This is a genomic window from Microbispora corallina (assembly GCF_016863035.1).
GTDB classification, from domain to species: Bacteria; Actinomycetota; Actinomycetes; order Streptosporangiales; family Streptosporangiaceae; genus Microbispora; species Microbispora corallina.
The window spans coordinates 54,619-111,229 of the sequence record NZ_BOOC01000022.1; the positions used below are offsets into that span (position 1 = coordinate 54,619).

Consider the following 56,611-nt stretch of genomic DNA (forward strand, 5'->3'; position numbering starts at 1 on the left):
CCTCGATCCTGGCGCCGGTCATGACGTCGGTGTTCTTGCCGATGACGCAGCCGCGCAGGTGGGCGGCCGGCCCGACGTAGACGTTGTCGCTGACCACGGCCCGATGGAGGAACGCGCCCTCCTTGACGACGGCGTTGCTGCCGAGCACCGTGTACTCCCGGAGCTCGGCGCCCGCCTCGACCTTGGCGTAGTCGCCGATGTAGAGCGGGCCCTTGAGCACGGCGTCGGGGTCGACCGACGCGCCCTCGGCGGCCCACACGCCCGGGGCCAGCTCGAACGCGTCGAAGTCGACCTTGACCTTGCCCTCCAGCACGTCGGCCTGGGCCTTGAGGTAGCTCTCGTGGGTGCCGACGTCCTCCCAGTAGCCGTCGGCGACGTACCCGTACAGGGGGCTGCCGCGTTCGAGCAGCTTGGGGAAGATGTCGGAGGACCAGTCGACGGACTGCCCGGGCGCGATCTCGTCGAGGACCGACGGCTCCATGATGTAGATGCCGGTGTTGACGGTGTCGGAGAACACCTGGCCCCAGGTCGGCTTCTCCAGGAAGCGCTGGATGCGGCCGTTCTCGTCCACGATGATGATCCCGAACTCGAGCGGGTTGGGGACGCGCTTGAGGCCGATGGTGACCAGGGCCCGGTTCTCACGGTGGAAGCGCAGCATGTCGGTCAGGTCGATGTCGGTGAGCGCGTCGCCGGAGATCACCAGGAAGCGGTCCTCACGCAGCCGGTCGGCCGCGTTCTTGACGCTGCCGGCCGTGCCGAGGGGCACCTCCTCGGTGGCGTAGTGGAGGCGCATGCCGAGCTCGTCGCCGTCGCCGAAGTAGTTGCGGATCAGCGCGGCGAGGAACTGGACGGTGACGACCGTCTCGGAGAACCCGTGCCGCTTCAGCAGCCGCAGGACGTGTTCCATGATCGGCCGGTTGATGATGGGGAGCAGGGGCTTGGGCTGGTTGGCGGTCATCGGCCGCAGCCGTGTCCCCTCCCCGCCCGCCATGACGACGGCCTTCACGGGTCACCCCTTCGTTAGCTCGCGCACCTGAACCACATACAACACCCCCGCCCACCAATACAGACCAGTTCCCCAGATGGCGAAGGCCCATCCGGAGATCGCGCAGATCTCGGCGTACCAGCCCTGGTGGGAGGCGAGGAACAGGAGCGGGAAGGCGTACATCAGGGCCGCCGTGCCGGCCTTGCCCAGGAAGTGCACGGGCAGCGCGGGCCCGTACCCGTGGCGGCGCAGCACCGGCGGCACCCACAGCAGCAGGACGTCGCGCAGCGGCACGGCGAGCGCGAGCCACAGGGGGATGGCGTCGCGCAGGACCAGCCCGACCAGGGTGGCGAGGATGTACAGCCGGTCGGCCAGCGGGTCGATGAGCCGTCCGAGCCTGCTGGTCTGGTTCCAGGTCCGGGCGATCTTGCCGTCGAGCCAGTCGGTGAAGCCCGCGAGCGCGAGCAGCAGGATGGCCCAGCCGTCGGCGTGCGGGCCGAGGACGAGCCAGAGGAAGACGGGCACGCCGAGCAGCCGCAGGAAGCTCAGCAGGTTGGGCACCGTCCAGATCCGGTCCTCGGCAGGGTTCACGCCCCAGACCCTACATGCCGCCCTCTCACTCCCCCGGGCGCGGACCCACGGGGTTGAACCCGGTGTCCACCAAGCCGAACCTGTGCGCCATCACGGCCGCCTGGGTGCGGTTGCGCAGGCCCAGCTTCTCGATCAGCGCCGCCACGTGGCTCTTGACCGTCGTGACGCCCACGTGCAGCCGTCCGGCGATCTCGGCGTTGGACATGCCCATCCCGACCAGCGTGAGCACCTGCGTCTCCCGCTCGGTGAGCATGCCGGGCACGGGGACGGCCTGCCGCTCGGCGGCCAGGGCCCGTTCGACCACGCGCCGCAGCACCGACGGCGCGAGCAGCGGCTCGCCCGCCGCGGCCCGCCGCACGGCGTCGACCATGCGGTCCGGGGGGTCGTCCTTGACGAGGAACCCGAGGGCGCCCGCGCCGAGGGCGGCGTAGAGGTTGGCGTCCTCGGAGAAGGTGGTGAGCACCACGATGCGGGCCGAGGGCTGGACGGCCAGGATGCGCCGGGTGGCCTCCAACCCGTCGACGCGGGGCATGCGCAGGTCCATCAGGAGCACGTCGGGCCGGTGCCGCTCGGCCAGCCGCACGGCCTCGGCCCCGTCGGCGGCCTCGCCGCACACCTCCATGTCGCCGGCCGCCTCGAGCATCATCCGCACCCCGGCCCGTACGAGCGCCTGGTCGTCGGCCACCACCACGCGGATCACGCGGTCCTCCCGGGCCATCGGCACTCCGGGTCGGCCGGCGGCGGATCGCCGGGGACGGGCCCCGGGATGGGCAGGGCCGCGGCGAGCCGCCACCCGCCGTCCTCGGCGGGGCCGGCGGTGAGGCGGCCGCCCAGCGCCCGGGCCCGCTCCCGCATGCCGGCGATGCCCTGGCCGTGGGAGGGCAGCGCGGCCGCCGGCCCGGCCGCCCCCGGGCCGTTGCGGACCTCCACCGTGAGCTCCCGCTCCTCCATGCCGACCGTGATCTCCGTACGGGCGCCGGGGCCGGCGTGCTTGAGCACGTTCGTCAGCCCCTCCTGGACGATCCGGGCCGCGGACGCCCGCACGACCAACGGGGCCCGCGCCGGGTCGCCGTCGAGGCGCAGGTCCACCGGCAGCCCGGCCGCCGACATCCGGGCGACCGCGTCCCGCATCACGTCGTCGGGGTCGGCGAGGGTCAGCTCCTCGCGCCCGGGGTCGCGCAGCACGGCCAGCAGGCCGCGCAGGTCCTCCAGGACCCGGTGGCCGGTGTCGCGGATGTCGGCCAGCGCCTCGGCGGCCGGGCCGCTCGCCCCCGCGTACTGGGCGGCGCTGGCCCGCAGCACCATCGCGCCGACGTGGTGGGCCACGATGTCGTGGACCTCGCGGGCGATCCGCTCCCGCTCGGCCAGCTGGTCGGCCCTGGTCCGCTCGGCCGCGAGGTCCGCCGCCTGGCGGGCCGCGGCCTGCCGGGAGCCGACGTACCGGCCGATCGCCACGGGCGCGGTGACCATGGTCATGAGGGCCGCGGCGCGGAACAGCGTCACGTCCGACGCGTCGTCGACGATCACGATGGCGGTGACCGAGCAGGTCAGGGCGTAGGCCGCGGCCACCCAGGACCAGCTCGCCCGGGTGGCGAACACGCCGAGCGCGATGAGCGCGAGCAACTGGAGGCTGTTGCCCGTCCGGGGGACGTACTGGTCGGCGACCACGAGCACGACGCTCTCCAGCAGCAGGACCCCGCCCGGGAGGTGCCGCACCACGCCGAGGGCCAGCCCGGCGAGCACGACGACCAGTCCGACCGCCCACACCGGCGGGCTCCCGCTGTCCCAGTACGGCCAGGTCCCGAGCACGGAGAACGCCACGCCGCCCGCGGCCAGCAGCAGGTCGAGCAGCGGGGCCGGGTCCTCCCGGCGGCGCCCCTCCTGGGCGCGCAGGTAGCGGCCGATCAGCACGGGGACCGCGATCAGCCCGACCGAGTAGAACCAGGTGTTGCGGGTGAACGCGATCCCCGGGTCGGCCAGGTTGACCGCGGTCGCGGCGGACGCGAGCACCGCGATCGGGGCCGTCCAGCGCAGGTCGCGCGAGCGGGCCAGCACGCCCACGGCGATCGGGAGCAGCAGCTGCGCGGTGTTCGCGGTGGACGCGCCGAGCTGGTCGCACACCACGAGCAGCACGGCCAGGTGGAGGGCGGCCGCCGCCGGGTGGCGGCGCAGCAGGCCCAGGGGAAGGCCGGCCAGCAGGGAGAACGCGGCCGCGATCCACACGGGCGCGGACGGCCCGCCCCACGACCCCCAGGTCACCAGCACGTCGAGCACGACGCCGCAGGCCGCCAGGGCGACGTCGGTCCCCACGCCCCGCCAGGGGAGCCGCGCGTCCTCGGAGGTCTCCTGCGGACGCCGGAAGAAGGGCCGCCGTACGGGGGACATAGGTGAACGGTACCGGGCGGACGGACGGCGGCCGGTCCTCCATCGGCAGGAGGCCGTCTCCTCCTTCTGGCCGCGAGCCCGGTCCGGACGGCGGGGGGCAGAGCGTGATCACCGGCCCTAGCGTCGGGGCATGGCCAACGAATCAGCGCTCTTCCTCGGGCAGTTCCTCCGCTCCCCCGCCCTGACCGGGGCCGTCGCGCCCAGCTCGCGGCGGCTGTCGTCGGCCGTGTGCGTCCCGGTGCCGGAGCGGGGCGACCCGGTCGTCGTCGAGCTGGGCCCGGGCACCGGGCCGTTCACCGCGGAGATCCAGCGGCGGCTCGGCGGGCGGGGCCGCCACCTCGCCGTGGAGATCAACCCCCGGCTCGCCGCGCATCTGGCGGCGCGCCACCCCGGCGTCGAGCTCGTCGTGGACACCGCCGCCCAACTGCCCGCCCTGCTGGCCGCGCGCGGCGTGGCCGCCGCCGACGTGATCGTCAGCGGGCTGCCGTGGGCCGCCTTCTCCTACGGCCACCAGTCGTCGGTGCTCAGGGCCGTGGTCGAGAGCCTCTCCCCCGAGGGGGCGTTCACCACGTTCTCGTACGTGCACGCCCGGACGCTGCCGCCCGCGCTGCGGTTCCGGCGTCGGCTGGCCGAGTCGTTCGAGGAGGTCGTGCCGGGCCGCACCGTCTGGCGCAACCTGCCGCCCGCCTTCGTCTACCACGCGCGGCGCCCGCGGAGGTGATCTCCCGGGTGATCTCGCTCACGGGCTGAACGTGGTTCTAGTATGGCCCGCGAGCTGGATTGGAGACGGCCATGGACTTCACGCTGCCCGAGAGCGCCCAGGCGGTGCGCCGGGGGATCGCCGACATCTGCTCCCGGTACGGCATGGACTACTGGGAGCGGTGCGAGAGCGAGAAGCGCTGGCCGGAGGAGGTGTGGGCGGAGCTGGCCAAGGGCGGCTGGCTCGGCCTGGCCGTCCCCGAGGAGTACGGCGGCGCCGGTCAGGGGCTGCTGGAGCTCGCCGTCGCGACGGAGACGCTGGCCGCGTCGGGCGCCGCCGGCGGGTCCGCGTTCGTCTACGTGCTGACGCCGGGATTCGGCGCGACCACGCTGGCGCGGCACGGCTCGGCGGAGCAGAAGGCCGAGCTGCTGCCGAAGCTCGCGTCCGGCGAGATCGAGACCTGCTTCGCGCTGACCGAGCCGGACGCCGGGTCGAACTCGCTGGCCGTGTCCACCTTCGCCCGGCAGGACGGCTCCGACTTCGTGATCAACGGGCAGAAGATCTGGATCACCGGGGTGCAGCGGGCCACCTGGATGCTGCTGGTCACCCGGACGATCCCGGCCGCCGAGGCCAAACCCCGCACCAACGGCATGACCGTCTTCCTGGTGAACGTCCCCGAGGCGGTGGCCGCCGGGACGCTGTCGTACCGGCCGATCCCCAAGATGGGGGCCAACACCACGCCGTCCAACATGGTCTTCATCGACGACCTGCGGGTGCCGGCGACGAGCATCGTGGGCGAGCTGCACGGCGGCGTCTCCGTCCTGTGGGACGTGCTCAACCCCGAGCGCGTCCTGCTCGGCGCGAGCGCGCTGGGCGGGGCCGAGGTCGCGCTGCGCGTCGGTGTGGAGTACGCCAGGCAGCGGGAGGTCTTCGGCCGGCCCATCGGGGCCAACCAGGCCGTCGCGTTCCCCCTGGCCCAGGTCAAGGCGAAGATCGAGCTGGCCAGGCTCATGCTCTACAAGGCGGCCTGGTCGTTCGACAACGAGCTGCCCTGCGGCACCGAGGCCAACATCGCCAAGCTGACCGCCTCGCAGGCGGCCTGGGAGGCGGCCGACGCGGCGTTCCAGACCCACGGCGGCATGGCGTACTCGCTGGAGTACCCGGTGGCGCGGCTGCTGGCCGACGCCCGCATCGGCCGGATCGCGCCGGTGACCGAGGAACTGCTGCTCAACTACCTCGCCACCCAGGTCCTCGGGCTGCCGCGCAGCTTCTGACGCGCCCGCCGTGTCCCGGCGCCGGCGGCGGGGAACAAGCCGAGCGAGCGGAAGGAGCCGTCGATGCCCAACTCGTACGCCAGCACCGTGATCGACGCCGGAGCCGACCAGGTCTGGGGCTACCTGCGCGACTTCGGCAACCTGGACGACTGGCTGCCCGGCGTCGCCCTGTGCGAGATCGAGGAGGGGGCGCCGGTCGGGCCCGGGGCGGTGCGCCGGGTCGACGGCGCCGGAGGGCTGTTCCGCGAACGGCTGCTCGCGCTCGACGACGACGAGCGCACGATGACGTACGAGATCCTCCAGTGCCCGCTCCCGGTACGGAACTACCGCGCCACCTGCCGGGTCGCCCCGGTCACGGACACGGGGCAGGCGTTCGTGGAGTGGCACGCCGTGTTCGAGGCCGACGACGCCGCCAAGATGGCCAAGATCTTCACCCGGGGCGTGTTCGCCCCCGGCCTGGAGTCGCTGCGCAAGCGTTTCCCGTGACGGGCGTCAGGAGAAGCGGGGCGGGCGCCGCTCGCGCAGCGCCGCGAGCCCCTCGACCACGTCGGGGCCGGTGAAGCCGAGGAACTCCATGGCGAGCGAGGCGTCGAACGACGGGCCGGCCATGCGCAGCCAGTTGTTCAGCGCGTACTTCGTGAGCCGGATGGCCTCGGCCGGGCCCCGGGCGAGGCGCTCGGCGATCTCCAGGGCCCGCTCGTGCACCTGGTCGTCGTCGACGCACACGCTGACCAGGCCCATCGCCTCGGCCTGCTCCCCCGTGACCGGCTCGCACAGCAGCAGGTGATATTTGGCCTTCGCCAGGCCGCACAGGAGCGGCCAGACGATCGCCGCGTGGTCGCCGGCCGCGACGCCGAGCCGGGTGTGCCCGTCGATGACGCGCGCCGTCCGCCCGGCCACGGACACGTCGGCGAGCAGGGCCACGGCGAGCCCGGCGCCGACCGCGGGCCCCTGGATGGCGGAGACGACCGGCTTCGCGCAGTTGATCACGTTGTAGACGATGTCGCGGGCCTCGGCGAACACCCGCAGGCGCACCGCGTGGTCGCGGGTCATCTCCTCGATCATCGCCAGGTCGCCGCCCGCCGAGAACGCCTCGCCCTCGCCGCGGATCACCACGGCCCTGACGTCGTCGTCGCGGTCGACGTCGCGCCAGATCTCGGCCAGCTCGCGGTGGCCGGTGCGGTCGACCGCGTTCAGCCTCGCGGGCTCGCTGATGACGATCCTGAGCACGCCGTCGGCCGCCCAGTCGGTGCGCAGCTTCTCGTACTCCCGCACGTCGCGCCTCCTCTACCCCTCGGACGATCCCGCCGGCGATCCCGCCGGCCCCACTGGGGACGCCGCCGACGACGCCGCCGACGACGACGGCTCGGAGGTCCCGAACGCGGCGCGCAGCCGGGCGGCGATCAGCTCCCGCGCCTCGTCCGCCTGGTCGAAGAAGCCGGGCAGGCCGACGAAGCCGTGGAGGGAGCCCTCGAAGCAGCGGTGCTCGACCGGAACCCCCGCCTCCGCCAGCGCGGCGGCGTAGGCGGCGCCCTCGTCGCACAGCGGGTCGCACTCCGCGGTGATCACGGTGGCGGGCGGCAGGCCCGACTTGTCCGGCAGGCGGAGCGGCGCCAGGCCCGGGTCGCCGGGGTCGGCCCCGGCCGCGTACCGCTCGACGAACCAGGCCATCTCGTCGGCGTCCAGCCCGAACCCGGCGCCGTACGCCCGGTAGCTGGGGGTGTCCATCGCGACGTCGAGCACCGGGCAGACGAGCACCTGGTGGACGAGGGGCAGGCCGAGGTCGCGGGCCCGCCACGCGGCCACCGCCGCGAGGTTGCCGCCGGCGCTGTCGCCGATCACGGCCACCCTGCCGGCGTCGCCGCCGTAGAACCCGGGCCGGGCGTGGACGTCGCGGACCACGGCGAGGGCGTCGTCGGCGGCGGCGGGATAGGGGTGCTCGGGGGCGAGGCGGTAGTCGGCCGAGACCACCACGGCCCCGGTCCGGCGGGCGAGGTCGCGGCCGAAGGCGTCGTTGCGCTCGACGCTGCCGAAGGCCCAGCCACCGCCGTGGAAGTAGACCAGCACGGGCAGCGCACGCCCGCCCGGCTCCGGCCGGTAGACGCGGACCGGCACCCCGGCCGCGGTCTCGTCGCGCACCTCGGGCAGCTCGATCCGCGGGCCCCGCCGGTCGGCCATGGCGTCGAGCGTGCGCAGCCGCGCGATCTGGGCGGGCGTGAGCGCCGCCAGGTCGACGCCCAGATCCGACGGGAACAGCTTCAGGTAGGCCTCGGCCTGCGGATGCAACGCCATGCCCGGCACACTAACAGCGGCCCCCGACAGGACGTCAGGGACGGGCGGCGTCGACGAACGCCTCGATCAGGCCGTTGTCCGCGCCGCGCTCGGGGTGCCACTGGACGCCCACGGCGAACCGGTGCCCCTGCAGCTCCACGGCCTCGACGATCTGGTCGTCGGCCCAGGCGACCGCGATGAGCCCGGTGCCGAGCCGCCGCACGGCCTGCCGGTGGGCTCCGGTCACCTCGGCCCGGTCCCCGATCGCCTTGCCCACCTTGCTCGACACGCTCACCGTCACCGCGTGCCGGGCCGTCTCGTGCCGGTCGTGGCCGACCGACTCGGGGAGCGACCGGATGAGCGTGCCTCCCTGGGCGACGTTGAGGACGTGCATGCCGCGGGAGATCGCCAGCAGGGGGACGCCGGCCTCCACGGCGGCCTGGGCGAGGGCCACCTCGAACCGGTCGCGGTGCGGCTGCGGCTCGGCGACGTCGTCGCCCCGGTCCTCGGCGTCCTCCTCGCCGTACAGGGCGGGGTCGACCTCGACGCCGCCGGCCAGAACGACTCCGTCGAGGCCGCGCAGGTAGTCGGGGACGGCGTACGGCGTGATGGGAGGCAGCAGCACGGGCGCGGCGCCGGCCTTCTCCACAGCCCGGGCGTACGCCTGGGGCGACACGGCCGCCTCGCGGACCCACACACCCCATCGGGCTGCCTCGAGATAGGTGGTGATGCCGACGATCGGACGTGCCATTTGCGATCTCCCGTGAGTGGTGCGGAGGGGCACGCCCATCATGGCGTACGGCTTTTCTTTTTTGTCACCTTTCTCACCAAGGTTCTCGTCAACCACATCGTTCCAACACGAAGGATAACGACATGATGACGATGCGTAGCCTTCGCACCACCTTGCGATGAATCGGTTGTGACGCCCGACTGCGGGTGAAACACTCCCCGGTGAGCGATCGGTTGAGCCGGGGCCGCCGGCGCTCGTCACCCGGAGCCGTCAGGGAGGTGGATCGACAAAGACCGGAATCCGTTCCGGTCGCAAGGGTGGGACACAACTGATGTCGCTAAATCCGCGCCTCGTCAAGGAGAGCTTCGCACTCGTCGAGCCCGTCGCGGGGAAGGCCGCGGCGTATTTCTACGGACGGCTGTTCTCCGAGAGTCCGCAACTGCGGGGCATGTTCCCGCCCGCGATGGAGGTGCAGCGCGACCGGCTCTTCGGCGCGCTCACGAGAATCGTCTGGATGCTCGACAGTCCCGGCGGGCTCGCGCACTACCTCGCGCAGCTCGGCCGCGACCACCGCAAATACGGCGTCGTCGCCGAGCACTACAAGGCCGTCGGCAACGCCCTCGTCGCGACCGTCAGGCACTTCGCCGCCGAGATATGGAACGAGGAGATCGAGGCCGCCTGGGTGGCGGCGTACGGGATGGCGTCGGAGATCATGATAGAGGCGGCCGAGGCCGAGGCGGGGACGACCCCGCCGTGGTGGCTCGCCGAGGTCGTCGACCACGAGCAGCGCACCCGGGACATCGCCGTGATCACGGTGCGGCCGTCCCAGCGCCTGCCGTTCCTCCCCGGGCAGTACGTGACCGTGCAGACGGCGCGCTGGCCCCGGGTCTGGCGGACCTTCTCCATCGCCAACGCCCCCCGCAAGGACAACACCCTGCGCTTCCACGTGCGGGCGGTGCCCGGGGGGTGGGTCAGCTCGAGCCTGGTCCGGCACACCCGCATCGGCGACCAGGTCCTGCTCGGGCCGCCGGTCGGGACCATGACGCCGGTGGACTCGGGCCGGGACATGCTCTGCGTCGCCGGGGGCACCGGGCTGGCCCCGCTCAAGGCGATCATCGAGCACGTCGTCGCGTCCGGGCGGCGGCCCCACATCCACCTGCTGTTCGGGGCGCGCAGCGCGTCGGAGCTGTACGACATTCAGGACCTGGTCCGGATGGAGTCGGGGTTCCCGTGGCTGCGGGTGCTGCCCGTGGTGTCGGACGAGCCGGCCTACGACGGCATGCGGGGCAGGCTGCCGGAGGTGATGGAGCGCTTCCACTCGTGGGCGGAGCACGAGGTCTACGTCTGCGGGCCGTCCACCATGGTGAACGAGACCGTGCAGCGGCTGCAGGCGTCGGGGGTGCCGCCGGCCCGCATCCACCGGGACACCGTCCAGGGCGAGCCCTGACGATCCGGGGGCGCGGCGGGGCGTCTGCTGGCACGATGGCCACAGGCCGTACAAGGAGGAGGTTCGTCATGGACGCTCTGCTCGCCGTCGGCACCCGCAAGGGGCTGTTCCTCGCGCGATCGAGGGGAGGGGGACCCTTCGAGGTCGAGCCGGTGCGGTTCTCCACGATCGCCGTGCACTCGGTGGCGGTCGACACCCGCCGCGACACGCCCCGCCTGCTCGCCGGCATCGAGTACGGCCACTTCGGCCCGTCCGTCATGTGGTCCGACGACCTCGGGGAGACCTGGCACGAGGCGAACACGCCGCCGGTCGCCTTCCCCGAGCGGACCGGCGCCGCCCTCGCCCGGGTCTGGCAGCTCCAGCCGTCGCCCACCGAGCCCGACGTGGTCTGGGCGGGCGCCGAGCCGGCGGCCCTGTTCCGCTCGGAGGACCGCGGCGAGACCTACTCGCTCGTCGAGGGCCTGTGGGACCACCCGACCCGGCCCCAGTGGCAGCCCGGCAACGGGGGGCTGTGCCTGCACACGATCGTCCCGCACCCGGACGACCCGAAGTCCATCGCGATCGCCGCCTCGGCCGTCGGGTTCTTCCGCAGCGACGACGGCGGCCTCACGTGGTACCCGTCCAACCGGAACATCCGCGCGCCGTTCCTGCCCGAGGGCGCGCAGTACCCCGAGTGGGGGCAGTGCGTGCACAAGGTCGCCCACCACCCGGCGCGACCGGAGCGGCTCTACCTCCAGCACCACTTCGGCGTCTACCGGTCCGACGACTTCGGCGCCTCGTGGACCGACATCGGGTCGGGCCTGCCGTCCGACTTCGGGTTCCCGATCGCCGTCCACCCCGACGACCCGGACACGCTGTGGGTGTTCCCGCTGCACGGCGACGTCGACCGCACCCCGGTCGGCCACCGGTACCAGGTCTTCCGCAGCGAGGACGCGGGATCGACCTGGGAGGGCCACTCCACCGGGCTCCCCGAGGGCCCGGTGCACGCCGCGGTCCTCAGGGACGCGATGGCGGCCGGCCCCGCCGGCCTGTTCTTCGGCACGCGCGACGGGGAGGTGTACGGCTCGCGCGACGACGGGGAGACCTGGACGCGGATCGCCCGGCACCTGCCGGACGTGCTGTGCGTCCGCGCGGCGGTGCTCTGAGTGGCCAGGCCCGTCACGATGGTGACGTTCGTGCTGCCCCGGACGCTCCGCCACCTGGCCGGTCACCGGGACGAGGTCCGGGTGTTCGCCGTAGCCGCGGCCGACGAGCACGCGCCGACGCTGGAGGCCGCCCTCGACACGCTCCGCCGTACGCACCCCTCCCTGGAGGAGCGGGTGCGCGGCGCGGACGGCCGGATCCGCCCGTGGATGGGCGTCTACGTGTGCGGGGAGAACGCGCGGCGGCTGGGCGGGCTGTCGTGCGCGCTCCCGCCGGGCGCCGAGATCCACGTCGCCCCCGCGCTGGAGTAGCCGCCCGCGCGGCTCCTCAGGTGTGGACGATCAGCCAGGTGGCCACGGCGGTCACCGTGGCGGACCGGTTGCCGATGATGTGGGGGCGGCTGCACGGGAACGTGATCGAGTCGCCCTCGGCCAGCGTGACCACCTCGGTCTCGAACTCGATCGTCAGCTCCCCCCGGGTGACCGTGCCCACCTCGTAGCCCTCGTGCCTGAGGAACCGGCCGTGCTCGGCCGACACGGCACGCGGCGGGTAGGTGGACTCGAAGAACTCGACGCCGTCGGTGGGCACCGGCGACAGCCTGCGGAAGGTGACGCCGCCGCCAAGCGTGATCGGGGCGACCTCCCAGGCCCTGCGGATGGCGAAGCGCCGCCCCTCCTCCGGCGCCCCGTCCCCCGAGGCCCCCTCCCGGCCGTCTTCCCGGGGAGCCTCCTCGGCCTTCTCGTCGAAGACGGCCGCGAGCGGCACGCCGATCGCCGAGACGTACGCGATCAGCCTGCTGACCGAGGGGCGCATCGTGCCGCGCTCGATCTGGGAGACGGCGCTCGCCGAGATGCCGAGCTCGCGCGCGAGCGCCCGCAGCGACATCCCCGACCGCACTCGGAGCTCGCGGAGCCGCTCGCCGAGGCGCTCACCGGTGATCGCCTCGATGTCCGAAGGGCCGGTCATGTCCTCCACCACGTCACACGAGCTTTACACGGCCGAAATTCCCGGCCCGACGTCAAGGAATACATTAACGGCAACAGTTAAGTGGCCACTTAACAGCGCGCGCTCCCTGATCACGCCCTCCCCCGCACGATACCCCCCAGGGATGCTGACATGACCGAACACAGCGCACCGCCCCGGCCCCCGGACCACGACGTCGTGGAGGCCGCCGGCATGCCGGTCGGCGCCGGGCTCGTCAAGCCCGGCTACGACCCCCGGCTCGCCAACGAGGACCTCGCCCCGCTGCGCGAGCAGACGTGGTCCTGGTACAACATCTTCGCCTTCTGGATGTCCGACGTGCACAGCGTCGGCGGCTACGTCACGGCGGGCAGCCTGTTCGCCCTCGGCCTGGCGAGCTGGCAGGTGCTGTTCGCCCTCCTCGCCGGCATCCTGATCGTCAACGTCTTCTGCAACCTGGTCGCCAAGCCGAGCCAGGTCACCGGCGTGCCGTACCCGGTGATCAACCGCGCCGTCTTCGGGGTGCGCGGCGCCAACATCCCCGCCGTCGTGCGCGGGGCGATCGCGATCGCCTGGTACGGGGTGCAGACCTACCTGGCGTCCCAGTCGCTCATCATCATCTTCCTCAAGTTCTGGCCCGCCACGGCGGCCCTGAACGACGTGCGGACCTCCGGGTTCCTCGGCCTCCCCGTGCTCGGCTACATCTGCTACGCGATCCTCTGGGTGGCCCAGGCGTTCGTGTTCTGGAAGGGGATGGAGGCGATCCGCCGGTTCATCGACTGGGCCGGGCCGGCCGTCTACGCCGTCATGCTGGTGCTCGCCGTCTACCTGGTCGCCCGGGCCGGCTGGCGGAACATCAGCCTCGACCTGTCCCAGGGCGCCCACCTCGGGTTCGCCGAGTCGGTCCCGGTCATGCTGGGCGCGATCGCCCTAGTGGTGTCGTACTTCTCCGGGCCCATGCTCAACTTCGGCGACTTCTCCCGGTACGGCCGGTCGTTCTCCGCCGTGAAGAAGGGCAACCTGCTCGGGCTCCCGGTGAACTTCCTGTTCTTCTCGCTGCTGACGGTGATCACGGCGTCCGCCACCGTGCCGGTCTTCGGCGAGCTCGTCACCGACCCGATCCACACGGTCCAGCGGATCGACACGCCGTTCGCGATCCTGCTCGGCGGGCTGACGTTCGTGGTCGCGACCGTGGGCATCAACATCGTGGCCAACTTCATCTCGCCGGCGTTCGACTTCTCCAACCTCAGCCCGCAGCGGATCAGCTGGCGGACCGGCGGCATGATCGCCGCGGTCGGCTCGGTGCTCCTCACCCCGTGGAACTGGTACGGCAACCCGGACGCCATCCACTACACGCTGGGGCTGCTCGGCGCGCTCATCGGCCCGCTGTTCGGCATCCTCATCGCCGGCTACTACGTGGCGAGCAGGCAGCGGGTGTGGGTGGACGACCTGTTCACCCTCGACCAGGGCGGCCGGTACTGGTTCAGGAACGGCTACAACCCGAACGCGGTCTGGGCGACGGCCGCGGCCGGCGTCCCGGCGATCGTGTCGGTGCTCGCGCCGAAGATGGTCCTCGACCTCGGCCTGACGACGACCGACCTCACGTGGGTGGCCGACTACAGCTGGTTCGTCGGGTGCGGGCTCGGCTTCGCGGCGATGGTGGTCCTGGAGCGGGTCTCGCCGCGCATCGGCGGCCTCGACCGCGACGTCCACCTCGCCGCCGACGGGGCGGCGCCGGCCCGCCCATGACCCGGATCACCGTGATCAACCCCAACACCGCCCGGGCGATGACCGAGACCGTCGGCAGGCGCGCCCGGGCGGTGGCGGCCCCCTCCACGGCGGTCGCCGCCGTCAGCCCGTCGATGGGCCCGGAGTCGATCGAGAGCCACTACGACGAGGCGCTGGCCGTCCCCGGCGTGCTGGCCGAGATCGCCGCCGGCGAGCGGGACGGGACCGACGGCTACGTCATCGCCTGCTTCGGCGACCCCGGCCTCGACGCGGCGCGCGAGCTCGCCGCCGGGCCGGTGGTCGGCGTCGCCGAGGCGGCCATGCACGCCGCCACGCTCGTCGGCCGCACGTTCAGCGTCGTGACCACGCTCTCGCGCACCGCCGGGCGGGCCTGGGACCTCGCCCACCGGTACGGCGCCGCGGGCGCCTGCCGGGGCGTGCACGCCTGCGACATCCCCGTCCTCGACCTGGACGGCCCGGGCGCGCGGGAGGCCGTCGCCGATCTGTGCGCCCGGGCCGTGCGGGAGGACGGCAGCGACGTGGTCGTGCTGGGCTGCGCGGGGATGGCCGCGTTCTGCGACGAGGTGGCGGAGAAGGCCGGCGTGCCGGTGGTCGAGGGCGTGGGCGCGGCCGTCAAGCTGGTCGAGGCGCTGGTGGCACTCGGCCTGCGGACGAGCCGGCGCGGCGAGTACGCCCCGCCGCCGCCCAAGCGCTACTCGGGCCTGCTCGGCGGCTTCACCGTCGGACCGGAGGGTCAGACCTTGCGCCAGGCCGGGATCCAGGCGCCGTTCTCGACCACGTAGTCGCCGAACAGCGACGGGGCCTCCTCGCGCATGATCTCGCCGATGCGGTTGAACACGAGGCGGATCTCCTCCTCGGCCCCCTCCGCCGTACGGGACTCGATGGTGTTGCGCAGGGTGCGGACGTTGGCCGTCCAGACGAGGCCGGTGGCGACGCCCTCGGGGGCGAAGCGGCGCATGAACGAGGTGCGGTGCTTCTTGTCCGCGAACGGCACCCCCTCGGCGTCGAGCCCGAAGTGCTGGGCCGCCCAGCTCTGGAACTCCTCCATCCGGTCCAGCAGCTCGGTCGCCCGCTTCATCAGCTCGGCGTCCTGCCGGGCCCAGTCGGGGAACCAGAACGGGATGTCGGCCAGCCGGACGAACCGCAGCGACTCCTGGGAGATCGCCACGCCGGGCCGGTGCCGCACCAGCTCGTGGGTGAAGACCCGGGAGACGTTGTGCAGCACGAAGCTGAAGCTGATGTGCTCCAGCACCGACCCGTGGGCCGAGGCCAGGATGTTGCGCAGGTAGGCGTCCTGGTCGGAGCGGATGCGGGTGACGTTCGGGTTCAGGCCCGGCTCGAACGAGCGGTAGCACAGCCGCCCCGCGAACTCCGCCAGGTTCTGCGCGTCGAACTCGCCCCGTTCGAGACGGTCGAGCCAGGACTCGCCGCCGATCTCGTGCAGATAGCGGGCGAGCTCCTCGTAGTCCAGCTCGGGCCGGGCGACGAGGAAGACCTCGGGTTCGACGCTGCGCATTCTCGTACCCCTGGTGGTGCTGATAACGACCGTCATAGCAAACCAGATCCCCGGCTCAGGCGTGCCGCGGGGTGCCGCTGCGCAGCAGGAAGTCCTCGACGACGAGGGTGGCGGCGCCCAGCGCCACGGCCTCCGGGCCGAGCCGTCCCAGCTCGATCGACACCTGGGCCATCGGCTGGGCCAGCGCGTGCCGGGCGGCGGCGGCCCGGATCTCCGGCAGCAGCGCGCGGCCGAGCAGCAGCCCAGCCCAGCCGCCCACGATGATCCGCTCCGGGTTGAACAGGTTGATCAGATTGCCGAGCCCCGCACCGAGGAACGCCACCGCCTCGTCGAGCACCGGGCGGGCGGCGGGGTCGGTCAGCATCGCGGCCAGGGCGCTCTCCTCGTCGCCCCCGGGCAGGTGGCCGGCGCCGTGGCTCGCGAGGATGGCCTCGGCCCCCACGTACGCCTCCAGGCATCCGACCCCGCCGCACCGGCAGGCCCGGCCGTTCACCGCGATCGTGGTGTGGCCCCACTCGCCGGCGCTGCTGGACACGCCCCGGTAGGTGGCGCCGTCGGTGATGATGCTCGCGCCGACGCCGGTGCCGATGAGCGTCATCACGACGTGGCGGGCGCCCACCCCCGCCCCGAACCACAGCTCGGCCTGGCCCATCGTCTGGGCCCCGTTGTCGGCGAAGATCGGGATGGCGGTGCCGGCCCGGAGACGGTCGCCCAGCGGCACGCCGTTCCAGCCGAAGGCGCGGGCGTGGATGAGCAGCTCGGGGCGCTGCTCCACGATGCCGGGCACGCCGATGCCGATGCCCAGCACCTGCGACTCGTCCACCCCGGCGTCCGCCAGCACCGACCGCAGGCCGGTCAGGATGTGATCGACGACGACCGAGGGCTCGTGGCGGCGCGGCTCCAGCGCGTACTCCGCCTTGGCCTTCTCCGTCATCGACAGGTCGAACAGCTCCAGCCGGACCCGGGTCTCCCCCACGTCCACGCCGACGACGTAGCCGTACGACTCCTGGACGCGCAGGAGCGTGCGCGGGCGGCCGCCGTCGGAGTCGACGGCGCCGGCCTCGACGACGATCCCGTCGGCGATGAGGTCGCCGACGACGTTGCTCACCGTGGCGGGGCTGAGACCGGTCAACCGGCTGAGGTCGTGGCGGCTCAGCTCGTGGCCGAAGTAGAGCGTGCGCAGCAGCAGCGACCGGTTCCCCCTGCGCACGTCGCGGAGCGTGCCGCGCTGCGGACGACGCACTGTCCTCACCCCCGCCCCATAATTCAGGTCTTGTACCAAGGCCGCAAGCGGGATGTCAGGTGATGTCCCTGCGGACCGTCGTGGCGGAGGCGACGGCGGCGAACAGGAGGGCGTACCCGGCGAGCACGAGAGCCCCGCCCCACGCGGGCAGCAGGTCGGGCCGGCCGAGCCCGGCGTCGAGGTCCATCCGCATCAGCGCCTGCGCGGCGCCCGCGGGCAGCCACCTGCCGACCGGCTGCAGCACCGGGATCGCGGTGAAGATCTGCTCGATCACGTACGTCCAGACCACGGCCCCGACGATGGCGGCCACCTGGTTGCGCACGAGCGCCCCCAGGCCGATCCCGAACAGCGCGTACAGCGCGAAGGCGGCGAGCAGCCCGGCGGTGGTCTGCGGGAGGTGCGAGGCGGACGGGGAGAACGTGCCGCCGGACAGGATCACGGCAGGGATCACCGTGACGGCCTCCAGCAGCAGCACGGCCACCCCGAACAGCAGGCCGGCGATCACCCCGGCCAGCAGCTTGGCGGCCACCACCGGGAACCGGCGCGGCGTGGTGAGGAACGTGCCCGTGATGGTCTGGTAGCGGTACTCGGCCGTCATCATCACGACGCCGAGGATCGTCACGAGGATGGTCCCGCTGGAGCCGCTCCCCCAGGCCAGCTGGGCCCACTGCGGGGTGTCGCGGGCGGGCAGCCCCGCCGCCCCGTTCTGCGTCACCCCGGCCAACGCGATCGCGAAGCCCAGGAAGAGCGCGATCAGCAGCAGCATGACGAGCAGGAGGACCCACCACAGCCGGGTCGTGAACAGCTTCTGCAGCTCGGCCCTGATCAGCGCGGTCATCGCTCCTCCGTGAGATCCAGGAAGACCTTCTGCAGGTCGGTGCGCTCCTCGACCAGCTCGCGCAGCGCCACCCGGCGGTCGAGGGCGATCCGGCCGACCTCCTCGGCGGTCAGGCCGCGCACCCGCAGCAGGCCGTCCTCCACCCGCTCGACGGCGCCTCCGGCCGTCTCGAGGGCCGGGCCCAGCTCCGCCGCGTTCACGGCGCCGACGCGGACCACGGACCGTCCGTTGCTGGTCAGCTCGGTCAGGGTGCCCTGCCGGACGAGCCGGCCCCTGGCGATGATCACCACGTTGTCCACGGTCTGCTCCACCTCGGACAGGACGTGGCTGGACACGAGCACGGCCGCGCCCTGCTCGTGGGCCAGGTGCCGCAGGAATCCGCGCAGCCACTCGATCCCGGCGGGGTCGAGGCCGTTGGCGGGCTCGTCCAGAATGTAGACGCGCGGCCGGCCGAGCAGCGCGGCGGCGAGCGCGAGCCGCTGGCGCATGCCCAGCGAGAAGCCCAGCACGCGCTTGCCTGCCGCGTCGGCCAGGCCGACCTGGGCCAGCGCCTCGTCCGCGCGGGACTGCGGCAGCCCGGCCGCCGTGCACAGGATCCGCAGGTGGTTGCGGGCCGTCCGGCCCGGGTGGAAGCTCGTGGCCTCCAGGACGGCCCCCACCTCGGTCAGCGGGGCCGTAAGGGACGCGTAGGGCCTGCCCCCGACCAGCGCCCGCCCCGAGTCGGGGGCGACCAGGCCGAGCAGGCAGCGGAGGGTCGTCGTCTTGCCCGCGCCGTTGGGGCCGAGGTACCCGGTGACCGAGCCGGCCTCGACCGTGAACGAGACGCCGTCGACCGCCCTCACCGGTCCGAACGACTTCACAAGATCGTGGATCTCTATCGCAGCCATCGGGCCGATTATCGTGCCCGGGACGGACGGGTTCCTCCTCTTCAAGGATGATCCGTCCGCCCCGGCCCGTGCCGCGGCTCCCCACGGTCGAGTGATCAGCAGGACGGCCACCGCCGCCACTCATCGGCGGCCTTTCCCGGCTCATCGCCGTCGCCAGGATCCGCCTGCCGCCGGTAGCGACCGGGCCGCCGTCGACGTGCGCCGGCTCAGCCTTCCTCGTCGTCCCCGCGCCGGCGGAGCCTGGCGATCTCACCGGAGAGCCTGCCCGTCACCGATCTGGCCCGGTCGAGGGTCTCGTTGCCGAGGTGCCGGGCGGCGTCGACACCCTCCGCTCCTGTCTCGAGCACCTTGTCCCTCACCTCCACGGCCGCGTCCACCCAACGTCTCGCCTCCAACGACTGCCGGGCGCGCTCGATCCCGAGCCGTCCGTGGAACTCGACGACGGCGATCGCGACGTGGTTGCTCGAATGCACCAGAGCCCGGACCGTTGCCGGGTGCAGCAGCACCTTCGTGTTGGCCGAGTCCGCGGCCGCGTCCATGCGGGCCATCAGACGCTCGGTGCTCCGCGAGATGAGTTCCAGCCGGTTCCGCCGTGCGGCCCGAAGTGCGAGGCGATGCCGGTCCAGCTCCTCGGGAGACGCGTCCAGCACCCGGTCGAGTTCGAGCACGGCGACCGCGTCCTGCAGCTGGAAGCAGCGAGCCAGAACGGCGAGCCACTCCTGAACCTTGAGCTCGGCCTCTCTGGACGTCTTGGCGAGATCACCGATCTTGGTCTTGTGCTCCATCTTCTCGGCGAGTGCGTCGAGTTGACGCAACGCGTACGCCTGGGTTTTGGCGATCGTCACCGGCGTGGCCTGCACCTTCGACCACGTGACCTCGGAGACCCGGCCCACCTGCTCCCGGATGGTCATGGCCTCCTCGATCACGAGGTCCACGCCGATCATGTCCGCCAGCACGGCGTCCTTCTGGGCGCGGAGCACGTCGTCGACCTTCTCGTCGATCGCGGCGAGATAATCGGTGATCTCGTCCATGGTCTGCTGCATCGCGAGCTGCGCCATGAGCCCCGCGGCACCGGCCAGGAACGCTGGGTTGGTCAGAAGCGATCCGGGCGTCCTCGCCAGCTCCAGAAGTCCCTTGATCTTGCCGTTCTCCGTCAGCACAGCACGGCTGACACCCGGCTCCGAACCTGTCATCAGGTTGTACTTCTTCATCGCTTGCGCGGACTGCTCGGTCAGCTTCACCCAGCGACCGGAGTTGGCGGCGATCTCGGAACCCGCCTGTGCGACCCCAGCCCCGGAACTGAAAACGGATCGGAGCCGTTTCAGTCCGAGGTCCTTCGACGGCAGTCCCTCGGAGACGAGGAAACGCTCGACGGCCGCCGGACTCCCGACGACCGCCAGGCCGTCGCCGTCGCTGATCAGCTCGATCTCGTCATCCATCGTCGGCTCCTGACGTGTGGGGGGGAAAGCGCTCTTCGCAGGTGAAGGCGGAGTCGGGGTGCGCGGGGCGATGCGGGGTGGGTGTCGGGGCCGTCCAGGATGGGAGTTCATCGCTCACCGTCCGGTGGAGGACCTCGACGCGCCCCAACGCTACCGCCGGCGCCCCTGGCCTGACCGCGTTCTGCAGCCTCAAGAAGATCGGATCCGGGACTGCGGCGGGAGCGGACGTCTCGCGCGGATCCCGCACGCCCTCATGATCCGCAGTGCGAGTCAGAGGCGGTAGACGCGGCGGGCGTTGCCGGAGCCGATCATGTGGGCGATCCTGGCCGCGTCCGCCGGGCTCCACTCCCCCTCGGCCAGGCGCCCGGCGATCGCGCGGGCGAGGCCCCTGCGGTGGTAGAGCGCCCCGAGGTGGCACAGCTCGGCCGCGCCGTAGCAGTCCGAGCTGAACATCTGCTTGTGGAACGGCGCCAGCTCCAGCAGCTCGGCGACGACGCGGGCCGACCCGGCCGCCGTGTGCGTGAGCGCCAGCCCCACGTCCACGTAGACGTGCGGGAAGACGCTCGCGAGGTAGGCCGCCTGCCGGTGGTAGGGGTAGCAGTGCAGCAGGACGACCGGCACGCCGATGGGCGCGAGCGCCCGCAGGAACTCGGTCAGCACCGCGGGGTCGGCCCGGTGCAGGTCGACGTCGGCGTCCCCGAAGCCGCAGTGGAACTGCAGCGGCAGGCCACGCTCCCGGGCGACGTCGACGGCCGCCCACAGCAGGTGCCGGACGAGCACCGGGTCGTCGAGCCGCCGTTTGGGGTCGGCCAGGCGCCGCCCGGCGGCCGCGATGACGCTTCCCCGCGACGGCCGGGACGGGTCGAAGTCGAGCCCGCACCGGTAGGCGGCGATCGACTTGAGCCCGGCGGCGCGCGCGGCCCGCGCGGCCAGCTCCTCGCGGAGCGTCCCGGCGTACTCCACGGCCGACAGCCCGGCCTCGGCGACGTCCTGCTCGATCCGCTCCAGCCGGACGATCTCGTCGGCCGCCGCGCCGCCCAGGCGCCCCATCTCGGCGGGCGTGAGCAGCCCGGGCGCGTCGAGTCCGGTGTCGACCAGGAACGCCGCGACGCCGGCCGCCCGCAGCAGGCGCCGGTTGACCTCGCCGGCGCCGAGCTCGGACCGCCGGGACAGGTAGACGGCCGGGGAGGCGTGCGGCTCCAGGCCGAGCACGGGCGCGCACCACCGCCGGATCGCCGCGCCCACGGGGGTGTCGAAATGCGTGGTCCCCGGTGGGGCGGGCGCGCCCGACTCCGTGATCATGAGCTCGAACTCGGACCTCGACGGGTCGTCGCGCCGCACGCCGTGGCAGTGGTGGTCCACCATCGGCGCGAGCAGCGCCGCGCGCACCGGGTCGGGAAGATCCGCGGGCAGCACGTCGTCGGGTCGCGTCTCCGGCACGGGAGTGGACTCTACGGGCTGCCGGCACGGCCGGGCGCGGCTTTCCCTCCTCTTTACGCGCCCGCCTCTCCCGTGCAGGGCGCGCGGGAAAACCCGTCGACGCCCGGCCCGGGGCCCGGCTACGGTGGCCGTCCCACGTCGTACGGAGGTGCTCTCCATGCCCGCGACCGCCGCGCCGCCGACCGCCGTCCGTACCCATGACGTGAGGAATGCCCGAAGTGGACCTGCCACGTGAGTTCACCGTCCGCGAGAGCGGCCATCGCATCCACAACCCGTTCACCGGCGAGAAGCTCGCCCTCCTGGGCCGGGCCGTCCGGCTGCGGCCGGGGACGACCGTCCTCGACCTCGCCTGCGGCAGCGGCGAGATGCTCTGCACCTGGGCACGCGAGCACGGCGTCGCCGGCACCGGGGTCGACATCAGCACCGCGTTCCTGACCGGTGCCCGGGAGCGGGCCGCCGAGCTCGGCGTGACCGGCCAGGTGAGGTTCGTCCACGGCGACGCCTCCGGGTACGTCGCGGACGAGCCGGTCGACGTCGCCGCCTGCCTCGGGGCGACCTGGATCGGCGGCGGCGCCGCCGGCACCGCCGCCCTGCTCGAACGCAGCCTGCGCCCCGGCGGGCTGCTGCTCGTCGGGGAGCCGTTCTGGCGGAGGGACCCGCCGGACCAGGCGACCGTCGAGGGCTGCCACGCCTCCGCCAAGGAGGACTTCCACGATCTTCCCGGGCTGGTGGGGCTGTTCGGCGGCCTCGGATTCGACGTGGTCGAGATGGTCCTCGCGGACGAGGACAGCTGGGACCGGTACGCGGCGGCGCAGTGGCTCACCGTGCGGACCTGGCTGGACGCGAACCCGGACGACGAGCTGGCCCCCGCGATGCGGACCGAGCTGGACGGCGCCCCGCTGCGGCACGTCCGGTACGTACGGCCGTACCTGGGCTGGGGCGTCTTCGCCCTCAAACGGCGGTAGCGGAGCCTCCGGGCGCCCCGGCGGGGGCGCCCGGAGCACCCGTCACGAGCAGAGGCGCAGCACGTTGGCGATGATCCTGGCCCCGGCCGCGCCCTCGGTCGTGAGGATCGACTCCGGGTGAAACTGCACGCCGAACCGCCGGTTCTCCACGTCCTCGATGGCCATGGCCGCGCCGTCCGGCGTCACCGCGGTGACCCGGAAGCCCCGCACGCCGGGCGTCTTGGCGTGCAGCGAGTGGTAGCGGGCCGCGACGAACTCGGCCGGCAGGCCGTCGAGCACCGCGCTGTCGCCCTCGCGCCGCACCCGGCCGCGCTTGCCGTGCTCCGGGTACGGCAGGAGCTCCAGCGTGCCGCCCGCGTGCTCGACCATGGCCTGGAGACCGAGGCACACGCCGAAGACCGGGAGGTTCCGGGCGTACAGCGCCTCGACAAGGGCCGAGCAGCCGAAGTCGGAGGGCCAGCCCGGGCCGGGCGACAGCACGACGAGCGTCGGCGCGATCTCCTCGATCATCTCCAGCGGGAAGCCGTGCCGCAGCGTCACCACGGAGGCGCCCTGCTGCCGGAAGTAGTCGGCGAGCGTGTTGACGAACGAGTCCTCGTGGTCCACGAGGAGGACGGTGTGGCCCTCGCCCGGCCGGTCGGCCGGCCCGCCGGCGACCGCCTCGGCGGCCGGGCGCGCGGCCGCCTCCAGCGCGCCGAGCAGGGCGCTCGCCTTGAGCTCGGTCTCCCGCTCCTCGGCCTCCGGGTCGGAGTCGAACAGCAGGGTGGCCCCGGCCCGCACCGTCGCGACGCCGTGCCGGATCTGGGCGGTGCGCAGGGTGAGACCGGTGTTCATCGAGCCGTCGAACCCGATGAAGCCGACGGCGCCGCCGTACCAGCGGCGAGTGGTCTCCTCGTGGTCCTCGATGAACTGCATGGCCCAGGTCTTGGGCGCGCCGGTCACGGTCACGGCCCACATGTGGGTGAGGAACGCGTCGAGCGCGTCGAACTCGGGGCGCAGGCGGCCCTCGATGTGGTCGACCGTGTGGATCAGCCGGGAGTACATCTCGATCTGCCGGCGGCCGATCACCTGGACGCTGCCGGGGACGCAGATGCGCGACTTGTCGTTGCGGTCCACGTCGGTGCACATCGTGAGCTCCGACTCCTCCTTCACGCTGGACAGGAGCGTGCGGATGGCCTCGGCGTCCTCCACCGGGTTGGCGCCCCGGGCGATCGTGCCGGAGATCGGGCAGGTCTCCACCCGGTCGCCGGTCACCCGGACGTACATCTCCGGGGACGCGCCGACCAGGTGCTCGCCCTCGCCGAGGTTCAGCAGGAACTCGTACGGCGCGGGGTTGCCGGTGCGCAGCGAGCGGTAGAAGGCGGCCGGGTCGGGGCAGGTGGAGTGGAACACCTGGCCGGGCACCACCTCGAACAGGTCGCCCCGGACGAACTTCTCCTTGGCCTTGGCGACGACCTCGGCGTAGCTGCCCTTCACCGGGTCGGCCGGGACGGCGGCGGGCGTGACCAGCGGGACGCTCTCGCCGGTGCGCTCCAGGCCGTGCGTGGAGACGCCGTCGACGGTGAACTCGTAGACGACCTCGGTGCTCGTCTCCTTGACCCGGTCGATGACCACGAGCCGGTCGGGCAGGTGCAGGACGAGGTCGCGCTGGTCGCCGGGGCGGGTGAGCCGGTACCGGATCGGCTCGAACTGGAACGCCAGGTCGTAGCCGAAGGCGCCGTACAGGCCGAGGTGCGGGTCGTCCCCCCCGAACGCGGCGATGATCTCGCGGATCGCCGTGAACACCGTGGGGCGGCGGCTGCGCATCTCCTCGGGCAGCAGGTCCTCCGACTCGGGCACGTGGACCTCGACGAAGCCCGGACCCGGCTCGGCCACCGGTTTGCCCGCGGCGAGCAGGCACGACGCGATCACCGGCAGCACGACCTGTCCGCGCTCGTTCAGCGCCCGGGCCGAGATCCGCCGTCCCCGCGCGACGACCTCGACGCAGGGATCGACGTAGCCGAAGGCCCATCGGCTGTACCGGCCGGGGTAGTCCATGCCGGAGGAGAACGCCCCGCCGCGGCGCTCGCCCAGCGCCGTGACGATCTCCTCCAGCGCGGCCTCGGGAACCGGGCGCACGCCGCGCTCGACCGCGACGCCGCCGGCCGTGGTATATCCGCTGATCTCCACTGTCCACGCCCCTTTTGACGTATGCCCCGGGGGCGGACATACAGAAGGCCGCCTCTCGGGGCGGCCGGTTCACTCCTGTGTGAATGCGAAAACGCCGCCTGCTAGCGGCGCCACCACTGGGAAGGTGCAAGGGTTCGCATGCGGTAAGGGTAGCGGCGGACGGCACGATCTTGCAATCCGGCGGACGGCGGGCACCTCTACGAATAGATATTCTGTTACTGACCGGTAAAGGAGGGGTACCGGTCACGATAGAGGAGGTGGCATGGTCGACCTGCCGGCTCGTCTTCCCGTCAACGGGGCCCGCCAGGGTCCCGCGGCCCGCCGGGTCAGGGTGCGGCGCGACGTGCCCGTCCCGATGCCCGACGGCGTGACGCTCCTGGCCGATCACTACGCCCCGGTCGGCGCCGACCGGGCACCCGCGATCCTCATCCGCACGCCGTACGGCCGGGCGGGCCTCATCGGCTGGATGTACGGCTGGACGTTCGCGCGGCACGGCTTCCAGGTGGTCCTGCAGAGCTGCCGGGGCGGCTTCGGCTCCGGCGGCAGGCTCGACCCGCTGGCCGACGAGCGCGACGACGGCCTCGCGACGGTCGAGTGGATGCGCCGCCAGCCCTGGTACGGCGGGAGCTTCGCCATGCACGGCCCGTCCTACCTGGGCTACAACCAGTGGGCCATCGCCGCCGAGACCCCGGATCTGCGGGCCATGGCCACCCAGGTGACGGCCTCGTGCTTCCGCGACGCCGCGTACGTCGGAGGCGCGTTCGCGCTGGAGTCGACGCTGATCTGGACCACGCTGACCGCGCACCTCGACGGGCGGCTCGGCGGCGTGGCGGCGTTCACGGCACCGCGCCGCACGCGGCGGGCCGTGCTGTCGGGACGGCCGCCGTCGGAGCTCGACGTGCTGTCGGCGGGCCGGCCGCTGCCGTTCTTCCGCGAGCTCATCGAGCACCACGGCCGGCCGGTCTCGCCGTACTGGGAGCGGCGGGACTTCTCGGCCTCGGTCGGCAGCGTGGAGGCCGAGGTCACCATGACCGGCGGGTGGTACGACGTGTTCCTGCCGTGGCAGCTCAAGGACTACGCGGCGATGCGGGCGGCCGGGCGGCGGCCCCACCTCACGATCGGGCCGTGGTACCACGCCGACATCCGGCACGGCAGGGCCGCCAACGCCGACGCGCTGGCCTGGTTCCGCGCCCACCTGCTCGGCGACCCGTCGGGCCTGCGCCCCTCGCCGGTGCGCCTCCACATCACCGGGGCGGACGAGTGGCGCGACTACCCCGACTGGCCGGTGCCGGGCGCGCGGCCGCGGCGCTGGCACCTCCAGCCCGGGGGCGCCCTGTCCACCGACAACCCGGCGGGCGGGGAGCCGGACCGGTACCGGTACGACCCCGCCCATCCCACACCCGTCATCGGCGGGCCGGTGCTCATCGGCAACTCCGAGCCGCGCGACAACCGGCGGCTGGAGGCCCGGCGGGACGTGCTCGTCTACACCTCCGAGGAACTGGCCGAGGACGTCGACGTGATCGGCCCGGTGCGGGCCGAGGTGTACGCGCGGACCGGCCGGGAGCACGCCGACATCGTCGTCCGGGTCTGCGACGTCCATCCCGACGGCGCCTCGATGAACGTCTGCGAGGGGGTGCGCCGGCTCACCCCGGCCGACCGGGCCGACGCGGACGGCGTGCGGTGCGTCGAGGTGGACCTGTGGCCGGTCGGCCACCGGTTCCTCCGGGGCCACCGGATCCGCGTGCACGTGGCCAGCGGGGCCTACCCCCGCATCGCCCGCAACCCCGGCACGGGCGTCCCGCTCGGCGACGGCTCCCCGATGGTCGCCTCCGACCAGGAGATCCTGCACGACCCGGCCCACCCGTCGGCCGTGGTGCTGCCCCACGTCTGACCGCCGGACGCCCGCCCGGCCTGTCGGGGCCGTCGCTCGCCGCGCCAACACGACCGTTCGGCGATCTGTGACACCGGTGTGACGTGCGCAACTTTACGCTGCGCCCTAACCCGTGTCCGATCCGATTGGAGAGTGCGTTGACCACCCCCCGCACCGACCGCAGCGATCGCAGCCCCTGGAACTGGCTGCTCCTGCTGCCGATCGCGATCCCGCTCCTCACACCCCTGTACAACGCCGACGAGCCGCGCCTGTTCGGCATCCCGCTGTTCTACTGGCTGCAGCTCGCGTTCATCATCCTCGGCGTGGCCACCACCACCCTCGTCTACCGGCTGACGAGGAGGGCCCGGTGACCACCGAAATCGTCATCTTCGCCGTCCTGTTCCTGCTCGTCAGCGGGCTGGGATTCGTCGCGGCCCGCTGGCGGCGGCCCGGCGACCTGGCCAGCCTGCACGAATGGGGGCTCGGCGGGCGCAGCTTCGGCTCGTGGGTCACCTGGTTCCTCATCGGCGGCGACCTCTACACGGCCTACACGTTCGTGGCCGTCCCCGCCCTGGTGTTCGGCGCGGGCGCCACGGGTTTCTTCGCGGTCCCCTACACGGTGATCGTCTACCCCATGGTGATGCTCGTGCTGATCCGGCTGTGGTCGGTCTCGCACGTCCACGGGCTGGTCACCCCAGCCGACTTCGTGCGGGCCCGGTTCGGCTCGTCCACGCTGGCGCTGCTGGTGGCGATCACCGGCATCGTCGCGACCATGCCGTACATCGCCCTGCAGCTCGTCGGCATCGAAGCCGTCCTGAAGACGATGGGCGTGACCGGCGACCTGCCGCTGATCATCGCCTTCGCGATCCTGGCGGCGTACACCTACCAGTCCGGGCTGCGCGCGCCCGCGCTGATCGCGTTCGTCAAGGACTCGCTGATCTACCTGGTCATTCTTGTCGCGATCATCTACATTCCGGTCAAGCTGGGCGGATGGGGGTCGGTCTTCGACGCGGCGAAGGCCAAGTTCGACGCGACCCCGGCGCCCGGCGACGGCATCCTGCTCAACTCGTCCAACCAGCTCCAGTACGTCACGCTCGCCCTTGGCTCGGCGCTCGCGCTGTTCCTCTATCCGCACAGCGTCACCGGGGTGCTCGCATCGCGCGACCGCAACGTGATCAAGAGGAACATGTCGGCGCTGCCCGCTTACAGCCTGCTGCTCGGCCTGATCGCCCTGCTCGGGTACATGGCGATCGCGGCGGGGATCACGCCGATCGGCAAGGACACCAACACGCTCATCCCCAAGCTGTTCGACGCGGTGTTCCCCGACTGGTTCACCGGCGTGGCGTTCGCCGCCATCGGCATCGGCGCACTCGTGCCGGCCGCCATCATGTCGATCGCCGCGGCGAACCTGTTCACCCGCAACATCTACCGGGAGTACTTCAAGCGGGACGCCACCGACGCTCAGGAGGCCAGGGTCAGCAAGATCGCCTCACTGGTCGTGAAGGTCGGCGCGGTGCTGTTCATCCTGCTCATCGACCCGCAGTTCTCGATCGACCTCCAGCTCATCGGCGGCGTGATCATCCTGCAGACCCTGCCGTCGGTGGGCCTCGGCCTGTTCACCCGCTGGTTCCACCGGGCGGGGCTGATCGCGGGCTGGATCGCGGGCATGGGGACGGGCCTGGTGCTGCTGTACAACATCGCCAACCCCGCCAACAACCACGCGCACTTCGGCAGCTCCGCCTTCCCTCTCAAGCAGCTCGGCCTAGATACGAAGATCACGATCTACGCCGGGTTCCTCGCGCTCATCGTCAACCTCGTCGTGGCCGTGCTCGCCACCCTGGTCGCCCGGGCGATGAAGGCGGCCGACGGCCCCGACGCGACGCAGCCGGACGACTACCACGCCGACCAGGGCGACCCCCGCGTCCACGACCTGGAGGTCGCGAGCTCGACCTGACCCCACGAGGGGCACAGCGAGGCCCCGCCCTCTTCACAAGGGCGGGGCCTCCGACGGGAGCGTTCGTCCGGCGTCCCGGACGTCATCCCCTGGCGGTCGCGGACGTCGTGGCGCGGGCCCGGCCCGTCGCCTGCCCGGCCCGCTCTCTGTCCTGGTCCTGCCGCGCGGTCCTGGAGACGTCCTCCAGTTCGTGCGCGGTCTGCTGGAACTCCTCCGCGGCCTCGCGGCTCATCATGCTGACGATCTTGCGGCCACGGACGGCCATGTCCTCGTAGACCTCGTTGGCCTTGGCGAGAGCGTAGGGGCCGACGCCCGCGAGGGCGCAGAACGGCTTGGACGTAGTGATCTTCTTGACCGGCATGGCCATCGGCACTGGGTCACCCTCCGTGCAGTCGGGTCGAACGGAATGCTCAAGGCGGGAACCGGCCCCGCCCCCGGCAGTGGGAGCGAGGCCGTTGAGACGTTCTCCAGGGTCATCCGTGCGCGGGCTCTCCTGGATGAGCGCCCGCTTCCCCCGATGAGGGCGCTCGCCATGTGCATGCCACCCGGCGGCTCTGCGGACACCTGGGAATCCGAAAAGAGCCCGCAAACGGCCGCGGCCGGCGCGATCAGTGGACGCGGGTCCTGGTGGTCCCGCACTTGGCGCAGCGGAAGGTGACGATCCGGCCGATCGTCTCCACGGAGATCCACCTGTGGGGTAGGCACGGCACCGCCTCCCACTGCCCCAGGCGTCGCCGTTCGAACGACGCGATCAGCCCGGCCGGGATCCCTTTCGCCCGCGACCCGAAAGCGAGTACGGTGTACCCAGTTTCCCGGTCCCGTATGGAGGAGAAGCCGATGCCCGTCAGAGCACTCGTCCTGGGCGGCGGCGGGCCGGTGGGGATCGCCTGGGAGGCGGGCGTCGTCGCCGGTCTGGCCGAGGCGGGCGTCGACGTGCGTGTGGCCGATCTCGTCGTCGGCACCTCCGCCGGCGCCGTGGTCGGGGCCCAGGTCGCGGCGGGGCTCGACCCGCGGACGATGTACGAGGCGCAGCTCGCGCCGCCCGGATCGGAGCCCTTCCCGAGACCGACGGCCTTCGGCGCGGCGCGCCTGCTGTGGGCCCTGGCCAGGTCGAAGAACGCCGAGGAGTTCGGCCGCCGGATGGGGCGTGCGGCGCGGGCGGCCGTGACGGTGTCCGAGGCGGACCGCAAGGCGGAGATCACGCGACTGCTGGGAGAGGTCCGCGACTGGCCGCGTACGCGGCTGCTGGTGACCGCGGTGGACGCCGGGTCGGGAGAGCCGGCCGTGTTCGACGCGGAGAGCGGGGTCGGCCTCGTCGACGCGGTCGCGGCCAGCACGGCCGCGCCCGGCATCCGGCCTCCCATATCCATCGGAGGACGCGTGTACATCGACGGCGGCATGCGTTCCCCGGCCGGCGTCGATCTGGCAGCCGCCTACGGCCGCGTGCTGGTGATCGCCCCCCTCTCCCGCGGCGGCGGCCCGCTGATCGGGGTGGAGGAGCAGATCGCCGGGCTGGCGCCGGGGACGCGGGCCGCTCTGGTCACCGTCGGCGCCGCCCGCCGGTCTGAGATCATGGGCACGGGCATGGGCGGCCTGCTGGATCCGGCCCGCCGTGCTCCCGCCGCCAGAGCCGGCCGGGACGAGGGGCGCCGGGTGGCCGCGGAGATCGCCGAACTGTGGGGCGACCGCCTGTCGTGACCGTCCCGGCGCACCGCGCCGGCGAGCGTCGCGGACCGTCCGCGTAACGGCCGCCGGGCCCTGCGGCGGGGGCCCGGCGGAAGGTACAGCGGAGGCAGAGCGGAGACGCGGGTCAGCCCGGGGTGTTGTCGGCCCCGGCCCGGCGGGCGTCGAAGTCCTCGTCGGGGACGACCAGCTCGTTGACCGCGATCCCGGCCTCGCCGGCGACCGCCGCGAGCTCCGAGCCGAGCGACTCGTGCGGCGCCGCCCGGTGGCCGCGCCGCAGCGGGCCGGTCAGCACCGACGCCACCGCGGCGACGAGGCAGGCGGCCACGGCGAACCAGAAGGCGATCACGAGGCCCTGGTGGAACGGCCCCGCGATGAGGTGCGGGAAGAACTCCTTGCTCGTCAGGCGGCTGCCCCCGTCCGGCAGCCTGCCCAGCACACCGCCGAGCAGTTCCCGGAACGGGTTGTAGCCGAGGAACGCCGCGAACAGCACGGCGATGGGCGGGAGGTGGGCGATGCCCTGCGCCGTGGCGTCCGGGACCCCCTGGCGTACCAGCTCGTCGTGCATGGCGGCCGGCAGGGAGTGCGACAGGCCCGCCACCATCAGGCTGAAGAAGACGCCGATGGACAGCACCATCGACGAGTTCTGGAACGTGGCCGTCATCCCGGCGCCGACGCCGCGCGACTCGGCGGGCACGGAGTTCATGATCTCGGCGCGGTTGGGGGAGGCGAACAGGCCGGAGCCGACGCCGTTGATCAGGATGAGCAGCGCGAAGACGCCGTAGTTGAAGTCGGTGGGCAGGGCCATCAGCGCGAAGAAGCTCGCCGCCGTGATGATCGCCCCGCCGACCGTGAAGTTCCGCGGCCCGAAGCGGTCCGACAGCCAGCCGGAGACGGGCGCGGACAGCAGGAACCCGATCGTCAGCGGGATCATGTAGATGCCCGCCCACAGCGGGGTCTCCTCGAAGCTGTAGCCGTGCAGCGGCAGCCAGATCCCCTGCAGCCAGATGATCAGCATGAACTGCAGGCCGCCGCGCCCGAGGGCAGTGAGCAGGCTCGCGATGTTGCCCGCGAGGAAGGCCCGCGAGCGGAACAGCGAGAGCCGGAACAGCGGCTCGGCCACCCTCGTCTCGATCCAGGCGAACAGCGCCAGCAGCGCCACCCCTCCGGCCAGCGCCGCGATGACCCAGGGGTTCGTCCAGCCCATCACGCTGGTCCCGTACGGCTGGATGCCGTAGGTGATGCCGACCAGCAGGACGATCAGGCCGACGGCGAAGGTGGCGTTGCCCCACCAGTCCATCCGGGCCGGCCGGCGCACGCCGTTGTCACGCAGCTTCACGAACGCCCAGATCGTGCCGAACACGCCGAACGGCACCGACACCAGGAAGATGGCCTTCCAGCTCACCGGGGCCAGGACGCCGCCGATGACCAGCCCGAGGAACGCCCCGGTGATGCCGGCGATCGAGTTGATGCCGAGGGCGGTGCCGCGCTGGTGCGACGGGAACGCGTCGGTCAGGATGGCCGTCGAGTTGGCGAACAGCAGGGCACCCCCGATGCCCTGCACGATGCGCCAGCCGATCAGCCACAGCGCGCCGGCGCTGCCCTCCAGCCAGGTCACCGACAGCAGGATCGAGCACACGCTGAAGACGGCGAAGCCCATGTTGTACATGCGGACGCGGCCGAACATGTCGCCCAACCGGCCGAACGTCACCACCAGCACGGCGGTGACGACCATGAAGCCCATCATCATCCACAGCAGGTAGCCGGTGTTGCCCGGGTCCAGCGGGTTGAGGTGGATGCCACGGAAGACGTCCGGCAGGGCGATGAGCACGATGGACTGGTTGATCATGACCATCAGCACGCCCAGCGTGGTGTTGGACAGCGCGATCCACTTGTAGCTCGAGGGCGGTTCCGACACGGGCGATGTTCCGCTTGGGGATGTTTTCGCTACGGCCACTGACCGCTTCTCCTCCTCATTCGTCCGCTCATGTCAGCGGACCAACAGTTAGTTAGCGGAACTAAATTACCCTGAACGGATGACGGGCACGTTTCACCCCGTTCCGGGGCGGCTCACTCCGGCGCCCGGACCGTCCCGATGCCGAGCGTGCTCTGGGCCGGCAGCATGCCCGACATGAACACCGCGCCCAGGAGCGGCTGGAGGCACGCGGCCAGCCGTTCGGCCTTGTCCGCGCCCAGGGCGTGCCACGGCCCGGCGGCCGCCTCGTCCGTCATCCGCTCGACCCGGTCGCGCAGGGCGCGGCCCGCCTCGGTCGCGACGCCGTCCGCGCCGACCAGGCCGCGCGCGGCGAGCCGCTCCCGGGCCGCCGCCCACTCCTGCTCGCTCCAGCCGCGCCCGGCGAAGTTGGCGACGGGGGCCGCGCCGACGGCGGCGAACGAGACGAGCGCCTCGCAGCCGTCGAGCCCGGCGGCCAGGAGAGCGGCGAGGTGCCCGTCGCCCCGGTGCTCGCGGAGCACGGTCACGGCCTGCCAGAGCGCCAGGTGCGGCTCGTCCGGCCAGGGGAGGTCGAGGTTGGCGGCGGCGAGCGGCCGCCCGGGGACGGCGGAGCTCTCCGCCGCCCTCCGCGCGAGATCGGCCGCCTCGGCGATCTCCGGGGACGTCACGCCCTCGTCACCGAGCAGCGCCCGCAGCGTCCTGTCCATGGCGACCAGGCGCGCCTCCAGCACGCGGCCGGGCGCCGCGACCGACCACACGGCCGGCACGTGCCGCGCCACCGCCGCCGGGCTGAAGCTGTAGTAGGCCGCCGTCACCAGGGCCGGTCCGGCCGCGCCCAGCGGAGCCGTCCGATAGGCGAAGTAGGACGGCCAGCGGGACTCGACGTCGTACCCGAGGGCCGCCGCCTCCGCGAAGGCCTGCGGCGCGAAGTAGAGGGTCGCGTGGACCGGCTCGATCTGGTGCCACATCCGCCGGGCCAGCAGGGAGAACTCGCTCATCGTCGTCCGCCTTCACGTTCGTTGGATAGCAGCGCTATCTAACCATGAAGCGGCAGGGGACGCCATCCGATTTTTCAGGCGATGTTGCGAGAAGAGCGGGCGGCCCGTGGGGCGGCTCAGGCCTCGAGCGCGCCGGCGATGACGTCGACGAGGCTGTCCACCACGGTGTCGCGGTCGAGGCCGGGGTTCTCCAGCCACCAGTCGCCGATGGCCTGCACCATGCCGACGAACGCGTGCCCGAGCACCTGGGCGCGGGCCGGATCGGCCACGCCTCCCTCGGCGAGGACCGACCCCAGCTCCACCCCGACGCTGCGCACGATCGCGGCCATCTGGGTGTGCGTGCGGCTGTCCTCGGCGCTGGCCCGGTGGAACAGGAAGCGGTAGAGGTTCGGGTTCGCCGAGATCGTGTCGAGGTACGCGCTGATGGTGGCCCGCGCCCTGGCCCGGGGGTCGGCCATGGCCTTGGCGAACTCCGGCCGCAGCAGCTCGATCACGGCGCGCGTGTGACGCTCGGCCAGCGCCTGGTAGAGACCGCTCTTGTCCCCGAAGTGCCGGTACAGGATCGGCTTGGTGATCCCCGCCTCGGACGCGATCGCCGCCATCGACGCCTCGGGTCCCTCCCTGCGGATGACCCGGTCGGCCGCGTCCAGCAGCTCCCGCCGCCGCTCCGGGCTCCGGCCGCCGCGCTCAGCTGTGCCGACCGTCATGACCTCAGCATAGGGGCCGTACGGCCGCCCGCCCGGGCGAGTCGCACGGTCCGCCGACCCGGCTCCCTCCGGACGGCGATCGCCGTGCCGATCGCTCCGGTAATGTGCCGCTCGCGGGTTTCCGCCAGGTCTGGAGGTGGCAGGTGGACGAGGCGGGCGCGCCGCTGGTGCCGGGCTACGAGGTGCGCGGCGTCCTCGGGCAGGGCGGCTTCGGGATCGTCTACCGCGCCCGCCAGCTGGCCGTCGGCCGGGAGGTCGCCCTCAAGGTCGACAACCGGGTGCTGGTCTCCGACCGCGACCGCCGCCGCTTCATGCGCGAGGTGACGTCCGCCGGCGCCCTGTCCGGTCATCCGCACGTGGCCGACGTGTACGACGCGGGCGTGCTGCCCGACGGCCGGCCGTACATGGTGCTGGAGCTGTGCCCGCACGGCTCACTCGCCGACCGGCTCCGCGCGGAGGGGAGGCTGGCCGCGTCCGAGGTGCGCGACATCGGCATCAAGATCGCCGATGCGCTGGCCGCCGCCCACGCCGCCGGCGTCCTGCACCGCGACGTGAAGCCGGCGAACATCCTCGTGAACTCGTACGGCATGGTGGCCCTGTCGGACTTCGGGCTCGCCACGATGCCGGGGCAGGGCGGCGCCGGGCCCGGCGAGGTCTCCGTGACCCGCGAGTCGCTCACCCCCGCCTACGCGCCGCCCGAGGCGTTCGACCTGACCGAGCCGTCGCCGGCCGCAGATGTGTACGCCCTCGCCGCGACCCTGTACGCGCTGCTGAGCGGCCGTCCCCCGCGGTTCCCTGAGAGCGGCGTGGTCAACATCGCCGCCATCATGGCCCTGCACCGCCTGCCGATCCCGGACGTTCCCGGGGTGCCGCCGGGGCTGACCGAGGTCTTACGCCGGGGCATGGCGAGCGACGTGCGGCAGCGGACCGCCACGGCCGCCGCCCTGCGGGACGCCCTGGCCGCCCTGCGCCCCGACGGTTCCGCCGGCCCCGACGCCCCTGCGCCCGCCGCCGGCCCGGACGGCGTCCCGTGGGCCGTTCCAGGACCCCGGCCGCCCGTCCCGTCGCACTCGGGTGGGGTGGCGTCCCCCGGTCCGTACGTCCCGGGCGGGTACGTCCCGGAGCAGCGCAGGACCGAGGGGTCCGCCGGTTTCGGAGGGGTGCCGCCGCAGAGGGACGCGGGCGGCGCCCGGGCGCCGGGAGCCGTCTCCGACCTGAGGCGGGCGACCACGGGACCCGGAGTGGCGGCCACCACGCAGGGCCGCCGGCTCGCGGACGGGCCGACCGTCCGCCCGGCCGGCCTGTCCCGGCAGTCGCTGGTCTTCGCCGCGGTCGCGGCCGTGTTCGCGCTGCTGCTCACGGCCGGCGTCGCCATCATGATCATGGAACGGGCGGGCGGCACGGACGTGCCCCCGGCGACGACGACGCCACGCGAGGACGCCACGCGTGGGGCGACGCGGGAGGGGACGCAGACGCCGGGCCGGGCAGCCGCCGCCCTCGACGTTCCCGCGACGACCCGGGGATGCGTCGCGGCCCGCGTCGCGGGCGCGGGCGCGGCGTGCGTCGTCACGCCCGAGTGCTGGGCGGGGCTCGTCTCGATCTCGGGCGACGTCACGGCGCGGCCGTTGCCCTGCACGGGCAAGCACGCGTGGGAGACGTTCGCCGTCGCCCCGCTGCCCGGCGGGCTGAGCTCCAGCGACCAGGACACGGTGTCGAGGCATCCCACGGTCGCCGGGCTCTGCACGATCTCCACCCTGCTGTCGTCCCGGCGGGGGCGGGCGGCGTCCGTCACCGCCGACAGGTGGGAGGTCGCGGTCCTGCCGCCGAGCGCCGCCAGATTCGCGGCCGGCGACCGCACCTACCGGTGCATCGGCCGCGTCACCGGCTCCGACAGGGCCGGCACCGTCTTCGCCTCCTCCTGACGCCTCCTCCTGGCCGGCACCCTCGGGAGGAGACGGCGTCAGGACCCGGACGCGGGAGACCGGCGCCGTGACGTCCGCGGCTTCCGGGCGGCTCCCCCGGCGCCGCCGCGCGGGCCGGCCTTCTCAGCGAGCGCGGTGAGCTCGGCCAGGGCGTCGCCCAGGTAGTCGACGATGTCCCAGACATCCGGGACCATGTCGCGGTCGACGATGACGCCGAAGTCGAGCCTCCCGTCGTACGAGAAGACCGTGATGTTGATCCCGCCGCTGACGTCGGTGATGACCGAGATCGGGAACAGCGCGAGCACCCGCGCGCCGCAGACGTAGAGCGGCGTCTGGGGACCGGGCACGTTGGAGATCAGCAGGTTCATCGCGGGCGCGCGGCGCGAGGCGAAGCGGAAGGCCGACCGGGCCGCGAGGGCGTTCAGGGCCGCGGGCATGGCCTGGCTGAACTCCAGCAGCCACGCCGCCGGGGCCGCCGCCATCCGCTCCTTGACGATCTGCATCGACCGGTTCACCGACCGCAGCCGCTCCTCGGCCCCGGCGACGTCGGTGGGGATCGTCGTCATCGTGAGCGCGACCTCGTTGGCCGCCGAGCCGTTCATCGCCTGGCCGCGGGTGGAAACGGGGATGCCGACGACGAGCGGGACCCGGGGAAGCTCGTCGCGTTTGGCGAGCCACCGCCGCAGCGCCGCCGCGCACAACGCCATGACGACGTCGTTCACGGTCACGCCGAAGGCGTTCTTCACCCGTTTGACCTCGTCCAGCGGCAGCTGCCCGAACGCGAACCTGCGGTGCTGCGAGATCGGGCCCGAGAAGGGCGTGCGGGGCACGGTCATCCGCGGCAGGCCGGGCAGCCGCTCGGCGCCGGCTCCGCGCACGATCCTCGACACCAGGCCGGCGCCCGGGATCTGGGAGATCACCGGCACCTCGTCGAGCCGCGGCACGGCCTCAGACAGGAAGCGCAGCAACGCCAGGGGGTTGTCCAGCACCCGGGCGATCCCGCGGATCACCATCTCGATCGTGTCCGGCGCCGCCTGCAGAGGCGCCGGGTCCTCGCCGGGCTCGCCGGGCTCGTCGCACGGCACGGGCTCGAAGTCCATGAGCGCGGCCAGCACCTCGGCGCCGGTCACGCCGTCGACCGCGGAGTGGTGGACCTTCGTGTAGACGGCGACCCGGCCGCCGGCGAGGCCGTGGATGACGTACAGCTCCCACAGCGGTCGCCGGCGGTCCAGCCGGCGGCCGTGCAGGCGGGCGACCTGCTCGGCGAGCTGATGGTCGTCGCCCGGAGGCGGCAGCGCCAGCTCCCGGACGTGGTAGTCGAAGTCGACGTCCCGATCCTCCACCCAGTACGGGTGGTCGAACCCGAACGGCACCTGGACGAGCCGGCGCCGCAGCGGCGGGGCGAGGTGGATCCGGCGGCGCAGCAGGGCGATCAGGTGCTCGCGCGTGACGGCGCCCTCGGGCGAAGCCGAGGGGGCGAGGATCGTGAGCGCCGCGATGTGCGCCAGGTTCGTGGCCGTCTCGAAGTTGAGGAACTGCGCGTCGAACGCGCTGAGCTGCTGTCCCATGCCTACTCCCTGCCCGCAATCGCCGCCGTTGGACCGCCGCCTCACCATCCCGGTCGCGGTCTCGTGAAGCCCGGGCCGAAGCCCCGGCCAGGCTGGGATCAGTGGTGGTGGGTCGCGTCGGGGTGGCGGGGGTCGGCCGGGTGCTCGAAGCCGGGCATGAGGCGGACCGCCTCCGCGTGCCGTCCGTCGAGCCAGCGGGCGAAGGCGCGCTCCCGCCCGGCCTCGGCGAGCTCGCGGCTGATGCGCTCCCGCGCCGTCTCGTACGGCTCCCGCCGCGCGGGGGCGACGCGCTCGACCACGACCGTCCACGGTCCGCCGGGGCCGTCGACGGGGCCGACCGTCTCGCCCTCGCGGGCCGCGAAGACGGCGTCCTCGATCGGGCCGGTGATCTCGCCTCTGCGCACCGGCCCGAACGGCCGCACCCACCGGGTCTCCGGCGTCGTGAACCTGTCGGGGTTGCGCCGGTAGTAGCCGCGCAGCTCCTCTTCACCGGGCCCCTCGCCCGCCGCCACGGCGCGGCAGACCGCGCGGGCGAGCGGCATCGCCGCCAGCAGGGCCGCCGCGACGCCGCCGGTTCGCAGCGCCGCCGCGAGCGTCAGGGCCACGGCCTCGCCCGGAGCTCCCCCCTGCGGCCCTCCGGCGGTGATCCCCCGGCGGGCCGCCTCCTGCTCGACGAGGATCTCGGCCGCCATCACCTGGACGACCCAGCGGCGCAGGTTGCGGCCCTCGGCGGTGCCCGGATGGGGAAGGCGCGCGGCGAGCGGCCCGTTCCTGAGTGTGGCCAGCCGCGCGTCCACCTCGGCGACCGGGACCGCTCTGCCGTCCACCACCGCCGCCACACCGGATGACCGCGCCCACCCGGCCGCACCCGAGGGCCGCTCCGGCCGCGCCACCCCGACGCCCCGTGACCGCTCGGGCCCGGCCGCCCCCGGTGACCGGTCCGGCCCCGCCGCCTCGACGCTCCGTGATCGCTCCGCTCCCGCCGCGGTCCGGCGCGTCACCGGCCGACCTCGATCTCGACGGTGTCCGTGTAGTGCAGCCACCCGGCGCAGGCGACCTTCACCAGCGCCCACCACCGCCCCGGCCGGGCGCCCGCCGGGACCCGTACGGGGAACCGGACCTCGGCGTCCCCCGCCGCGGGCACGACGACGCCCGTATTCCACGTGGGGAACAGGTCGAACGTGTGCCACGGGCTGATGAGCTGGGCCTGGACGGAGAGCGGCGACAGCGCCTCCGACTGGAGCCGTACGGAGATCTCCGCCCGGCCGCCTGGCGACAGGCGCAGGAAGGGCGGGTCGCCCAGGCCCTCCAGGCGGACGTCGAGACCGGGGTGCCGGCGGCCGCCCACGTGCAGGCGGGTCACGTCCTGGTACGTCTGGCCGCCGTACTGCGTCGTCGCGGTGAGCGTGTAGAGGCCGCCCTCCGCGTCCTCGGGAGGGGTGAGCCGTACGGGGACGACCGCGTGGCCGCCGGGCGGCAGCGCGTACGGGCGGACGGCCGGCTCCACGGCCCACCCGGCGGGAGCGGTGAGCGTCACCGCCCCGGAGACCTCGTCCACGGTCAGGTTCGAGGCGACCGACAGGGTCAGCCCGGCCGGTCCCTCGACGTCGAGGTCCTGCGGCGCCAGGTGCACCGCGACCGGCACGTTCCCCAGGGGCGCCGGGCCGGTGTTGTTCAGCCAGTAGCGGGTGTACACGGGCTGGTGCGGCTCGGCCGGCGCCGTACCGTCCGGGGATGTGGGCCGGGGTGCCGTGACGGGGGCGGTGAGCGTGACGACCTCCATGGCCGTGAGCGTGGCGGGCGCGTCGCCGGTGACGTTCTCCAGCAGGTCGGCGCGGAACCACTCGCCGATCGGCAGGCCGGTGGCTACGGCCGCCGGGCGCTCCGCGCCGCCGGCCTCGTACAGCCGGGCCGTCACGCCCTCGACGGCTCCCGAGGGGACGCGGCCGGAGGCGATCGGGTTGCCCGTCGCCTTGAGCGCGGCGAGCACGACGCCGGGGGCGGTCTCCAGGTACGACCGGGGCCCGGCCTCCCCGTCCGGCCCCGGCTCGGCGAGCACGGCCGGCAGGGGGTGGTTGAGGTCGTGGCCGAGCCGTACGAGATCGGCGTCCCGCCAGTCCCCCGGCGCGCCGACCAGGGCGCACTCGAAGGAGTGGGTCCAGTGCTGGAGCTGGAAGTTGGAGCCGTCGGGCGCGGTGCGGCGGGGCGGGTCGATCCAGACGCCGGACGGCCAGCCCGTGCACGACCGCATGAGCGACAGGTGCAGGGCGCCCGAGGAGTCGACCGCGAAGCCGGGGATCCCCCGGTTGAGCAGCCCGACCGTGTACTCGTCCAGATCGGGGTCGGTCGTCTCCACACCGGCCTGGACGGCCTCGACGACGGCGTCGGCCAGGTCGGCGACCAGGTCCTCGACCGCGCCCTCCCCGCACACCACGAGCACCGGCAGCGCGCGCGGCCCGGTGAGGTCGGCGCTCGGCACCCACACCTTCTCCAGCGGCTCGTCCGCCGGGATCCACAGCCGGGCCCGGCCGCCGGCCTCCAGCGTCCGGCGCAGCAGGTCCGCCTCGCGGTCGTCGAGCAGCCCGGCCACGAACGGGTTCTCCTCGGGGGTGCCCACGGCGATGCGCACGTCCGGCAGGTTGGAGTCCACCGCGAGGTCGCCGTAGCGGGGGCCGGGGGCGGTGGAGCACGTGGAGGTGACGCCCTGCCGCACCAGGGCCACGGCGAGGTCCCGCGGCACGGGCCCCGACGGCGGAGCGATGATCTCGGCGACGCCGACGGCCCGGGTGCCGGCGGCCCGGCCGTCCTCCGACCGGACGCGCACGCGGACGGTGGACGACAGCGCGAACCAGCTGTGGGCGGGGTTGTCCAGCGTCCAGGGGTGCTCGGCGGTGTCGACGTCGATCAGCCCGAAGCCGCGGCCGATCACGGCGTCGCCGACCTCGCTGACCGGCAGCGCGCCGGGCACGGCGACGGGCCACCGCAGGCGCAGCAGCGCGTCGGAGCCCTCGAACTCGTCCACGTGCGTGGTGAGGTCCACCCGCGGGAGGCCGTCCCAGAGGGTGATCTCCTGGGTGTACGCGGCGGGGCCCACCCTGCCGGTGACCGTGATCCGCCGGCCGATCGGGCATTCGGCGACCGCCACCTCGGCGTGCGACGCGGACGAGCCGGCGACGGTCCCGTTGGGCAGCAGGTGCCAGGGGCCCTCGTGGAAGCGGGGATGCGCGGGGTGCTCGCCGTAGACCAGCAGCTCGTTGCCGACCCGGCCCGACTGCAGCAGCTCCCGCCCGTCCACGCGCAGGCTCGACACGGCGCCGCCGCGGGCCGGGTCCACCTCGACCGCGTGGGTGGCGTTCTCGATCCGGGTCCCCTCCCGTACGGTCCAGCCGACCGGCGCGGGCCCGGCTGCCGGGACGAGCCGGAACGTCCGGTGGCCCAGCGCGGGCACGTCCTCGGCGAGGAAGACGACGTCGACGGCGGCGAGGCTGCCGTCGGGGTGACGCTCCGGGTGCTCCAGGAGCACCGGGCGCTCGGGCGGGCCGAGGGTCACGCCGTACGACCCCGGCTCGGGGATCTCCAGCCGCACCCGCACGAGGTCGGTGCGCGGCCAGGAGGACGGGTTCCACACCACCACCGGTCCGAGGCCCTCGCTCAGCGCGCGCAGGGACGCGTCGAGCACCTCGCGGCCGAGGTCGTGGGCCTCCCGCCAGCCGGTCAGCAGGTCGAGGTAGACCTCGTCGGACTCCGAGCCGGTGATGCCGTCGTGGTGCGCGCCGTACACGAGCTGACGCCAGGCCTTGTCGAGCGCGGCGTGGGGGTACGGCGTGCCCCGGACGAGCGCCGCGACGGTCGCGAACTTCTCGGCGTCCACGACGAGCGACTCGGCATGCCGCTGGGCCTGCTTGGTGTCGATGAACGACACGTCCTTGCCGGTGTAGACGGGGTTCATGTCGCGGGTCTGCGGCGACAGCCGCACGCCCTCCCGTCCGGCCTCCTCCCGGACCGCGGCGAAGAACTCCCGGGGCAGGCCGCAGACGAAGCGCGGCGAGACGTACCGCGCGTTCCAGTCGCGCTGGATCCGGGTGACCCACTTGTTGGGCGGCGTGTAGTCGGTGCCGACCGGCAGCAGCACGTTGCGGGTGGCGGCCACCCGCTTCAGCAGCAGGAACAGCGAGTAGACGGCCGCCTCGGCGAGTTCGAGGGTGGCCGAGGAGTCCATCCACCAGCCGGCGCTGTAGTGGGCCGGCATGTAGTGGGTGAGCACGCCGCGCCCGGAGGGCGACAGCCACTCGAACTCCGAGGGGAACTGCATGACCGAGGGGTCGTCCCAGCCGCCGGTCCGCAGCATGGGCCCCCACTGGTGGAACGGCCCCCGCGCCCACGAACTGGAGGTGAGGCCGGCGTCGGCGGCCATGCCGGGGAACTGCGGGTCGTGGCCGAACGCGTCGAGCTGCCAGGCCGTGGCCGGGTCGCCGCCGAGCACGTCGCGCTGGAAGCCGATCCCGTGGACGATGTTGCGGATCGTCGACTCGGCCCCCGTGAGGTTGGTGTTCGGCTCGTTGTAGGTTCCGCCCATGATCTCCAGGCGGCCCTCGGCCAGCAGCCGGCGCAGGTACGCGCGGTCGCGCGGGTGGGCGTCCCAGTACGGCTTGAGGTAGTCGACCTCGGCCAGCACGAACTTGTAGTCCGGGTCCTTCCTGGCCGTCTCCATGTGCAGCCGGACGAGCTCGAACCCCGATTGCTGGAAGTCCATCCGGTTGGCCTGTGCGGCGGCGCCCGCCGCGTCCCAGGTGGAGGTGTAGGCCGCCTGCGTGTTCCACCAGACGGGGTCGTAGTGGAAGTGGGGCACCATCCAGACCGTCCAGCCCGGCTCGGCGACCGTGAGCTCGCCCTCGGCCTCGCTCACGCCGTCGGGCCCGGCCACCCGGACGCCGATGGGGATCCGGGCGCCGGCGGGGTGGCCGGTCTCCACGGGCACCTCGGCGACGAACGCCTCCTCCCCCGCGACCCCGTCGTACCGGCCCGAGCCCTCCACCCCCGGCCCGGTGACCATGACGTCGGCGTGGGCGGGCGCGGGCTCGATCGTCACCCGTACGACCTGGCGCGGACCCGGGACGAAGAGATCGGTGGACTCGACGGCGGTGATGCGCATGGGCGCCCCCTGTCTCGGCTCCTTCGGTGCACCCGCCGCCGAGGCCGTCGGTCGCCCCCGGGGGACGGGTGACGGCCAAGACATCCCCCGCCCGTCGCGCGCTCACCCTCGTGATCTTGAAATTGCGATCACTCCCCCGAAAACGGGATGCGGGACGCGCCGGCCGTTCCTCCCGTGGTGCCCGTGGCCGTCCCGCTGCCCCTCGACCCCGCCGGCGCGCCGGAGTCAGTCCGGGAGACGGGCGGCGGCGGCCGTCAGCAGGGCGGCGGCGTCGCGGGTCAGGGGCTCGCCGTGCCCGAAGCAGACGATCTCGGGCTCCAGGGCGACCTGGCGGCGGAAGGAGTCCACGGCGGCCGCCGGGTCGGCGTTGAACACGCCGAGGATGACCTCGCCGTCCGGGGTGCGGGCGATCGTGTCGCCGGTGAACAGCACGCGCGGGCCGGGGAGGTAGAGCGCGAGGCTGCCGGGCGTGTGCCCGGGTACGGCGAGGGCCAGCGCCCCGTCGCCCATCTCGACCACGTCGCCGTCGGCGAGCTCCCGGTCGACGCGCACGGGCGCCACGGGGTCGTCCCGCGTCCCGGCCCGGACCCGCGCCAGCAGGTCGCGCTCCCAGTCCGACAGCTGCGGCGGCGGTCCCTCGGCCTCGCCGCGGATGAACGCCGCCTCGTCGCGGTGGGCGTGCACCACCACGTCCCCCCAGGAGGCGACGTCGGCGGCCGAGCCGGTGTGGTCGCCGTGGAAGTGCGTCAGCACCAGCCGCCGCACGTCCGCGGGGGTGTGGCCGAGCGCCCGCACGGCCTCCTCGATCAGCGGGGCCGACCCGGGGACGCCGGTGTCGACGAGCGTCAGCCCGTCCGGGTCGCGCCACAGATAGATGTGGCCGACGGGCATGCGCAGGACATGCAGGCTCGGGTGCAGCCGGACGAGATCCATGAGGTGACGCTAGGACGGGCGCAGCGGGCCCGTCCACGGCGTATGCTCTGCGCGGATCAGCCCAGGGCGTAGGCCGCCCACAGACGCCGTTCAGGCGCACCGGTCGCGGGTGCGGACGGGACACGCACCGCCCCGCACTCCGGGCTCGGGCCGGGATCGCGGGCGGCGCACAGCGCACCGCGGACGCTCCTCCCTCACCGGGACGCGGCGGCCGCCGTGAAAGTTTCCACGCTTCGGGCTGGTCGTGGACCATGGGACGTTGGAGCGTTTGACCCCCGATTCGGCGCATTCCTACCGTCGGCACGAGTTTGTCGAGGGAGGATCCGATGGCATCCCGGCTGAGGCTGTTGTGGACCACCGCGGTCGTGCCGCTGCTCGTCGCGGCGCTGGCCGTCACGGTGACGGTGAACCGCGACGAGGCGCGGGCGGCGGACGCCCCCTACAAGGACCCGAGTCTGCCGGTCGCGACGCGGGTGAACGACCTGCTGTCCCGGATGTCGCTGGACGACAAGGTCGGGCAGATGACCCAGGCGGAGCGGGGGGTGCTGTCGAACGCCTCCGACGTGGCGACCTACCGGCTCGGCTCCGTCCTGTCGGGCGGCGGGTCGGCGCCCTCGCCGAACACGGCGTCGTCGTGGGCGGACATGTACGACAACTTCCAGCGGCAGGCGCTCGCGACGCCGCTCGGGATTCCGATGATCTACGGCTCGGACGCCGTGCACGGCCACAACAACGTGGCCGGGGCCACGATCTTCCCGCACAACATCGGACTGGGCGCCACCCGCGACTCCGACCTCGTACGGCGGATCGGGACGGCCACGGCCGAGGAGGTCTCGGGAACCGGGGTCGACTGGACCTTCGCGCCCTGCGTGTGCGTCGCCCGCAACGACCGGTGGGGCCGCACCTACGAGTCGTACAGCGAGGACCCGCAGGTCGTCAGTCAGATGACGACGATCATCGACGGCCTGCAGAAGGCCGGGTCCGCCTCGATCATGGCGACCGCCAAGCACTACATGGGCGACGGGGGCACCACGGGCGGCAAGGACCAGGGCAACACCGAGCTGAGCGAGGCCGACCTCCGGGCCATCCACCTCGCGCCCTACCGGGCGGCTGTGCAGCGCAACGTGGCCTCGGTGATGGTGTCGTACAGCAGCTGGAACGGCGCCAAGATGCACGGCAACAAGTACCTGATCACCGACGTCCTCAAGGGCGAGCTCGGCTTCTCCGGCTTCGTCGTCACCGACTGGGCGGGCATCGACCAGCTCGACGGGCAGTCCGGGTTCACCGCCTCGGAGATCACCACCGCGATCAACGCGGGCGTCGACATGGTGATGGTGCCCAACGACTTCAAGACGTTCATCTCGCTGCTGAAGTCGGAGGTCCAGGCGGGCCGGATCCCGATGTCCCGGGTCGACGACGCCAACCGGCGGATCCTGACGAAGAAGTTCGAGTACGGGCTGTTCGAGCACCCGCTGACCGACCGGTCGTACACCTCCACCGTGGGCAGCTCCGCGCACCGCGCCCTGGCGCGCGAGGCCGTGCGCAAGTCGCTGGTGCTGCTGAAGAACGCCGGCAACGTGCTCCCGCTCGCCAAGAGCGGCGGCAAGATCTTCGTGGCCGGCAAGGACGCCGACGACATCGGCAACCAGAGCGGCGGCTGGACCATCAGCTGGCAGGGGTCCTCGGGCGCCACCACCACCGGCACGACGATCCTGCAGGGCATCCGCGCCGCCGTCGGATCGGGTGCGCAGGTCTCCTACAGCCGCGACGGCAGCGGCATCGACTCCTCCTACCGCGCCGCGATCGCGGTCGTCGGCGAGACGCCGTACGCCGAGGGACAGGGCGACCGTCCGGGGTCGATGAGCCTCGACTCGACCGACCTCGCGACGCTGCAGCGGCTCAAGGCGTCGGGGGTGCCGCTGGTCGTGGTGCTCGTGTCGGGCCGGCCGCTCGACATCGCCGCCCAGCTCGACCAGTGGAACGCGCTGGTCGCCGCCTGGCTGCCGGGCACCGAGGGCGCCGGAGTCGCGGACGTGCTGTTCGGTGACTACGCCCCCACCGGGAAGCTGCCCATGACGTGGATGCGCAGCGCCGACCAGGAGCCCATCAACGCGGGTGACGGCAAGCAGGCGCTGTTCGAGTTCGGCTACGGGCTGACCTACGCGGGCCCGTCGCCGTCGCCCAGCCCCTCACCGAGCCCGTCGCCGTCGCCGAGCCCGTCCCCCAGCCCCTCGCCGTCGCCCAGCCCCTCGCCGAGCCCCTCGCCCAGCCCCTCGCCGTCGCCCAGCCCGAGCCCGTCGCCGGGCGGCACGTGCACCGTGGCGTACAAGCCGAACGACTGGGGCGGCGGGTTCACGGCCGACGTGACGATCACCAACAGGTCGTCGAGCACGGTCAACGGGTGGACCCTCCAGTGGTCCTTCGGCGGCACCCAGAAGATCACGAACGCGTGGAACGCCACCGTCACCCAGTCGGGTCAGCAGGTCACCGCGAAGAACCTCTCCTACAACGGCACGATCGGCTCCGGAGGGACGGCCGCCTTCGGCTTCCAGGCCACCTACAGCGGCGCGAACCCGGCCCCCGCGGCGTTCACCCTCAACGGCGCCGCCTGCGCGGCCGGCTGACGCCGGAGGCGGGGCCGGGGGAAGCCGTCACAGCACCTGCGTGACGGCGACCCCGGCCCCCGCCGCGAACAGGACCAGGCCGACGGCGAGGAAGATCCCGCCGACCAGGATGCCGCTGCCGGTGACGCTGTCGATGCGGACCCGCGTCGGCTTCGCCGGGTCGTACAGGACCGGGACCTGCTGGCCCGGCCGCGCCGGCGGCGGGCTGCTGCCGAACGGCGTCTCGGCCTCGACCTGCTGGCCGTACACGGTGGTGAAGCGGATGGTCGGGTAGTACACGGTGCCGTCGTCGGAATGGCTCGCCCGCAGGCGGACGACGAGGCCCTGGGTGCGCTGCGCCCGCTTGCGGAAGTCGCGGGCGTTGATCGTCAGCCCTCCCCCGATGAGAGTGAAGATCAGGCCGATGCCGGCGAGGATGGCGGTGACGAGAGTGGTCTGTGACACGCTGGCACGGTACGGGCCGGCGCTTGCGCTCCGATTGCGGAACCCTTGCGGTCGGGCACAGGTCGCGACCGTCGGCTCAGGGACGCATCCGCAGGAGCGTCTCGGCCACGCCGACGACCGACTCTCCCAGGTCGAACCGGCTGAACAGGTGGATCTGCTCCCCCGCGTCGATCTCCAGCATCTCCGTGGTCATGCCGTACCGGCGGTGGGTGTCGACGCGGATGCGGTCGACGTCGTTCCAGGAGATGCGCTCCCGGCCGGCGAGCCCCGTCACCACCAGCCCGTCGTCGCCGGCGGACAGGCGCACGGGCGCGACCAGGTCGCGGACCACCAGTGCGCCGAAGCCGAGCGCGGCCACCCCGGCGAGGAAGAGCTGCCGGTGGTCGCCGAGGACCGCCAGCACCGCGCAGACGGCGGCGCCGGCGGCCTTCAGCGCCACGATCTGCCTGGGCACCCGCCACTCGTGCCGAGCCCCGTCAACACCTGCCATCGTGGCAGCGTAACCAATGAACGGCCGCCGCGCGGAGCGAGCGGAACCCCCGGCGTGATTTCAGGCGGGGCCCTCGTCCTCGATGCGCATGGCGCTCTCCTCCGGCGAGTAACCGCCGAAGTCGGGCCCGACGTCCTCGGCCACCATGTCCTTCTCGGTGTCCACGCCCATGCCGCCGTCCGGGTCCACGAGCCGGCCGGCCTCGTGGGGCTCCTCCGTGTCGTAGGAGGGCGCCTCCCGCTCGCCCAGCGCATCGGCCACCCCGTCGTCCGGCACGGCGGACAGCTCGTCCTCGGAGGAGTCGAGCAACTCGTCGTCGGCGGCCCCGAGCTTCGGCTCGCCCTCGGGCGGCACGCCGAACACCGGGTCCACGTCCGGCACCTCCCGCGACAGGCGCAGGTCGAGCGACTCGCCCTCGCGCATCTCGGTGGTCGTCGTGCCGTACTCGTCGAGACCCACCGGGCGCTCGCCGGGCAGCGGCTCCTCCTGCGGGTCCTGCGCCCACTGCTGTTCCGGCGTGCCCTCCTGCAGATCGGGAATACCCTCGTCCTCGAACCGCGAGCGCGGAGCGGGTTCTGGTCTGTTCTCTCTCATACCGGCCCCCATGCCCCGCCGGGTGGGCCTTAGACGTCGTCCCAGGTACGGCTAGTCGGCGATGCCGAAGACCTGGTGGACCGCCTCGGGCTGGTCCAGGACGGCGAGCATGTGGTGCGCCACGTTGGCGCGGGAGACGGTCACGCCGCCCCGGATGTTCCGCCCGCGCGCGACCCGGTAGACGCCGGTCAGCGGCCTGTCGGTGAGCCTCGGCGGCCGGCTGATCGTCCAGTCCAGCCCGCTCTCGCGGACGATGTCCTCGGTCAGCGCCAGGTCGGCGTAGTGCGCCCGGAACATCGCCCCGGCGAACCGGCTGCCGAGGTGGCGCATGAAGAAGCCGTCGCCCGGATCGTGCCGGGGAGGCGTGGGGCGGGCGGGCGACGGCACCGTCCCGATCGGCGCGGCGCTGACGACGACGAGCCGCCGCACCCCGGTCGCCCGCATCGCCGCGACGATGGCCCGGGTGCCCCGCGAGGTGATCCCCGCCTCCGTCCTCGGCCTGCGCGGCCCCAGCCCGGACAGGACCGCGTCGCTTCCCTGGACGGCCGAGGCGAGCACGGCCGGGTCCGCCGCCGTCAGGTCGGCGGCGACGACACGCGCCCGGCCGGCCAGGCTCTGGGGGTTGCGGGCGACCGCGGTGACGTCGTGTCCCGCGGCGACGGCCTGCTCGAAGACCTGCCTGCCGATGCCGCCGGTCGCGGCGAAGATCGTGAGTTTCATCGAGCGATCCTTCTCTACGAGATCAATAAGATATGAGACTCATACTATCTTCGGACATGCGAGGGCCCGGTCGCAGGGGTCGTTCTCCGGCCTCCGGGCCCGACGCGCGCGTCGCTCAGTCGCCCGCGAGGCGGCCGGTCGCCTGCTCGCCCGCGTCGGTCGTACGGCGCAGGAAGTCCGCCAGCACCTCCAGCTCCGCCTCGGTGTAGCCGGCGCAGATCTCGTCCATCGAGGCGCTCATCCCCGAGTAGAGCCGGAACAGCTCGCCGGTGCGCCCGGGCAGGGGGTGGACGGCGACGGCGCGGCGGTCGGCGGCGTCCGGGTCACGCCGCCGGTCGATCCAGCCGCCGCGCTGGAGCCGGTCGAGGATGCCTGTCATGGTGGCGGGGTGGAGCCCGGCCCGCCGGGCGAGGGCGCTCGGGCTGAGCGGCCCGTACCGGTGGACGATGTCGAGGCAGTGGAGGTCGACGTCCTTGAGCTCGGCCCGCGCGCTGATCTGGTGGTTGAGCAGGGACAGCTGGATGGCCAGCGCGCGCAGGGAGTCCTTGATGGCGGCGGTGGTCCGGCGGCGGCGCGCCGCGCCGGCGTCCTGGGGCGTTGTGGACGCCATGAAGTGCCGCCTCCCGCCGCGCCCGGTCTCCGTGTCGTCCCACATGATAAAGGGCGCCGGTGGCACGCGTCCCCGGCCGGTCCGCGTAAAAGGACGTGGTGGACGGCCGGGCGGAGGCGCAGCATCGGGGGCATGCCGACGATGACGGAACGACTTCTGCGCCTGTGGGAGCGCCCCCTGGACGGGGACGCCGAGGCGGCCTTCCGCGAGGTGTACGCGGATCCCGTACGGGTGAACGGCGGCCTGCTCCCGGTCTCCGGGCTGGTCGAGCGGGCCCGTGCCCTGCACACGGCCTACGAGGGACGCGTGACGGAGCTGGTCGACGAGATCGAGACGCCCGGCCGGCTCGTCGTCGGCTTCCGCATGCGGGCCCGGCACACCGGGCCGCTCCAGACGCCCCTCGGGACCGTGCCGCCCACCGGCCGGGAGGTGGTGATCCGGGTGACCGACATCCTCACGGTCGAGGACGGCCTGATCACCGACATCTGGATGGTCGCCGACGAGCTGGGCCTGCTGCTCCAGCTCGACGCCGTACGGGCGGCCGAGGGGGTCAGGTGACCGGGATGATCCTGGCCTCGCGGAGCCGGCCCCCGGCGATGTCGAGCACGCCGATCGTCCCGTGCGGCTGGCGGCGGCGGTCGGTGGGCGAGCCCGGGTTGAACACCCGGACGCCGTCGCCCTCGACGTCCATCGGGATATGCGAGTGGCCGAAGACGACGAGGCCGGCGCCGGGGAAGCGCCGACTCATGCGCGCCGTCCTGCCGGCCGCCTGGCCGCTGTCGTGAATCATGGCCACCCGCAGACCGTAGAGGTCCAGCTCCAGCGTCTCGGGGGCGCCCCAGGCGGCGACGTCGGGCCCGTCGTTGTTGCCGAGCACGGCGTGCACCGGCGCGTACGCGGACAGCTCGTCGAGCACGCCGGCCGTGCACACGTCGCCCGCGTGGAGGATCACGTCCGCGTGCCGCAGGTACCCGGCCACGGCCGGTGGGCAAACCTTCCACCGGCGCGGCGCGTGGGTGTCGGACAGCACGACGACGTTCACTCTTCCATCTTCACCTCAAGTCCGAGGTGCCAAATCGCGTAAACGGGGAATAGGAACCCACGTTGCTCTGTCCCCCAGTCCTGCAATCCCTACGCCGGTCCCCAGCCGGCGCCGCTCGGGAGGAATCGCATGAGCAGGCAGATCGCCGACGGCTTCCAGGCCCCCACGCTGTCCGAGCTCGAGGCGCGGGTTCGCGGGCTGGAGAGCCAGGTCGCCCACCTCACCGAGCTGGTCAAGGCCCTCTCCTCGCAGAACGGAGACAGCCGCTGACCTCGTCCCCGGCCTTCTGACACGGCGCCGCATCTCCCGATGCGGGCCGTTCTTCGCGTGCCGTCCGGTTCTCCTCAGGCCACCTCGATGTAGTCCAGATTGGGGCAGCCGCCCGCCGTCGTGGCGGTGAGCCGGACGGTGTTGGACCCCGCGGCGAGCGGCACCGTCAGCGTGTCGGTCGCCCAGGTGTCCCAGTTCGCCGTCGCCGGGTAGCTCCGGGTGGCGGCCGCCGCGCCGTTCACGGCGATCGCCATGGGACGGTCGACCGCCGTGCCGTTGGAGTAGCGGATGCGCAGCGTCCTGCTGCCCGCGGCCGCGGCGGTGACCGTGAACTGGACGTACGCGCCCGCGACGTTGTCGGTGTTGACGAACCCGGTGCCGCTGAAGCCGGTGTGGTCCGACTCGGCGGCGCCCTGGGAGATCGTGGCGTTCTCCGCCTCGTAGCGTGCGGCGGGCGGCGGCTGGGTCGTCGAGATGTCCTTCCCGTTGACCGTGACGCCGGCGAGGACCAGGTTGTCCACGTAGTTCACGGTGGGCGCGGCCGTGGTGACGTTCGTGAACGTGCTGTTCGAGATCGTCACGTTCCTGATGTGGTCGGCCGAGCGGCCGTCCAGGGCGAACGCCTGCGCGGCGCCGTCGACGGTGATCCGGTCGGCCGTGATGTCTCCCACGGCGGGCGGGAGCGAGCCGCCGGTCTCGTAGTTGAGCGTGACGTAGAGCGCCGCGCGCTCCAGGCCGTGCCCGGTGACGCGGCGCAGGTGGACCCCCTCGATGAAGCCGCCCCGGTTGAAGCTGGTCTTCACGTAGAGGGCGTACTTGCAGGGATAACGGCCGGGGAAGTCAGCCGGGTTGACCTGGCAGTCCTGGGCGAAGACGTTCCGCACGCCGCCGGACGCCTCGCTGCCGATCGTGACGCCGCCCCACCGGCCGCTGAATTTGCAGTTCTCGATGACGATGTTCTGGCTCGGCCGGTTCACGCGGCGGCCGTCCCGGTCGCGGCCCGACTTGACGGGGATGCAGTCGTCGTTGGTGTCGAACCGGCAGTCGTGGATGTGCACGTCGGTGCAGGAGTCGGGGTCGCAGCCGTCGCCCTGGGAGTTCGTGCTGCGGAAGGTGACGCCGCGGACGGTCACGTTGACGCAGTACACCGGGTGCAGCGTCCACATGGCCGGGTTGGTCAGGGTCACGCCCTCGACCAGGACGTTGGTGCAGTTGTAGAGGCCGATCATGTTGGGCCGCAGCTTGTGGCCCTCCCCGAACTGCCGCTGGTCGACGGGCGTGTCGTCGGCGCCGTACTGGCGGAGCCTGTCGCTGTCGGCGCCGCCGCTCCCCATGGAGGACCAGTCGCCGGCGGGCGCGTTGCCGTCGATCGTGCCGGTGCCGCTGATCGCGATGTTGGTCCTGCCGTTGGCGTAGATGAAGGGCGAGAAGTTGTAGCACTCGATGCCCTCGTACCGGGTGAACACGTTCGGCTGGTAGGAGCCGTGGTCGGTGCGGAACCTGATGGTGCCGTTCACCTGCAGCCGGACGTCGGACAGCAGGTGGATCTTGCCGGTGCGGTACGTCCCGGAGGGCACCAGGACGGTGCCGCCGCCGGCCGCGTTGCAGGCCGCGATCGCCTTGGCGAAAGCGGGCGTGCAGTCGGTCGTGTTGTCGCCCACCGCGCCGTACGCGGTGATGTCGAACGTCCTGTCCGGGAAGGCGGGCGGGACGATCCGGGCCAGGATGGCCGGGACCTGGTCCCACGGGGAGGCCGCGGCCGCCTGGGGAGCGGGGGTCGCGGCGGCGGCCCGGCCGGTCAGGAGCGGGGCGGGCAGCAACGCGCCGCCCGCGACCAGTCCGGCGGCCCTGAGGAATTCGCGTCGGGAACCATGCATGTCGGAAGAGCCCATCGTGATCGGGTCGCGCCCGGCGGGCGCGGGAGAGCGGGGACGGCCGGGCCCGCGGTGCGTCTTGGGCGCGGACCCGGGCGGTTCGGGCGGGGTGGGCGGCCGTGGAGGTCAGGGGCCGGTGACGTCGAGACAGTCGAGGTTGGGGCAGCCTTCGGCGGTGGTCGCGGTGGCCCGGACCGTGTTGGTCCCGGCCCGCAACTGGGCCGTGACGGTCGCGGACGCCCAGGCGTCCCAGCTCCCGGTGCCGGGGAAGGCCTTGCCGGCCGCGACGACCGTCCCGTTGACCGCGATGTCCATCGGCCGGCCGGAGGTGGCGCCGTTGGCGTACCGCAGCAGCAGCGTGGCCGTGCCGGCCGAGGCGGCGCTCACCGTCCACTCGACGTGGCTGCCCGCCACGTTGACCGTGTCGACGAAGCCGGTGCCCGAGTAGCCGGCGTGGTTGGCGGCCACCGCGCCCTGCGATATCGCCGCGTCCTCGGCCTCGTAGCGGACCGCCTTCGGCCCTCCGCCGTAGAGCGTGCCGTTGATCCGGACGTTGCTCAGGACCACCCCGTCGGCGTTGGAGATCTGCGGCGCGGGGGTGTCGATGGAGGTGAAGGTGCTGTTGCTGATCGTGACGTTCGCGATGTGGCTCACCGAGGAGCCGGACAGCTTGATCGCGAACGGCGAGTCGTCGACGGCCAGCCCGTCGACCGTGATGTTCCGTACGACCGGGTCGGCGACGGGACCGTAGCCGGGGCCGGTGAGGCTGTAGTTCATGTCGACGAAGAGGCCGCCGCGGTCGCAGGGGCCGCCGGTGAGGTTCCGGACGTGGATCCCGTCGACCACGCCCCCGCGCCGGTTGTTGGTCTTGATGTAGACCGCGTAGAAGGAGCGGTAGCTCGAACCGGAGAGGATCCGGTTGTCCTGAGCGAAGACGTTGCGGACGCCTCCCGACATCTCGCTGCCGACCGTGATCGCGCCCCACCGCCCGTAGTAGGCGTTGTTCCGGATCACGATGTTCTCGCTCGGCACGCCGACGCGGCGTCCGTCGACGTCGCGGCCCGACTTGACGACCGTCCCGTCGTCGCCGGTGTCGAACGAGCAGCCCTCGATGAGGACGTCCGCACAGCTCTCGGGGTCGCACCCGTCGACCATCGCGCCACGGCTGTAGACGGTGACGTTCCGCACGGTCACGTTCCGCGACAGCACCGGATGGATCGTCCACATCGCCGGGTTCCTGAGGTGGACGTCCTCGATGAGGATGTTCGAACAGTTGTAGAGCTGGATCATGTTCGGCTTGAGGTAGTGCCCGTCGCCGAACCGCCGTTGGTCGACGGGGACGCCGTCCACCGCCATCTGCTGCAGCCGGTCCCAGTCGGGCCCCCGCTTGTCGTCGAAGCCGAACCACGGTCCCGCCGCGGCGTTGCCGTCGATCGTCCCCGGCCCGGTGATCGCGACGTTCGTCCGCCCGTACGCGTAGATGAAGGGCGAGTAGTTGTAGCACTCGATGCCCTGCCAGCGGGTGAACACCGTGGGCAGGTAGGAGCCGGCGTCGCTGCGGAAGCGGACGGTGGCGCCCGCGTCCACGTGCAGGTTCACGTCGGACAGCAGGTGGATCTTGCCGGTGCGGTACGTCCCGGAGGGCACCAGGACGGTGCCGCCGCCGGCCGCGTTGCAGGCCGCGATCGCCTTGGCGAAAGCGGGCGTGCAGTCGGTCGTGTTGTCGCCCACCGCGCCGTACGCGGTGATGTCGAACGTCCTGTCCGGGAAGGCGGGCGGGACGATCCGGGCCAGGATGGCCGGGACCTGGTCCCAGGGCGACGCGGCGTACGCCGGCCGGGTGAGCGGCCCGGCGAGCAGCACGCCGCCGGCCGCGACGCCCGCGCTCTTGAGGAAGTGTCGCCTGTGCACGTGGGTCCTCCGGGGGGTGGAAGGGCGAGTGGCCGCGCCCCGGTCCCTGAGGCGCGGCCACCGCCGTCTCAGGTGATCGTGACGCGGAAGATCCGGTCCGATCCGGGCGCGGCATCGCCGTTGTTGTCGCAGTTGGTGGTGCTGAGCCACAGCTGGTCGGCGCCGGGCACCGTGACGACCGTCCGCAGGCGCCCGTAGGCGCCGACGTAGTACGCGGTCGCGGCGCCCACGCTTTCGCCGCTCCCGATGGGGATCCGCCACAGCCGCTCGCCGCGCAGCGCCGCCATGTAGACCACGTTCCTGACGATCGCGATCGCGCTGGGCGAGGCCGTGTTGACGGGCCAGGTCGCCTTGGGGTTGGTCATCCCGGACACGCCGCAGGCGCCCTCACAGGTCGGCCAGCCGTAGTCGAGCCCCGGCTTGATCAGGTTGAGCTCGTCGTACGTGTTGTTGCCGAACTCCGCCTCCCAGAGCCGGCCTTGGGAGTCCCAGGCGAGGCCCTGCGGGTTGCGGTGGCCGTAGCTGTAGACGAGCGTGCCGAACGGGTTGCCCGGGGCGGGCTTGCCCGCGGTGGTCATCCGCAGGACCTTGCCGTTCAGCGAGTCGCGGTCCTGGGCGAGGTCGCTCTGCTGGCCGTCGCCCGTCGTGGCGTACAGGTAGCCGTCGGGGCCGAACGCCAGGCGGCCGCCGTTGTGGTACAGGCTCTTCCTGATGCCCTGGACCAGGACGGTGTAGCCCGACAGGGACGTCCCGTCGAAGGTCATCCGGACGATCCGGTTGCCCTCCGAGGCGGAGTGCATGAAGTAGACGTGGTGGTTGGTGCTCCAGTTCGGGTCGACGGCCACCCCCATCAGGCCGCCCTCGCCGGCGTCGGTGCCCGTGGTGACGACGTTCGGCACGGTCCCGACCAGGGTCCTGGCGCCCGAGAGCGTCACCTTGTAGACGCGGAACTGGCCGGACACGACCTTGTCGTCCCGTTCGGTGACCAGGGCCGTCTTTCCGTCGGGCAGCCACGCCATCCCCCAGGGGATCGTCCAGCCCGAGGAGATCTGGGTGATCGCCGAGGGGACGCCGCCGTCGGACGACCCGCAGGACGGCGTGGTGAAGGTCACCGTGTTGCTCGCGGCGGACTCGTTGCCGGCCGCGTCCCTTGCCACCACGTGCAGGGAGTAGGGGCTCCCGCAGGCCAGGCCGGTGACGGTGGCCGACGTGCCGGGCGGGGCGCCCGCGACGGTCGCGTAGTCCGTCGTGCCGCTGCGGACGCGGTACTCCGTGACCCCGACGTCGTCCGCCGAGGCGGTCCACTTCAGCGTCACGCTGCCCGCGGTCAGCCCGGAGTAGGCCAGGTTGGACGGCGCGGTCGGCGCCTTGGTGTCGCCGCTCCGCAGGGTGGTGCAGATCGCCTGCGCGCTGGGCGGCGAGACGTTGCCCGCCGCGTCCCTGGCGAACACCGACAGGCGGTACTCGGTGTTCGGGGTGAGGCCGCTGATCCGCGCCGAGGTGACGTTCCCCGCCTCGGCGATCTTGTTGCCGTCGTTGTAGATGTCGTAGGCCGCGACGCCGGCGTCGTCGGTGGACGCGCCCCAGTTCAGCGTGAGCGAGGTCGAGCCGACGGAGGAGCACGACGGCCGGCCGGGCGTGCTCGGCGGCACCGTGTCCGCCGGGTCGCCGACGACGAGCGAGTCGAGGTTCGGGCCGCCGTTCGCCGAGGTGGCGGTGGCCCGGACCGTGTTCGGCCCTGACTTCAGGCTCGCGTTGACGCTGAGGGTCTGCCAGGCGTCCCAGCCGCCCGTGCCGGGGAAGACGAGGTTCGTCACGACCGTGCCGTTCACGACGACGTCCACGGGCCGGGCCACCGTCGTGCCGTTCGCGTAACGGAAGGTCAGGCCGTACGTCCCCGCGCCGTTAGCGCTCACGGCGAACTGGACGTAGGAGCCGGTGGTGTTGACGTAGTCGACGAAGCCGCTGCCGGTGTACCCGGAGTGGTTGTGGGCGGCCGTGCCCTGGGAGATGGTCGCGTCCTCGGCCTGGTACGTCGTCGCGGCGGCGGCCGGGCCGGCCACCCCGAGAAGCCCTCCCAGCAGCGCGGCCGCGACGACCACGGCGCGTGCTGCGGGCCTTCCAGATCTCATGGGATTCCTCCTGAGCGGTCTGCCGATGCAGACGGCGATGAGGCGAAAGGTTGGACCTCTGGCACCGTGATCCCACACATCACGACTGTTTGTCAACGCTGCGCGACACGTCCAGGACCGCCGGCTCTCGACTTCGCGGCTCCACGAGGCGGCCGCCGCCGAGAGTGGTCGCGGCGCGTTCATCGAGGCAGTTGATATCTCAATATATCGATTATGGGACCCTTATCGCTGGTCGAGGTGTCCCCTTGCGCAGATTGTTGCTCCGTTCTGTGGACCGGCCTCACCTTCGTCGTGTATGTGTAGTGCGGACAGGACGCTGCGGACGGTTGGACCTCTTCCCGCGGCGGCCCCCCTCCCCCCGAGGCGGACGACCGGGCGGCATGACGGCCACTGTCATGTCGCCTGGACCCTGCACCACAGATACATC

At 72.9% G+C, this 56,611-nt stretch carries 49 protein-coding genes (1 of these 49 cut by a window edge); 17 read left to right on the plus strand and 32 right to left on the minus strand.

Annotated elements, in window-relative coordinates:
* The 4 genes in view from Mco01_RS21855 to Mco01_RS21870 are tightly spaced (at most 25 nt apart) and all read right to left on the minus strand, a layout consistent with a single transcriptional unit that may run on beyond the window.
* Positions 1-1,006, minus strand: partial view of a mannose-1-phosphate guanyltransferase gene (locus tag Mco01_RS21855; RefSeq protein WP_204058762.1) — the beginning only. It extends 1,496 nt beyond the left edge of the window; only the first 1,006 of its 2,502 coding nucleotides appear in the window; the start codon lies at positions 1,004-1,006; the stop codon falls past the left edge of the window.
* A 3-nt stretch (positions 1,007-1,009) separates the two neighbouring features.
* Positions 1,010-1,576: a cardiolipin synthase ClsA gene (gene clsA, locus Mco01_RS21860; RefSeq protein WP_036319710.1), complete on the minus strand. Its 567-nt coding sequence runs from the start codon at positions 1,574-1,576 to the stop codon at positions 1,010-1,012.
* Between the two features lie 25 nt (positions 1,577-1,601).
* Entirely contained in the window at positions 1,602-2,294 is a 693-nt protein-coding gene (locus Mco01_RS21865; protein WP_239103807.1) for a response regulator, read from the minus strand.
* Positions 2,273-3,961: a sensor histidine kinase gene (locus Mco01_RS21870; protein ID WP_204058763.1), complete on the minus strand. Its 1,689-nt coding sequence runs from the start codon at positions 3,959-3,961 to the stop codon at positions 2,273-2,275. The genes Mco01_RS21865 and Mco01_RS21870 overlap by 22 nt, the downstream gene beginning before the upstream one ends.
* Positions 3,962-4,091: 130 nt before the next feature.
* On the opposite strand from Mco01_RS21870, the gene Mco01_RS21875 reads away from it, so the two are divergent.
* The 3 genes from Mco01_RS21875 to Mco01_RS21885 all read left to right on the plus strand — a co-directional run bounded on the left by Mco01_RS21875 (position 4,092) and on the right by Mco01_RS21885 (position 6,421).
* Positions 4,092-4,682 (plus strand): class I SAM-dependent methyltransferase, encoded by a 591-nt coding sequence (locus Mco01_RS21875; RefSeq protein WP_204058764.1) that lies wholly within the window; start codon positions 4,092-4,094, stop codon positions 4,680-4,682.
* A gap of 71 nt (positions 4,683-4,753) precedes the next feature.
* Positions 4,754-5,935, plus strand: a complete 1,182-nt coding sequence (locus Mco01_RS21880; RefSeq protein WP_204058765.1) for an acyl-CoA dehydrogenase family protein — start codon at positions 4,754-4,756, stop codon at positions 5,933-5,935.
* 63 nt (positions 5,936-5,998) lie between these two features.
* On the plus strand, positions 5,999-6,421 hold the full coding sequence (locus tag Mco01_RS21885) for an SRPBCC family protein (RefSeq protein ID WP_036319716.1): 423 nt from the start codon (positions 5,999-6,001) through the stop codon (positions 6,419-6,421).
* 6 nt (positions 6,422-6,427) lie between these two features.
* Here Mco01_RS21885 and Mco01_RS21890 read toward each other — a convergent pair whose 3' ends face one another.
* Genes Mco01_RS21890 through Mco01_RS21900 form a run of 3 tightly spaced genes read right to left on the minus strand, consistent with a single transcriptional unit; the run spans position 6,428 to position 8,957 of the window.
* Positions 6,428-7,210 carry an enoyl-CoA hydratase/isomerase family protein gene (locus Mco01_RS21890; protein ID WP_204058766.1) on the minus strand — a complete coding sequence of 261 codons (783 nt, stop codon included), beginning with the start codon at positions 7,208-7,210 and terminating at the stop codon, positions 6,428-6,430.
* 12 nt (positions 7,211-7,222) lie between these two features.
* Positions 7,223-8,227 (minus strand): alpha/beta hydrolase, encoded by a 1,005-nt coding sequence (locus tag Mco01_RS21895; protein ID WP_204058767.1) that lies wholly within the window; start codon positions 8,225-8,227, stop codon positions 7,223-7,225.
* Positions 8,228-8,261: 34 nt separating this feature from the next.
* On the minus strand, positions 8,262-8,957 hold the full coding sequence (locus Mco01_RS21900; protein ID WP_204058768.1) for a gamma-glutamyl-gamma-aminobutyrate hydrolase family protein: 696 nt from the start codon (positions 8,955-8,957) through the stop codon (positions 8,262-8,264).
* Between the two features lie 310 nt (positions 8,958-9,267).
* Here Mco01_RS21900 and Mco01_RS21905 point away from each other — a divergent pair, with 310 nt between their 5' ends.
* From Mco01_RS21905 to Mco01_RS21915, 3 genes are all read left to right on the plus strand, one after another.
* Positions 9,268-10,383, plus strand: a complete 1,116-nt coding sequence (locus Mco01_RS21905) for a globin domain-containing protein (protein WP_204058769.1) — start codon at positions 9,268-9,270, stop codon at positions 10,381-10,383.
* Between the two features lie 68 nt (positions 10,384-10,451).
* A complete protein-coding gene (locus Mco01_RS21910) occupies positions 10,452-11,528 on the plus strand; it encodes a WD40/YVTN/BNR-like repeat-containing protein (RefSeq protein WP_204058770.1) in 1,077 nt (358 codons plus the stop codon).
* Positions 11,529-11,837 carry a ubiquitin family protein gene (locus Mco01_RS21915; RefSeq protein ID WP_204058771.1) on the plus strand — a complete coding sequence of 103 codons (309 nt, stop codon included), beginning with the start codon at positions 11,529-11,531 and terminating at the stop codon, positions 11,835-11,837.
* Positions 11,838-11,853: 16 nt separating this feature from the next.
* Here Mco01_RS21915 and Mco01_RS21920 read toward each other — a convergent pair whose 3' ends face one another.
* Positions 11,854-12,492, minus strand: a complete 639-nt coding sequence (locus tag Mco01_RS21920) for a helix-turn-helix domain-containing protein (RefSeq protein WP_204058772.1) — start codon at positions 12,490-12,492, stop codon at positions 11,854-11,856.
* Positions 12,493-12,642: 150 nt separating this feature from the next.
* On the opposite strand from Mco01_RS21920, the gene Mco01_RS21925 reads away from it, so the two are divergent.
* Positions 12,643-14,235, plus strand: a complete 1,593-nt coding sequence (locus Mco01_RS21925; protein ID WP_204058773.1) for an NCS1 family nucleobase:cation symporter-1 — start codon at positions 12,643-12,645, stop codon at positions 14,233-14,235.
* Positions 14,232-15,017 carry an aspartate/glutamate racemase family protein gene (locus Mco01_RS21930; protein ID WP_204058774.1) on the plus strand — a complete coding sequence of 262 codons (786 nt, stop codon included), beginning with the start codon at positions 14,232-14,234 and terminating at the stop codon, positions 15,015-15,017. Before Mco01_RS21925 ends, Mco01_RS21930 begins: the two co-directional genes overlap by 4 nt.
* Here Mco01_RS21930 and thyX read toward each other — a convergent pair.
* The 6 genes from thyX to Mco01_RS21960 all read right to left on the minus strand — a co-directional run bounded on the left by thyX (position 14,969) and on the right by Mco01_RS21960 (position 21,598).
* On the minus strand, positions 14,969-15,751 hold the full coding sequence (thyX, locus tag Mco01_RS21935) for an FAD-dependent thymidylate synthase (RefSeq protein ID WP_204058775.1): 783 nt from the start codon (positions 15,749-15,751) through the stop codon (positions 14,969-14,971). The two genes, Mco01_RS21930 and thyX, sit on opposite strands and share 49 nt — an antisense overlap.
* Before the next feature lie 55 nt (positions 15,752-15,806).
* Positions 15,807-17,003 carry an ROK family transcriptional regulator gene (locus Mco01_RS21940; protein WP_239103808.1) on the minus strand — a complete coding sequence of 399 codons (1,197 nt, stop codon included), beginning with the start codon at positions 17,001-17,003 and terminating at the stop codon, positions 15,807-15,809.
* A 46-nt stretch (positions 17,004-17,049) separates the two neighbouring features.
* The gene (locus tag Mco01_RS21945; RefSeq protein WP_204058776.1) at positions 17,050-17,832 is read right to left on the minus strand and encodes an ABC transporter permease; all 783 of its coding nucleotides are present in this window, start codon (positions 17,830-17,832) and stop codon (positions 17,050-17,052) included.
* Positions 17,829-18,719: an ABC transporter ATP-binding protein gene (locus tag Mco01_RS21950; protein ID WP_204058777.1), complete on the minus strand. Its 891-nt coding sequence runs from the start codon at positions 18,717-18,719 to the stop codon at positions 17,829-17,831. Before Mco01_RS21950 ends, Mco01_RS21945 begins: the two co-directional genes overlap by 4 nt.
* 206 nt (positions 18,720-18,925) lie before the next feature.
* On the minus strand, positions 18,926-20,158 hold the full coding sequence (locus tag Mco01_RS21955) for a hypothetical protein (protein WP_239103809.1): 1,233 nt from the start codon (positions 20,156-20,158) through the stop codon (positions 18,926-18,928).
* 270 nt (positions 20,159-20,428) lie between these two features.
* A complete protein-coding gene (locus Mco01_RS21960) occupies positions 20,429-21,598 on the minus strand; it encodes an amidohydrolase family protein (protein WP_239103810.1) in 1,170 nt (389 codons plus the stop codon).
* A 209-nt stretch (positions 21,599-21,807) separates the two neighbouring features.
* Between Mco01_RS21960 and Mco01_RS21965 the strand changes: the two genes are divergently transcribed.
* Positions 21,808-22,563: an SAM-dependent methyltransferase gene (locus tag Mco01_RS21965; protein WP_239103811.1), complete on the plus strand. Its 756-nt coding sequence runs from the start codon at positions 21,808-21,810 to the stop codon at positions 22,561-22,563.
* Positions 22,564-22,605: 42 nt separating this feature from the next.
* Here Mco01_RS21965 and Mco01_RS21970 read toward each other — a convergent pair whose 3' ends face one another.
* The gene (locus Mco01_RS21970) at positions 22,606-24,732 is read right to left on the minus strand and encodes an anthranilate synthase component I (protein ID WP_204058779.1); all 2,127 of its coding nucleotides are present in this window, start codon (positions 24,730-24,732) and stop codon (positions 22,606-22,608) included.
* 262 nt (positions 24,733-24,994) lie between these two features.
* On the opposite strand from Mco01_RS21970, the gene Mco01_RS21975 reads away from it, so the two are divergent.
* The 3 genes from Mco01_RS21975 (at position 24,995) to mctP (ending at position 28,556) form a co-directional block, all read left to right on the plus strand.
* Entirely contained in the window at positions 24,995-26,623 is a 1,629-nt protein-coding gene (locus tag Mco01_RS21975) for a CocE/NonD family hydrolase (RefSeq protein WP_204058780.1), read from the plus strand.
* A gap of 137 nt (positions 26,624-26,760) precedes the next feature.
* A complete protein-coding gene (locus Mco01_RS21980) occupies positions 26,761-26,973 on the plus strand; it encodes a DUF3311 domain-containing protein (protein ID WP_084369398.1) in 213 nt (70 codons plus the stop codon).
* On the plus strand, positions 26,970-28,556 hold the full coding sequence (gene mctP / locus Mco01_RS21985) for a monocarboxylate uptake permease MctP (RefSeq protein WP_204058781.1): 1,587 nt from the start codon (positions 26,970-26,972) through the stop codon (positions 28,554-28,556). Before Mco01_RS21980 ends, mctP begins: the two co-directional genes overlap by 4 nt.
* Before the next feature lie 82 nt (positions 28,557-28,638).
* On the opposite strand, the gene Mco01_RS21990 is transcribed toward mctP, so the two are convergent.
* On the minus strand, positions 28,639-28,929 hold the full coding sequence (locus Mco01_RS21990) for a hypothetical protein (protein WP_204058782.1): 291 nt from the start codon (positions 28,927-28,929) through the stop codon (positions 28,639-28,641).
* A gap of 464 nt (positions 28,930-29,393) precedes the next feature.
* Here Mco01_RS21990 and Mco01_RS21995 point away from each other — a divergent pair, with 464 nt between their 5' ends.
* Positions 29,394-30,254, plus strand: a complete 861-nt coding sequence (locus Mco01_RS21995) for a patatin-like phospholipase family protein (RefSeq protein ID WP_204058783.1) — start codon at positions 29,394-29,396, stop codon at positions 30,252-30,254.
* 112 nt (positions 30,255-30,366) lie between these two features.
* Here Mco01_RS21995 and Mco01_RS22000 read toward each other — a convergent pair whose 3' ends face one another.
* From Mco01_RS22000 to Mco01_RS22010, 3 genes are all read right to left on the minus strand, one after another.
* A complete protein-coding gene (locus tag Mco01_RS22000; protein WP_239103812.1) occupies positions 30,367-32,157 on the minus strand; it encodes an MFS transporter in 1,791 nt (596 codons plus the stop codon).
* Between the two features lie 152 nt (positions 32,158-32,309).
* Positions 32,310-33,191, minus strand: a complete 882-nt coding sequence (locus Mco01_RS22005; RefSeq protein ID WP_204058784.1) for an SCO6745 family protein — start codon at positions 33,189-33,191, stop codon at positions 32,310-32,312.
* A gap of 116 nt (positions 33,192-33,307) precedes the next feature.
* A complete protein-coding gene (locus tag Mco01_RS22010) occupies positions 33,308-33,898 on the minus strand; it encodes a TetR/AcrR family transcriptional regulator (protein WP_204058785.1) in 591 nt (196 codons plus the stop codon).
* Between the two features lie 143 nt (positions 33,899-34,041).
* Between Mco01_RS22010 and Mco01_RS22015 the strand changes: the two genes are divergently transcribed.
* Positions 34,042-35,820: a serine/threonine-protein kinase gene (locus tag Mco01_RS22015; RefSeq protein WP_204058786.1), complete on the plus strand. Its 1,779-nt coding sequence runs from the start codon at positions 34,042-34,044 to the stop codon at positions 35,818-35,820.
* Positions 35,821-35,858: 38 nt separating this feature from the next.
* Here Mco01_RS22015 and Mco01_RS22020 read toward each other — a convergent pair whose 3' ends face one another.
* The 4 genes from Mco01_RS22020 to Mco01_RS22035 form a co-directional block, all read right to left on the minus strand.
* Positions 35,859-37,388, minus strand: coding sequence for a WS/DGAT/MGAT family O-acyltransferase (locus Mco01_RS22020; protein WP_204058787.1), 1,530 nt, complete (start codon positions 37,386-37,388; stop codon positions 35,859-35,861).
* Positions 37,389-37,486: 98 nt separating this feature from the next.
* Complete coding sequence (locus Mco01_RS22025; RefSeq protein ID WP_204058788.1) at positions 37,487-38,389, minus strand: peptidylprolyl isomerase; 903 nt, start codon at positions 38,387-38,389, stop codon at positions 37,487-37,489.
* Positions 38,386-42,540 (minus strand): glycoside hydrolase family 38 N-terminal domain-containing protein, encoded by a 4,155-nt coding sequence (locus Mco01_RS22030; RefSeq protein ID WP_204058789.1) that lies wholly within the window; start codon positions 42,538-42,540, stop codon positions 38,386-38,388. The genes Mco01_RS22025 and Mco01_RS22030 overlap by 4 nt, the downstream gene beginning before the upstream one ends.
* Before the next feature lie 225 nt (positions 42,541-42,765).
* On the minus strand, positions 42,766-43,473 hold the full coding sequence (locus Mco01_RS22035) for an MBL fold metallo-hydrolase (protein ID WP_204058790.1): 708 nt from the start codon (positions 43,471-43,473) through the stop codon (positions 42,766-42,768).
* Between the two features lie 326 nt (positions 43,474-43,799).
* On the opposite strand from Mco01_RS22035, the gene Mco01_RS22040 reads away from it, so the two are divergent.
* Positions 43,800-46,097, plus strand: a complete 2,298-nt coding sequence (locus Mco01_RS22040; protein WP_275410543.1) for a glycoside hydrolase family 3 N-terminal domain-containing protein — start codon at positions 43,800-43,802, stop codon at positions 46,095-46,097.
* Between the two features lie 27 nt (positions 46,098-46,124).
* On the opposite strand, the gene Mco01_RS22045 is transcribed toward Mco01_RS22040, so the two are convergent.
* The 5 genes from Mco01_RS22045 to Mco01_RS22065 form a co-directional block, all read right to left on the minus strand.
* The gene (locus tag Mco01_RS22045; RefSeq protein WP_204058791.1) at positions 46,125-46,541 is read right to left on the minus strand and encodes a DUF3592 domain-containing protein; all 417 of its coding nucleotides are present in this window, start codon (positions 46,539-46,541) and stop codon (positions 46,125-46,127) included.
* Between the two features lie 76 nt (positions 46,542-46,617).
* A complete protein-coding gene (locus Mco01_RS22050; RefSeq protein ID WP_204058792.1) occupies positions 46,618-47,031 on the minus strand; it encodes a PH domain-containing protein in 414 nt (137 codons plus the stop codon).
* 60 nt (positions 47,032-47,091) lie between these two features.
* On the minus strand, positions 47,092-47,625 hold the full coding sequence (locus tag Mco01_RS22055; RefSeq protein ID WP_204058793.1) for a DUF5709 domain-containing protein: 534 nt from the start codon (positions 47,623-47,625) through the stop codon (positions 47,092-47,094).
* Positions 47,626-47,676: 51 nt separating this feature from the next.
* On the minus strand, positions 47,677-48,345 hold the full coding sequence (locus Mco01_RS22060; RefSeq protein WP_204058794.1) for an NAD(P)-dependent oxidoreductase: 669 nt from the start codon (positions 48,343-48,345) through the stop codon (positions 47,677-47,679).
* Positions 48,346-48,460: 115 nt separating this feature from the next.
* Entirely contained in the window at positions 48,461-48,955 is a 495-nt protein-coding gene (locus tag Mco01_RS22065; protein WP_204058795.1) for a MarR family transcriptional regulator, read from the minus strand.
* A 132-nt stretch (positions 48,956-49,087) separates the two neighbouring features.
* Between Mco01_RS22065 and Mco01_RS22070 the strand changes: the two genes are divergently transcribed.
* The gene (locus Mco01_RS22070) at positions 49,088-49,513 is read left to right on the plus strand and encodes an ester cyclase (RefSeq protein ID WP_204058796.1); all 426 of its coding nucleotides are present in this window, start codon (positions 49,088-49,090) and stop codon (positions 49,511-49,513) included.
* Here Mco01_RS22070 and Mco01_RS22075 read toward each other — a convergent pair.
* Complete coding sequence (locus Mco01_RS22075; RefSeq protein ID WP_204058797.1) at positions 49,506-49,997, minus strand: metallophosphoesterase family protein; 492 nt, start codon at positions 49,995-49,997, stop codon at positions 49,506-49,508. The genes Mco01_RS22070 and Mco01_RS22075 overlap by 8 nt on opposite strands.
* Positions 49,998-50,126: 129 nt before the next feature.
* On the opposite strand from Mco01_RS22075, the gene Mco01_RS22080 reads away from it, so the two are divergent.
* Entirely contained in the window at positions 50,127-50,267 is a 141-nt protein-coding gene (locus tag Mco01_RS22080) for a hypothetical protein (protein WP_157099276.1), read from the plus strand.
* Positions 50,268-50,341: 74 nt separating this feature from the next.
* On the opposite strand, the gene Mco01_RS22085 is transcribed toward Mco01_RS22080, so the two are convergent.
* From Mco01_RS22085 to Mco01_RS22095, 3 genes are all read right to left on the minus strand, one after another.
* The gene (locus Mco01_RS22085; protein ID WP_204058798.1) at positions 50,342-52,144 is read right to left on the minus strand and encodes a glycosyl hydrolase family 28 protein; all 1,803 of its coding nucleotides are present in this window, start codon (positions 52,142-52,144) and stop codon (positions 50,342-50,344) included.
* A gap of 123 nt (positions 52,145-52,267) precedes the next feature.
* On the minus strand, positions 52,268-54,052 hold the full coding sequence (locus Mco01_RS22090) for a glycosyl hydrolase family 28 protein (protein ID WP_204058799.1): 1,785 nt from the start codon (positions 54,050-54,052) through the stop codon (positions 52,268-52,270).
* 68 nt (positions 54,053-54,120) lie between these two features.
* Positions 54,121-56,184: a PQQ-dependent sugar dehydrogenase gene (locus Mco01_RS22095; RefSeq protein WP_204058800.1), complete on the minus strand. Its 2,064-nt coding sequence runs from the start codon at positions 56,182-56,184 to the stop codon at positions 54,121-54,123.
* Positions 56,185-56,611: the final 427 nt, after the last annotated feature.

Bases quoted from the DNA above. Each gene is read 5' to 3' on its own strand.
- Mco01_RS21865 (WP_239103807.1), bottom strand. From the start codon at position 2,294: ATGGCCCGGGAGGACCGCGTGATCCGCGTGGTGGTGGCCGACGACCAG.
- Mco01_RS21870 (WP_204058763.1), bottom strand. From the start codon at position 3,961: ATGTCCCCCGTACGGCGGCCCTTCTTCCGGCGTCCGCAGGAGACCTCC.
- Mco01_RS21875 (WP_204058764.1), top strand. From the start codon at position 4,092: ATGGCCAACGAATCAGCGCTCTTCCTCGGGCAGTTCCTCCGCTCCCCC.
- Mco01_RS21880 (WP_204058765.1), top strand. From the start codon at position 4,754: ATGGACTTCACGCTGCCCGAGAGCGCCCAGGCGGTGCGCCGGGGGATC.
- Mco01_RS21885 (WP_036319716.1), top strand. From the start codon at position 5,999: ATGCCCAACTCGTACGCCAGCACCGTGATCGACGCCGGAGCCGACCAG.
- Mco01_RS21895 (WP_204058767.1), bottom strand. From the start codon at position 8,227: ATGGCGTTGCATCCGCAGGCCGAGGCCTACCTGAAGCTGTTCCCGTCG.
- Mco01_RS21900 (WP_204058768.1), bottom strand. From the start codon at position 8,957: ATGGCACGTCCGATCGTCGGCATCACCACCTATCTCGAGGCAGCCCGA.
- Mco01_RS21905 (WP_204058769.1), top strand. From the start codon at position 9,268: ATGTCGCTAAATCCGCGCCTCGTCAAGGAGAGCTTCGCACTCGTCGAG.
- Mco01_RS21910 (WP_204058770.1), top strand. From the start codon at position 10,452: ATGGACGCTCTGCTCGCCGTCGGCACCCGCAAGGGGCTGTTCCTCGCG.
- Mco01_RS21920 (WP_204058772.1), bottom strand. From the start codon at position 12,492: ATGACCGGCCCTTCGGACATCGAGGCGATCACCGGTGAGCGCCTCGGC.
- Mco01_RS21925 (WP_204058773.1), top strand. From the start codon at position 12,643: ATGACCGAACACAGCGCACCGCCCCGGCCCCCGGACCACGACGTCGTG.
- Mco01_RS21930 (WP_204058774.1), top strand. From the start codon at position 14,232: ATGACCCGGATCACCGTGATCAACCCCAACACCGCCCGGGCGATGACC.
- thyX (WP_204058775.1), bottom strand. From the start codon at position 15,751: ATGCGCAGCGTCGAACCCGAGGTCTTCCTCGTCGCCCGGCCCGAGCTG.
- Mco01_RS21945 (WP_204058776.1), bottom strand. From the start codon at position 17,832: ATGACCGCGCTGATCAGGGCCGAGCTGCAGAAGCTGTTCACGACCCGG.
- Mco01_RS21950 (WP_204058777.1), bottom strand. From the start codon at position 18,719: ATGGCTGCGATAGAGATCCACGATCTTGTGAAGTCGTTCGGACCGGTG.
- Mco01_RS21955 (WP_239103809.1), bottom strand. From the start codon at position 20,158: ATGGATGACGAGATCGAGCTGATCAGCGACGGCGACGGCCTGGCGGTC.
- Mco01_RS21965 (WP_239103811.1), top strand. From the start codon at position 21,808: ATGCCCGAAGTGGACCTGCCACGTGAGTTCACCGTCCGCGAGAGCGGC.
- Mco01_RS21975 (WP_204058780.1), top strand. From the start codon at position 24,995: ATGGTCGACCTGCCGGCTCGTCTTCCCGTCAACGGGGCCCGCCAGGGT.
- Mco01_RS21995 (WP_204058783.1), top strand. From the start codon at position 29,394: ATGCCCGTCAGAGCACTCGTCCTGGGCGGCGGCGGGCCGGTGGGGATC.
- Mco01_RS22005 (WP_204058784.1), bottom strand. From the start codon at position 33,191: ATGAGCGAGTTCTCCCTGCTGGCCCGGCGGATGTGGCACCAGATCGAG.
- Mco01_RS22010 (WP_204058785.1), bottom strand. From the start codon at position 33,898: ATGACGGTCGGCACAGCTGAGCGCGGCGGCCGGAGCCCGGAGCGGCGG.
- Mco01_RS22020 (WP_204058787.1), bottom strand. From the start codon at position 37,388: ATGGGACAGCAGCTCAGCGCGTTCGACGCGCAGTTCCTCAACTTCGAG.
- Mco01_RS22030 (WP_204058789.1), bottom strand. From the start codon at position 42,540: ATGCGCATCACCGCCGTCGAGTCCACCGATCTCTTCGTCCCGGGTCCG.
- Mco01_RS22035 (WP_204058790.1), bottom strand. From the start codon at position 43,473: ATGGATCTCGTCCGGCTGCACCCGAGCCTGCATGTCCTGCGCATGCCC.
- Mco01_RS22040 (WP_275410543.1), top strand. From the start codon at position 43,800: ATGGCATCCCGGCTGAGGCTGTTGTGGACCACCGCGGTCGTGCCGCTG.
- Mco01_RS22050 (WP_204058792.1), bottom strand. From the start codon at position 47,031: ATGGCAGGTGTTGACGGGGCTCGGCACGAGTGGCGGGTGCCCAGGCAG.
- Mco01_RS22055 (WP_204058793.1), bottom strand. From the start codon at position 47,625: ATGAGAGAGAACAGACCAGAACCCGCTCCGCGCTCGCGGTTCGAGGAC.
- Mco01_RS22060 (WP_204058794.1), bottom strand. From the start codon at position 48,345: ATGAAACTCACGATCTTCGCCGCGACCGGCGGCATCGGCAGGCAGGTC.
- Mco01_RS22065 (WP_204058795.1), bottom strand. From the start codon at position 48,955: ATGGCGTCCACAACGCCCCAGGACGCCGGCGCGGCGCGCCGCCGCCGG.
- Mco01_RS22070 (WP_204058796.1), top strand. From the start codon at position 49,088: ATGCCGACGATGACGGAACGACTTCTGCGCCTGTGGGAGCGCCCCCTG.
- Mco01_RS22080 (WP_157099276.1), top strand. From the start codon at position 50,127: ATGAGCAGGCAGATCGCCGACGGCTTCCAGGCCCCCACGCTGTCCGAG.
- Mco01_RS22085 (WP_204058798.1), bottom strand. From the start codon at position 52,144: ATGCATGGTTCCCGACGCGAATTCCTCAGGGCCGCCGGACTGGTCGCG.
- Mco01_RS22095 (WP_204058800.1), bottom strand. From the start codon at position 56,184: ATGAGATCTGGAAGGCCCGCAGCACGCGCCGTGGTCGTCGCGGCCGCG.